This is a genomic window from Xenorhabdus budapestensis (assembly GCF_002632465.1).
Lineage (GTDB): Bacteria > Pseudomonadota > Gammaproteobacteria > Enterobacterales > Enterobacteriaceae > Xenorhabdus > Xenorhabdus budapestensis.
This window is the reverse complement of the sequence record NZ_NIBS01000003.1, coordinates 1-57,671: the sequence shown is the minus strand read 5'-3', so window position 1 is coordinate 57,671 and position 57,671 is coordinate 1. Positions and strand designations below refer to the sequence as shown.

56 protein-coding genes and 5 pseudogenes (1 of these 61 running past the window's edge) are annotated in these 57,671 nt (G+C 42.8%); 21 read left to right on the top strand and 40 right to left on the bottom strand.

From position 1 onward, the window contains the following. From fusA to fkpA, 8 genes are all read right to left on the bottom strand, one after another. Positions 1–1,977, bottom strand: the 5' portion of a protein-coding gene (fusA, locus tag Xbud_RS04595) for an elongation factor G (protein WP_099134962.1). The gene continues 132 nt to the left of window position 1, outside the view; only the first 1,977 of its 2,109 coding nucleotides appear in the window; its start codon is at positions 1,975–1,977; its stop codon lies off the left edge, out of view. Between the two features lie 93 nt (positions 1,978–2,070). Next, positions 2,071–2,541 carry a 30S ribosomal protein S7 gene (gene rpsG / locus Xbud_RS04590; protein WP_038269448.1) on the bottom strand — a complete coding sequence of 157 codons (471 nt, stop codon included), beginning with the start codon at positions 2,539–2,541 and terminating at the stop codon, positions 2,071–2,073. A 98-nt stretch (positions 2,542–2,639) separates the two neighbouring features. Then, positions 2,640–3,014 carry a 30S ribosomal protein S12 gene (gene rpsL, locus Xbud_RS04585; RefSeq protein WP_038269449.1) on the bottom strand — a complete coding sequence of 125 codons (375 nt, stop codon included), beginning with the start codon at positions 3,012–3,014 and terminating at the stop codon, positions 2,640–2,642. Positions 3,015–3,229: 215 nt separating this feature from the next. Beyond that, entirely contained in the window at positions 3,230–3,517 is a 288-nt protein-coding gene (gene tusB / locus Xbud_RS04580; protein ID WP_099134961.1) for a sulfurtransferase complex subunit TusB, read from the bottom strand. 19 nt (positions 3,518–3,536) lie between these two features. Continuing rightward, positions 3,537–3,896, bottom strand: coding sequence for a sulfurtransferase complex subunit TusC (gene tusC, locus Xbud_RS04575; RefSeq protein WP_099134960.1), 360 nt, complete (start codon positions 3,894–3,896; stop codon positions 3,537–3,539). A 31-nt stretch (positions 3,897–3,927) separates the two neighbouring features. Continuing rightward, on the bottom strand, positions 3,928–4,323 hold the full coding sequence (tusD, locus tag Xbud_RS04570) for a sulfurtransferase complex subunit TusD (protein ID WP_099134959.1): 396 nt from the start codon (positions 4,321–4,323) through the stop codon (positions 3,928–3,930). Continuing rightward, a complete protein-coding gene (locus Xbud_RS04565; protein ID WP_099134958.1) occupies positions 4,323–5,060 on the bottom strand; it encodes a helix-turn-helix transcriptional regulator in 738 nt (245 codons plus the stop codon). The genes tusD and Xbud_RS04565 overlap by 1 nt, the downstream gene beginning before the upstream one ends. 370 nt (positions 5,061–5,430) lie before the next feature. Beyond that, positions 5,431–6,195: an FKBP-type peptidyl-prolyl cis-trans isomerase gene (gene fkpA, locus Xbud_RS04560; RefSeq protein ID WP_099134957.1), complete on the bottom strand. Its 765-nt coding sequence runs from the start codon at positions 6,193–6,195 to the stop codon at positions 5,431–5,433. Between the two features lie 318 nt (positions 6,196–6,513). On the opposite strand from fkpA, the gene Xbud_RS04555 reads away from it, so the two are divergent. Further along, complete coding sequence (locus tag Xbud_RS04555) at positions 6,514–6,732, top strand: SlyX family protein (protein WP_099134956.1); 219 nt, start codon at positions 6,514–6,516, stop codon at positions 6,730–6,732. 132 nt (positions 6,733–6,864) lie between these two features. On the opposite strand, the gene slyD is transcribed toward Xbud_RS04555, so the two are convergent. Beyond that, complete coding sequence (gene slyD / locus Xbud_RS04550; protein WP_099134955.1) at positions 6,865–7,398, bottom strand: peptidylprolyl isomerase; 534 nt, start codon at positions 7,396–7,398, stop codon at positions 6,865–6,867. 139 nt (positions 7,399–7,537) lie between these two features. Beyond that, entirely contained in the window at positions 7,538–7,741 is a 204-nt protein-coding gene (locus Xbud_RS04545; RefSeq protein ID WP_099134954.1) for a YheV family putative zinc ribbon protein, read from the bottom strand. A 227-nt stretch (positions 7,742–7,968) separates the two neighbouring features. Here Xbud_RS04545 and Xbud_RS04540 point away from each other — a divergent pair, with 227 nt between their 5' ends. Further along, complete coding sequence (locus Xbud_RS04540) at positions 7,969–9,921, top strand: ABC transporter ATP-binding protein (RefSeq protein WP_099134953.1); 1,953 nt, start codon at positions 7,969–7,971, stop codon at positions 9,919–9,921. Positions 9,922–10,254: 333 nt separating this feature from the next. Here the strand turns inward: Xbud_RS04540 and Xbud_RS04535 are convergent, their stop codons facing one another. Next, a complete protein-coding gene (locus Xbud_RS04535; RefSeq protein ID WP_099134952.1) occupies positions 10,255–11,145 on the bottom strand; it encodes a LysR family transcriptional regulator in 891 nt (296 codons plus the stop codon). Between the two features lie 681 nt (positions 11,146–11,826). On the opposite strand from Xbud_RS04535, the pseudogene Xbud_RS04530 reads away from it, so the two are divergent. Then, positions 11,827–12,456 (top strand): annotated as a pseudogene (locus Xbud_RS04530) (IS1 family transposase); the annotation flags it as partial. Positions 12,457–12,598: 142 nt separating this feature from the next. On the opposite strand, the gene Xbud_RS04525 reads toward Xbud_RS04530, so the two are convergent. After that, on the bottom strand, positions 12,599–14,701 hold the full coding sequence (locus Xbud_RS04525; RefSeq protein ID WP_099134951.1) for an inverse autotransporter beta domain-containing protein: 2,103 nt from the start codon (positions 14,699–14,701) through the stop codon (positions 12,599–12,601). Positions 14,702–15,030: 329 nt separating this feature from the next. On the opposite strand from Xbud_RS04525, the gene murQ reads away from it, so the two are divergent. Then, positions 15,031–15,936 (top strand): N-acetylmuramic acid 6-phosphate etherase, encoded by a 906-nt coding sequence (gene murQ, locus Xbud_RS04520; RefSeq protein WP_211283494.1) that lies wholly within the window; start codon positions 15,031–15,033, stop codon positions 15,934–15,936. A gap of 43 nt (positions 15,937–15,979) precedes the next feature. Next, entirely contained in the window at positions 15,980–17,428 is a 1,449-nt protein-coding gene (gene murP / locus Xbud_RS04515) for a PTS N-acetylmuramic acid transporter subunit IIBC (protein WP_099134949.1), read from the top strand. A gap of 1 nt (position 17,429) precedes the next feature. On the opposite strand, the gene Xbud_RS04510 is transcribed toward murP, so the two are convergent. After that, on the bottom strand, positions 17,430–18,035 hold the full coding sequence (locus tag Xbud_RS04510) for a LysE family translocator (protein WP_099134948.1): 606 nt from the start codon (positions 18,033–18,035) through the stop codon (positions 17,430–17,432). Positions 18,036–18,194: 159 nt separating this feature from the next. Between Xbud_RS04510 and Xbud_RS04505 the strand changes: the two genes are divergently transcribed. From Xbud_RS04505 to crp, 3 genes are all read left to right on the top strand, one after another. Next, entirely contained in the window at positions 18,195–18,413 is a 219-nt protein-coding gene (locus tag Xbud_RS04505; RefSeq protein ID WP_099134947.1) for a YheU family protein, read from the top strand. Positions 18,414–18,531: 118 nt separating this feature from the next. Further along, complete coding sequence (locus Xbud_RS04500; protein ID WP_099134946.1) at positions 18,532–19,401, top strand: phosphoribulokinase; 870 nt, start codon at positions 18,532–18,534, stop codon at positions 19,399–19,401. A 404-nt stretch (positions 19,402–19,805) separates the two neighbouring features. Continuing rightward, positions 19,806–20,438: a cAMP-activated global transcriptional regulator CRP gene (gene crp / locus Xbud_RS04495; RefSeq protein WP_004240730.1), complete on the top strand. Its 633-nt coding sequence runs from the start codon at positions 19,806–19,808 to the stop codon at positions 20,436–20,438. 196 nt (positions 20,439–20,634) lie between these two features. Here crp and Xbud_RS04490 read toward each other — a convergent pair whose 3' ends face one another. Together Xbud_RS04490 and ppiA are read right to left on the bottom strand one after the other, a co-directional pair. Then, entirely contained in the window at positions 20,635–21,210 is a 576-nt protein-coding gene (locus Xbud_RS04490; protein ID WP_099134945.1) for an aminodeoxychorismate synthase component II, read from the bottom strand. Positions 21,211–21,543: 333 nt separating this feature from the next. Next, positions 21,544–22,113 (bottom strand): peptidylprolyl isomerase A, encoded by a 570-nt coding sequence (gene ppiA / locus Xbud_RS04485; RefSeq protein ID WP_099134944.1) that lies wholly within the window; start codon positions 22,111–22,113, stop codon positions 21,544–21,546. Positions 22,114–22,505: 392 nt separating this feature from the next. Here ppiA and yihA point away from each other — a divergent pair, with 392 nt between their 5' ends. Next, on the top strand, positions 22,506–23,129 hold the full coding sequence (gene yihA / locus Xbud_RS04480; protein ID WP_099134943.1) for a ribosome biogenesis GTP-binding protein YihA/YsxC: 624 nt from the start codon (positions 22,506–22,508) through the stop codon (positions 23,127–23,129). Positions 23,130–23,222: 93 nt separating this feature from the next. Here the strand turns inward: yihA and spfP are convergent, their stop codons facing one another. The 4 genes from spfP to Xbud_RS04465 all read right to left on the bottom strand — a co-directional run bounded on the left by spfP (position 23,223) and on the right by Xbud_RS04465 (position 28,383). After that, a complete protein-coding gene (spfP, locus tag Xbud_RS21565) occupies positions 23,223–23,270 on the bottom strand; it encodes a small protein SpfP (RefSeq protein ID WP_438361642.1) in 48 nt (15 codons plus the stop codon). 281 nt (positions 23,271–23,551) lie between these two features. After that, a complete protein-coding gene (polA, locus tag Xbud_RS04475) occupies positions 23,552–26,374 on the bottom strand; it encodes a DNA polymerase I (RefSeq protein WP_099134942.1) in 2,823 nt (940 codons plus the stop codon). Between the two features lie 390 nt (positions 26,375–26,764). Then, on the bottom strand, positions 26,765–27,388 hold the full coding sequence (gene dsbA / locus Xbud_RS04470; protein ID WP_099134941.1) for a thiol:disulfide interchange protein DsbA: 624 nt from the start codon (positions 27,386–27,388) through the stop codon (positions 26,765–26,767). Between the two features lie 17 nt (positions 27,389–27,405). Then, positions 27,406–28,383, bottom strand: coding sequence for a serine/threonine protein kinase (locus Xbud_RS04465; RefSeq protein WP_099134940.1), 978 nt, complete (start codon positions 28,381–28,383; stop codon positions 27,406–27,408). A gap of 248 nt (positions 28,384–28,631) precedes the next feature. Between Xbud_RS04465 and mobA the strand changes: the two genes are divergently transcribed. Continuing rightward, on the top strand, positions 28,632–29,231 hold the full coding sequence (mobA, locus tag Xbud_RS04460; protein ID WP_209028671.1) for a molybdenum cofactor guanylyltransferase MobA: 600 nt from the start codon (positions 28,632–28,634) through the stop codon (positions 29,229–29,231). Further along, on the top strand, positions 29,228–29,746 hold the full coding sequence (gene mobB, locus Xbud_RS04455; protein ID WP_099134938.1) for a molybdopterin-guanine dinucleotide biosynthesis protein MobB: 519 nt from the start codon (positions 29,228–29,230) through the stop codon (positions 29,744–29,746). Before mobA ends, mobB begins: the two co-directional genes overlap by 4 nt. Positions 29,747–30,232: 486 nt before the next feature. On the opposite strand, the gene lsrG is transcribed toward mobB, so the two are convergent. From lsrG to lsrA, 6 genes are all read right to left on the bottom strand, one after another. Beyond that, positions 30,233–30,532 carry a (4S)-4-hydroxy-5-phosphonooxypentane-2,3-dione isomerase gene (gene lsrG / locus Xbud_RS04445; protein WP_099134936.1) on the bottom strand — a complete coding sequence of 100 codons (300 nt, stop codon included), beginning with the start codon at positions 30,530–30,532 and terminating at the stop codon, positions 30,233–30,235. Between the two features lies 1 nt (position 30,533). Further along, complete coding sequence (lsrF, locus tag Xbud_RS04440) at positions 30,534–31,418, bottom strand: 3-hydroxy-5-phosphonooxypentane-2,4-dione thiolase (RefSeq protein ID WP_099134935.1); 885 nt, start codon at positions 31,416–31,418, stop codon at positions 30,534–30,536. 44 nt (positions 31,419–31,462) lie between these two features. Next, positions 31,463–32,545 (bottom strand): autoinducer 2 ABC transporter substrate-binding protein LsrB, encoded by a 1,083-nt coding sequence (lsrB, locus tag Xbud_RS04435; protein ID WP_099134934.1) that lies wholly within the window; start codon positions 32,543–32,545, stop codon positions 31,463–31,465. A gap of 90 nt (positions 32,546–32,635) precedes the next feature. After that, the gene (gene lsrD / locus Xbud_RS04430; protein ID WP_099134933.1) at positions 32,636–33,649 is read right to left on the bottom strand and encodes an autoinducer 2 ABC transporter permease LsrD; all 1,014 of its coding nucleotides are present in this window, start codon (positions 33,647–33,649) and stop codon (positions 32,636–32,638) included. After that, positions 33,649–34,677 carry an autoinducer 2 ABC transporter permease LsrC gene (gene lsrC, locus Xbud_RS04425; RefSeq protein ID WP_422645761.1) on the bottom strand — a complete coding sequence of 343 codons (1,029 nt, stop codon included), beginning with the start codon at positions 34,675–34,677 and terminating at the stop codon, positions 33,649–33,651. Before lsrC ends, lsrD begins: the two co-directional genes overlap by 1 nt. Positions 34,678–34,682: 5 nt before the next feature. Next, positions 34,683–36,272, bottom strand: a complete 1,590-nt coding sequence (gene lsrA / locus Xbud_RS04420) for an autoinducer 2 ABC transporter ATP-binding protein LsrA (RefSeq protein WP_099134931.1) — start codon at positions 36,270–36,272, stop codon at positions 34,683–34,685. A 435-nt stretch (positions 36,273–36,707) separates the two neighbouring features. On the opposite strand from lsrA, the gene lsrR reads away from it, so the two are divergent. The 5 genes from lsrR to Xbud_RS20105 all read left to right on the top strand — a co-directional run bounded on the left by lsrR (position 36,708) and on the right by Xbud_RS20105 (position 40,978). Beyond that, positions 36,708–37,622: a transcriptional regulator LsrR gene (gene lsrR / locus Xbud_RS04415; protein ID WP_244589859.1), complete on the top strand. Its 915-nt coding sequence runs from the start codon at positions 36,708–36,710 to the stop codon at positions 37,620–37,622. A gap of 110 nt (positions 37,623–37,732) precedes the next feature. Further along, on the top strand, positions 37,733–39,325 hold the full coding sequence (gene lsrK / locus Xbud_RS04410) for an autoinducer-2 kinase (protein ID WP_169923024.1): 1,593 nt from the start codon (positions 37,733–37,735) through the stop codon (positions 39,323–39,325). Positions 39,326–39,433: 108 nt separating this feature from the next. Then, positions 39,434–40,444 (top strand): AAA family ATPase, encoded by a 1,011-nt coding sequence (locus tag Xbud_RS04405; RefSeq protein WP_099134928.1) that lies wholly within the window; start codon positions 39,434–39,436, stop codon positions 40,442–40,444. Next, positions 40,441–40,629, top strand: a complete 189-nt coding sequence (locus Xbud_RS20110) for a hypothetical protein (RefSeq protein ID WP_211283491.1) — start codon at positions 40,441–40,443, stop codon at positions 40,627–40,629. Before Xbud_RS04405 ends, Xbud_RS20110 begins: the two co-directional genes overlap by 4 nt. A gap of 7 nt (positions 40,630–40,636) precedes the next feature. After that, positions 40,637–40,978, top strand: a complete 342-nt coding sequence (locus tag Xbud_RS20105; protein ID WP_211283490.1) for a hypothetical protein — start codon at positions 40,637–40,639, stop codon at positions 40,976–40,978. A 230-nt stretch (positions 40,979–41,208) separates the two neighbouring features. Here Xbud_RS20105 and gorA read toward each other — a convergent pair whose 3' ends face one another. Both gorA and Xbud_RS04390 read right to left on the bottom strand, forming a co-directional pair. Further along, positions 41,209–42,561, bottom strand: a complete 1,353-nt coding sequence (gene gorA / locus Xbud_RS04395) for a glutathione-disulfide reductase (protein WP_099134927.1) — start codon at positions 42,559–42,561, stop codon at positions 41,209–41,211. Positions 42,562–42,698: 137 nt separating this feature from the next. Continuing rightward, positions 42,699–43,541: a 23S rRNA (adenine(2030)-N(6))-methyltransferase RlmJ gene (locus tag Xbud_RS04390; protein ID WP_099134926.1), complete on the bottom strand. Its 843-nt coding sequence runs from the start codon at positions 43,539–43,541 to the stop codon at positions 42,699–42,701. A gap of 797 nt (positions 43,542–44,338) precedes the next feature. Between Xbud_RS04390 and Xbud_RS20365 the strand changes: the two genes are divergently transcribed. Further along, on the top strand, positions 44,339–44,770 hold the full coding sequence (locus tag Xbud_RS20365) for an endonuclease/exonuclease/phosphatase family protein (RefSeq protein ID WP_339353670.1): 432 nt from the start codon (positions 44,339–44,341) through the stop codon (positions 44,768–44,770). Between the two features lie 113 nt (positions 44,771–44,883). Here Xbud_RS20365 and Xbud_RS04375 read toward each other — a convergent pair. From Xbud_RS04375 to Xbud_RS04360, 4 genes and pseudogenes are all read right to left on the bottom strand, one after another. Next, positions 44,884–45,419: pseudogene (locus Xbud_RS04375) on the bottom strand (terminase TerL endonuclease subunit); the annotation flags it as partial. After that, positions 45,418–45,804 (bottom strand): annotated as a pseudogene (locus Xbud_RS04370) (phage major capsid protein); the annotation flags it as partial. The pseudogenes Xbud_RS04375 and Xbud_RS04370, both read right to left, overlap by 2 nt. Positions 45,805–45,927: 123 nt before the next feature. After that, a complete protein-coding gene (locus tag Xbud_RS04365; protein ID WP_099134923.1) occupies positions 45,928–46,323 on the bottom strand; it encodes a DUF1240 domain-containing protein in 396 nt (131 codons plus the stop codon). Continuing rightward, positions 46,320–47,240, bottom strand: a complete 921-nt coding sequence (locus Xbud_RS04360) for a hypothetical protein (RefSeq protein WP_099135137.1) — start codon at positions 47,238–47,240, stop codon at positions 46,320–46,322. The genes Xbud_RS04365 and Xbud_RS04360 overlap by 4 nt, the downstream gene beginning before the upstream one ends. 334 nt (positions 47,241–47,574) lie before the next feature. On the opposite strand from Xbud_RS04360, the gene Xbud_RS04355 reads away from it, so the two are divergent. Then, a protein-coding gene (locus Xbud_RS04355) for an IS1 family transposase (RefSeq protein WP_244589851.1) occupies positions 47,575–48,272 on the top strand; the annotation gives its coding sequence in 2 pieces (ribosomal slippage) (positions 47,575–47,824 and positions 47,824–48,272; 699 coding nt in all). A gap of 84 nt (positions 48,273–48,356) precedes the next feature. Here Xbud_RS04355 and Xbud_RS04350 read toward each other — a convergent pair. Beyond that, positions 48,357–48,971 carry an Arm DNA-binding domain-containing protein gene (locus Xbud_RS04350; protein WP_244589850.1) on the bottom strand — a complete coding sequence of 205 codons (615 nt, stop codon included), beginning with the start codon at positions 48,969–48,971 and terminating at the stop codon, positions 48,357–48,359. 404 nt (positions 48,972–49,375) lie between these two features. Here Xbud_RS04350 and Xbud_RS04345 point away from each other — a divergent pair, with 404 nt between their 5' ends. Beyond that, entirely contained in the window at positions 49,376–49,741 is a 366-nt protein-coding gene (locus Xbud_RS04345) for a DUF1090 family protein (protein ID WP_099134922.1), read from the top strand. A 38-nt stretch (positions 49,742–49,779) separates the two neighbouring features. Here Xbud_RS04345 and Xbud_RS04340 read toward each other — a convergent pair whose 3' ends face one another. Continuing rightward, positions 49,780–50,382 (bottom strand): hypothetical protein, encoded by a 603-nt coding sequence (locus Xbud_RS04340; protein ID WP_244589849.1) that lies wholly within the window; start codon positions 50,380–50,382, stop codon positions 49,780–49,782. Between the two features lie 943 nt (positions 50,383–51,325). After that, positions 51,326–51,532, bottom strand: a pseudogene (locus Xbud_RS04335) (recombinase family protein); the annotation flags it as partial. A gap of 485 nt (positions 51,533–52,017) precedes the next feature. On the opposite strand from Xbud_RS04335, the gene Xbud_RS04330 reads away from it, so the two are divergent. Further along, positions 52,018–52,707 (top strand): helix-turn-helix transcriptional regulator, encoded by a 690-nt coding sequence (locus Xbud_RS04330; RefSeq protein WP_099134919.1) that lies wholly within the window; start codon positions 52,018–52,020, stop codon positions 52,705–52,707. On the opposite strand, the gene Xbud_RS04325 is transcribed toward Xbud_RS04330, so the two are convergent. Further along, positions 52,708–53,094, bottom strand: a complete 387-nt coding sequence (locus tag Xbud_RS04325) for a cupin domain-containing protein (protein WP_099134918.1) — start codon at positions 53,092–53,094, stop codon at positions 52,708–52,710. A 246-nt stretch (positions 53,095–53,340) separates the two neighbouring features. On the opposite strand from Xbud_RS04325, the gene Xbud_RS04320 reads away from it, so the two are divergent. Then, positions 53,341–53,616 carry a SymE family type I addiction module toxin gene (locus tag Xbud_RS04320; RefSeq protein ID WP_099134917.1) on the top strand — a complete coding sequence of 92 codons (276 nt, stop codon included), beginning with the start codon at positions 53,341–53,343 and terminating at the stop codon, positions 53,614–53,616. A gap of 58 nt (positions 53,617–53,674) precedes the next feature. Here Xbud_RS04320 and Xbud_RS04315 read toward each other — a convergent pair whose 3' ends face one another. The 5 genes and pseudogenes from Xbud_RS04315 to Xbud_RS04290 form a co-directional block, all read right to left on the bottom strand. After that, on the bottom strand, positions 53,675–54,028 hold the full coding sequence (locus tag Xbud_RS04315; RefSeq protein ID WP_099134916.1) for a hypothetical protein: 354 nt from the start codon (positions 54,026–54,028) through the stop codon (positions 53,675–53,677). A gap of 1 nt (position 54,029) precedes the next feature. Next, the gene (locus tag Xbud_RS04310; RefSeq protein WP_244589848.1) at positions 54,030–54,509 is read right to left on the bottom strand and encodes an RHS repeat-associated core domain-containing protein; all 480 of its coding nucleotides are present in this window, start codon (positions 54,507–54,509) and stop codon (positions 54,030–54,032) included. A gap of 78 nt (positions 54,510–54,587) precedes the next feature. Then, positions 54,588–54,869, bottom strand: a complete 282-nt coding sequence (locus Xbud_RS19515; RefSeq protein ID WP_145956612.1) for a hypothetical protein — start codon at positions 54,867–54,869, stop codon at positions 54,588–54,590. A 599-nt stretch (positions 54,870–55,468) separates the two neighbouring features. Further along, complete coding sequence (xerC, locus tag Xbud_RS04295) at positions 55,469–56,542, bottom strand: site-specific tyrosine recombinase XerC (RefSeq protein ID WP_099134914.1); 1,074 nt, start codon at positions 56,540–56,542, stop codon at positions 55,469–55,471. A gap of 234 nt (positions 56,543–56,776) precedes the next feature. Continuing rightward, positions 56,777–57,671, bottom strand: a pseudogene (locus Xbud_RS04290) (DNA primase); the annotation flags it as partial.

Sequence of the window (57,671 nt, the reverse complement as noted above, 5' to 3'; positions counted from 1 at the left end):
TTCAGACAATGGTACTTGAGCACGAACAATTTTGCCCGTAGCTACATCATCCATACCATCGATCATACCACGGCGACGGTTCAAGTCACCGATGACGTCACCCATATAGTCTTCTGGTGTTTCCACTTCAACTTTCATGATAGGTTCCAGCAGAACTGGTTTCGCTTTCATGAATCCTTCTTTAAATGCCATAGATGCAGCAATTTTAAAGGCGATTTCTGAGGAGTCAACGTCATGGTAAGAACCATCAAACAGGGCAACTTTAACGTCAACTATTGGATAACCAGCCAGAACACCACTCTTCAGCTGTTCCTGAACGCCTTTGTCGACGCCTGGGATGTATTCTTTAGGAACAACACCACCAACGATTTCGTTCGCGAATTCGTAACCAGCTCCACCGGCTTCCAGAGGTTCGATACGCAGCCATACATGACCGTACTGACCACGGCCACCGGACTGTTTAGCGTGTTTACCTTCCTGCTCAACAGAGGCACGGATAGTTTCACGGTAAGCAACCTGAGGTTTACCTACGTTCGCTTCAACGTTGAATTCACGACGCATACGGTCAACCAATACGTCGAGGTGAAGTTCACCCATACCAGCAATGATAGTCTGACCAGACTCTTCATCACTGCTCACGCGGAATGAGGGGTCTTCCTGAGCCAGACGACCTAAAGCGATACCCATTTTTTCTTGGTCAGCTTTAGTTTTTGGCTCGATAGCAACAGAGATAACTGGCTCTGGGAATTCCATGCGCTCCAGAATAATTGGTGCGTTCAGGTCACAGAGAGTATCACCTGTAGTTACATCTTTCAGACCGATAGCAGCTGCGATGTCACCTGCACGGACTTCTTTGATTTCTTCACGTTTGTTAGCATGCATCTGAACGATACGGCCAAAACGTTCTTTCCTATCTTTAACCGGGTTCAGTACGGTGTCACCAGAGTTAACAACACCAGAGTAAACACGGAAGAACGTCAGGTTACCCACGAATGGGTCGGTAGCGATTTTGAACGCCAGTGCTGAGAATGGTTCATCATCGCTGGAATGACGTTCTGCTGGGGTATCTTTACCGTCTGGCAACATACCTTTGATGGATTCAACATCAGTTGGTGCTGGCAGATATTCGACAACTGCATCCAGCATTGCCTGAACACCTTTGTTCTTAAATGCAGAACCACAGGTAACCAGGATAATTTCGTTAGCCAGAACACGTTTACGCAAAGCTGCTTTGATTTCTTCTTCAGTCAGCTCTTCACCGCCCAGATATTTGTCCATCAGTTCTTCTGATGCTTCTGCTGCGGATTCGATCAGGTTCTGATGCCATTCCTGAGCCAGCTCAAGCATGTCAGCTGGGATATCTTCGTATTCGAAGGTAATACCCTGATCTTCGTCGTTCCAGTTGATTGCTTTCATTTTCAACAAATCAACAACACCGGTGAAGGTATCTTCTGCACCGATTGCCAATTGCAGAGGAACAGGGTTAGCAGCCAGACGAGTTTTGATCTGCTCAACAACGCGCAGGAAGTTCGCTCCCATACGGTCCATTTTGTTAACGAACGCGATACGTGGAACGTTATATTTGTTCGCCTGACGCCATACAGTTTCAGACTGTGGCTGAACACCACCAACTGCACAGTAAACCATTACTGCACCGTCAAGAACACGCATAGAACGTTCTACTTCGATAGTGAAGTCAACGTGGCCTGGGGTGTCGATGATGTTGACACGGTGTGGCTCATACTGTTTAGCCATACCAGACCAGAAAGCGGTAGTCGCAGCAGACGTGATGGTAATACCACGTTCTTGCTCCTGTTCCATCCAGTCCATAGTAGCAGCGCCATCATGAACTTCACCGATCTTATGACTGACACCAGTGTAGAACAGAATACGTTCGGTGGTAGTGGTTTTACCCGCGTCAATGTGCGCACTGATACCGATATTACGGTAACGAGTTATAGGGGTTTTACGAGCCATTTTTTCCTCTCTCGTGGGCGTTCAATTTAAAGAACGGGTAGCCAATCAGCTACCCAGAACATATTCACTGCCGATGGTATACCAAAAAATGGATTACCAACGGTAGTGTGCGAACGCCTTGTTAGCTTCTGCCATACGGTGAACGTCTTCACGTTTCTTAACAGCAGCGCCTTTGTTTTCAGCCGCATCAGATAATTCATTCGCCAGGCGCAGAGCCATCGACTTATCACCGCGTTTACGAGCAGCATCAACGATCCAACGCATTGCTAATGCATTACGACGAACCGGACGAACTTCAACTGGAACCTGGTAGGTAGAACCACCTACACGACGGGATTTAACTTCCACAGTCGGGCGCACGTTATCCAGTGCCAGCTCGAATGCTTCCAGATGATCTTTACCAGAACGCTGAGCCAGGGTCTCAAGCGCACCATATACAATTGCTTCTGCGACAGACTTCTTACCGTCTACCATCAGGATATTTACAAATTTTGCCAGCAGTTCAGATCCGAACTTTGGATCTGGCAGAATTTTACGTTGACCAATTACACGACGACGTGGCATGGAAATACTCCGTTTCGAATTTCAGGGTTGTCCAAAACTCTACGAGTTTATTCTGACATTAAAGTAAAAAATGTTTGGCCTTACTTAACGGAGAACCATTAAGCCTTCGGCTTCTTCACACCGTACTTAGAACGACCTTGTTTACGGTCTTTAACACCGGAACAGTCCAGTGCACCGCGAACAGTGTGGTAACGCACACCTGGCAAGTCTTTAACACGACCGCCACGGATCAGGATTACGGAGTGTTCCTGTAGGTTGTGGCCTTCACCACCGATATAGGAAGTCACTTCGAAACCGTTAGTCAAACGAACACGGCATACTTTACGCAGTGCTGAGTTTGGTTTTTTTGGAGTAGTGGTATATACACGAGTACATACACCACGTTTTTGCGGGCAAGCTTCCAGAGCAGGAACGTTGCTTTTCACAACTTTCGAGCTACGAGATTTGCGAACCAGCTGGTTAATAGTTGCCATTATTAAAAAAGCTCCTGGTTTTTTGCTTCGTAAACACGGATTTTACCCTCTGTCAGTCATGATGACAAAACGAGAGGACGCAGAATTTTATTGCTGACTTGACGAGGTGTCAAGAAATATACAGTCTTTCTACGGTGGTCGGCGGCGTCAAAGAGTTAGCAAGTATTGCTGGCTGAATAATACAGGCAGTGTCTGCGGACAAAATACAGAAATATTTACCAACTGAAACTTTGCTGATGTTTCACCGTTAAGCTAACAAAACCGTTGTAATTCACCACCCGTACACGATCTGAAACTTGATTAGCAAGCCCCCGTGCATCCAGATCATCCTGCAAAGCATAGATACCAGCTCCTGTGCGGATCAACTCAGCTAAATAGCGATTACCATTCACACTGAGCAATACTCCATTCTGAATCAGCAGGACATCATCCGCATCAGTGATCAGGCCAAGTATTGCATTGAAGTCATCCTGGTAAGGTGAGCATCTAACAGTATATAACATGTTATCTCTCCAAAATAGATTAAAATTTCAACACAGCATCATAGCCCGCTAACATTTGCCGAATGGCCTCAGTGGAGAGAAACTCGGCCTCCAGAATAAAATCATTTTCTGGGCTAAATCCTCTAACCATTAGATCTTCAAGACAAATATAATACTTATCAATGTCATACAGAGATAAAATCTTAAATGTTGAAATGTAGTCACGTGACAGAATTTTATCCGGTTGCTGGTCGGACAGTAGCTGGAATACTCCATCAGAAATAAAAAATACACCAATCTGCTCCGTCAAAGCTGATGTTGCGAGTAGAGCATCCAGCCCTTCTCTGCCGACAGAAGATCCGTGGGGAGCTTCAGTAAAAACGAAGGCGATTTTTTTCATTATTACCCTCAATACCCTTTTGCCTATGCCCCTAAAACTGTACCACGCGATCACATAACATCATGGCCTCAGCCAGAGAGCCAAGACCGCTGAGCTCAAACCCACTGGCTAGATTCGCAGCATCCAGATTCAGTTCATTTGCTTGTTGTTCATCTACAACACCACGCCGCAACGCTGCCGCAACACAAATGAATAAATTAAACTGGTGCTGAGCAGCCAATGACTGCCAAGCTCTGACGAGATCAAATTCATCATTAGCAGGTGCTACCAGCCGATTGCCATTCTGAACGCCTTCACGATAAAAAAATACGCTATGCAATTTATGGCCAGAAGCAATAAGTGCCTGAGCAAATTGATAGGCACTACTGGCTTGCTGAGTCCCATATGCTGGCCCGGTCACCAGAAGACAATAAGATAGTGACGACATTACTTCTCCGGACTTGTACATTCACCACTTTTAAACTGGCGAATATAAAGGTATACCGTATGTTTAGAGATATTCAGGCGATCAGCGACCTGATTAATAGCATCTTTGATATCAAAAATACCTTTCTCATAAAGATTCAGGACAACCTGTCTGTTTTTCGCATTGTTGGAAACATTGCGATCAGCATTTACCTCTTCAATAGTATATTCCAGAGTCTGTGCAACCAGATCGTCCACAGAAGAAGCAAAATTGACGTTTGAAGAAACTTCGTGAGTTTTTTCCGGAATAAAGGTCTGAATAATTTCTGAGAAAGGAACATCCAGATTCATATTAATACACAAAAGCCCGATAACTCTGCGCTGGCGATTACGAATCGCAATCGTAACCGATTTCATCAATGCTCCACTTTTCGCCCGTGTGAAATAGGCTCTGGAAACACTGGCGTCTTCATCCGTAATATCGTGCAACATCCGTAATGCCAGATCAGTGATGGGAGAGCCAATCTTACGGCCCGTATGTTCGCCATTAGCTATTCTGACAGCTGAACATTTAAGGTCTTCCAGTGAATGAAGAACAATTTCACAATACCCACCAATCAGCATAGCTAGGCCATCAACAGCCGCTTCATAAGATTTTAAAATTTCATGATCCGTTTCACTGAACGGTTGGTTTTCCAGTAAATCAATATCGCTGTTATCACCAGATATTTGATCTCCGGACAATAGTGGGGTAGACATGTAATACACCATCCTTCAAGCTTAGACTTCACCTCACCAAAAGCATCAGAGTGAGATTTATTATAACTGCAACTTAACAGAAAACATTTCAAAAACGCTGTATTCTATCCAGAATAATGACGTTAAAACTACATTAAATTGTCGTCAAGGCCTTACTGAATAGACTGCCAAGAGTTATCACAGTGTTTATGTTCAAATATACCTGATATATGAGAAAATTATTCCATTTAATGCTGTGTAAAATAATAACTGGTAAAATTCATTCTCTATATTTACGTTTATTACTTACTAAATCGAAGTAAATATTGGTATAACAAAACAGGGGCCTGGTAGCCCCTGTTATAAGATCATGTATTAATTACGATGAAAATTATTTTGCTTTCGCGTTAGGTTTAATATCCAACAATTCAATTTCAAAGACTAAGGTTGAGTTAGCCGGGATTTCTTGCACTCCATTTTTGCCATAAGCTAACTCAGGTAGGATGACCAATTTCATTTTTCCACCTTTTTTCAGGTGCTGAAGACCTTCTTTCCAGCCCGGGATCACTTTATCCAGAGGAATCGACAGAGGCTCTTTGCGTTCATAGGAATTATCAAACACTTTCCCGTCGATCAAACTTCCTTTGTAATTCACAACTACGGTATCACTTGCTACAGGAGTTTTACCACTTCCTTCCCGCTCAATTTTGTACAGAAGACCGGATTTCGTTTTTACAACTCCCGCTTCCTTAGCAAACTGCTCCCGGAATTTATCTCCTTTCTCACTATTTTCACTGGCCTCTTTCTCCAGCTTAGCCTGTAAAGAAGCTCGGATTTTTGCATCAAACTCACTGAGAACTTGCTGAATTTCTGTGTCATTCAGTTTACTTCTATTATTGACTGCATCTCCAAACCCAGCCAAAAGCTGAGATTTATCAATATCAATACCCAGCGCTTTTTGTTCGTCCAAAGATTTTTCCATATAACGACCTATGGAAGCTCCCAACGCATAAGAATCCTGCTGTACTACCGTTTTAAAAGCTTTATTCAGTTTCACTTCATCGTTGGTTTTTGTTTCAGCAGCCATTGTATACGGTGCACTGAATGCCATTACCAGTGTAGTTGCCAGCAAGGTTGTTTTTAACAATGATTTCATCTTATTCTCCAATAAATTTGACTGAGTTTGCCGTCAGCAAAAATCATGCAACCACATGTACTATAACTGCCTACGAAAACCAATAACAATATTTGCTATACGCCGCCCTGAAAAATACTGAAACAACCTTGAAGTAACTCATTGAGTGAAAAGCTTTCCTGCTCTCCAATTTCTCTCCACTCTGCTTTCAACCTTCACCAAAAAATTTAGACATTAAGGTTTGGCTATTAGGCCTTGTGCTTCAAGTATTATAGTATCGGTTTGGTTACAATAATCATTCCGTCGCGTAATTACATGATCAAAGACAGGGGAAAAGTAATGGTATTATCCAGCATTGAGCAGAGATTTGAGCAACTGGAAACTAAACTGGCCTATCAGGAAGTTACCATTGAAGCGTTGAATCAAGAAGTCAGAAAACAGCAGGTAGAAATAGATAAGCTAAAAGAACATCTAAAATTAATGGCCGAACGGCTTAAAGCTCATCAGTCATCAATTATTGCACCACTTTCAGAAGAAACGCCTCCACCCCATTACTGAAAAACAGATCCACTGAGGCCGCTTCTGGCTATCCAATTGGGGAAACGTTGGCCGGGGAAGGCAAAGAAACCGACAAAAAGACGACAAAAAGAGAAGCCAACCAGCTTCCCTTTTTTCAGCTAACCAGCTAATTTAGTGGCAACCACCGCCACAACAGCTATGACCTTCATGATCATGATGATCGTGATCACCGCAACCACCCTGACCATGTACGTGCCCATGAGCCAGTTCTTCTTCTGTCGCCTCACGAACCGCTACAATTTCAACATTGAATTTCAAGTTCTGACCAGCCAGCATATGATTACCATCAACAACAACTTCATCACCTTCTAAAGCGGTGATTTCAACAGGTACAGGCCCCATATCAGTATCCGCCAAGAAACGCATACCAACCTGTAACTCTTCTACTCCAACAAAAACATCTTTTGGTACGCGCTGAACTAAGTTCTCATCATATTGACCATACGCATCATTTGCTTCAACGCTAACATCAAAACGTTCACCAGCCTCACGGCCCTCCAGCGCTTTTTCCAAACCGCTAATCAGGGAACCGCGGCCATGCAGATAGTCTAACGGTGCGCTCACCGGAGACTCATCAACTAAAACACCATCTTCTGCTCTTACTTGATAAGCCAAGCTGACCACCAAATCTTTTACTACTTTCATGACATCTCCTACGATACCCAGGAAAAAACGTGGGGAAAATTGTTACGACTAAAAAAATGCCGCTGATTGTACCGGAATTCTACTTCACTGTACCCAGAGATGGAAAAATTTATCCGTTACCCATTGTAATTACATTGAGTTACTGAGGTGTAAAAATGCCGATAACTTGTTCCTGCTCTCTGATATGAGATGTTACAGCCTCATCAGTTTGTCGCTGGAGATGTCCACAGTGAACACACTCGACAATATCAACTTTGTTTTCCTGCCACATTGCCAAAGTATCCTGTGACTGACACTTCGGGCACACAGCACCTGCTATAAAACGTTTACGACTCACTGACATACTTACCCCCATTGCTGTTCATGCTTGATGCAGATGCCCCCCCTAACCTGATTAATGTTTTACGCAGTAGTTCCACTTCGCTCACATCACCATGTTAGAGACAATAACATCAGTCCCCTTTCAGGACGTGTCAGGCCACCTATTTTCCGTTACCATGCATGCCAAGCTATCAAAACGAATACATATAATTTCATTATTAACTTAACATATCCCATACAGACAACATCATGATTGTTTTTTCTTCTCTGCAAATCCGTCGAGGTATTCGCGTCCTACTGGACAATGCCTGCGCAACCATCAATCCCGGACAAAAAGTGGGATTAGTTGGTAAAAATGGTTGTGGTAAATCAACCCTACTCTCATTACTGAAAGGTGAACTACAAGCTGAAAGTGGCTTAGCGACATTTCCCAACAATTGGGCTTTAGCATGGGTGAATCAGGAAACACCAGCTCTGGAGATTTCGGCTCTGGAACATGTGATCGATGGTGATCGTGAATTCCGCCAATTAGAGCAGAAACTGAAAATTGCCAACGAACAGAATGATGGGCATGCCATTGCACACCTTCACGGCTTGCTCGACACCATTCAGGCATGGACAATTCGTGCTCGTGCATCCAGTTTACTGCATGGTCTGGGATTCTCTCAGGCTCAACTGGAACAACCTGTCCGTTCATTTTCCGGTGGCTGGCGTATGCGACTTAATCTGGCTCAGGCACTGATTTGTCGTTCTGAGCTATTGTTGCTTGATGAACCCACCAACCACCTTGATCTGGATGCTGTAATCTGGCTCGAAAAATGGCTGAAAAACTATACAGGTACTTTAATCCTGATATCGCACGACAGAGATTTCCTCGATCCAATCATTGATAAAGTCCTGCACATCGAACAGCAGAACTTATTTGAATACACAGGCAATTACTCTTCCTTTGAACGGCAACGGACAGCCAAACTTGCCCAGCAACAAGCCTTATACCAAAGCCAGCAAGAGAAAGTAGCGCATTTGCAAAGCTACATTGATCGTTTTCGTGCTAAAGCTTCTAAGGCAAAACAAGCCCAAAGCCGAATCAAAATGTTGGAACGAATGGAGCTGATTACACCTGCTCATGTTGATAACCCATTTCGTTTCAGTTTCCGCCAGCCAGACAGCCTGCCAAATCCACTATTAATTATGGAAAAAGTCAGTGCCGGATACGGAGATAAAATGGTACTGAACTCAATCAAATTAAATCTGGTTCCGGGTTCACGAATTGGCTTGTTGGGTCGTAACGGTGCAGGTAAATCAACCCTGATAAAATTACTGGCAGGGGAACTCGCCCCACAACGAGGAGAGATTTCCTTAGCTAAAGGCATCAAGCTAGGATATTTTGCACAACATCAGTTGGAATACCTTCGTGCAGATGAATCTCCTTTACAACATTTAGCCAGACTTGCTCCTCAGGAAACAGAACAACAGTTAAGAGATTATCTTGGTGGTTTTGGTTTCAAAGGTGACCAAGTGACCGATCCAACTGTCCGTTTCTCCGGAGGAGAAAAAGCCCGATTGGTGCTGGCGCTGATTGTCTGGCAACGCCCGAATCTTCTGTTGTTGGATGAACCGACCAACCACCTCGATCTCGATATGAGACAAGCATTGACTGAAGCCTTGATCGATTTCGATGGCGCTCTTGTTGTGGTATCGCACGACAGACACTTATTGCGTTCCACGACAGATGAACTTTATCTGGTACATGATGGCAAAGTAGAGCCTTTCAAAGGTGATTTGGAAGACTACCAGCAATGGCTAACAGAGTTACAACGTCAACAGTTGCGTGAAAGTCAGGAAAAAGAAAAAACAGCTCCCGGTACAGATGATTCTGTAAGTAACGTTCAGAATTACAGTGCACAAGAACGCAAAGATCAAAAACGGCGTGAAGCAGAATTCCGTAGCCAGACGCAACCATTGCGTAAGCAACTCACAGTTCTCGAAAAAGAGATAGAAAATTTAGGTACGAAACTGGCAAGTTTGGAAGAAAAACTTTCAGATAACACAATATATGAAAGTGAACGTAAAACTGAATTAACGGAATGCCTGCATCAACAAATAAAAACCAAGTCCAGACTGGAAGATATCGAAATGGAATGGCTGGATATTCAAGAGCAACTTGAAAAAATGACAGAAACATTTAACGCCAATCAGTAAGTTTATTACCATTCAATTATTGTTAAGCAATGATTATCGGGTATTGTAATTCAATACCCGATAATCATGCTTTATATGGCAAGGCGCCTAAACGTATTATGTGCACAGATAAGAATAGGAATTCATCTAAAACTAACTATCTTACTGACCGTAAAAATGATAAGTCATTTAATTAAAAGGTGTTTCTATAAATATAAAACATCAGTAATTCTAATAAACATTCTATGCTCCTTAACGAAAACTGCCTTATCATTTATAATTTAAATCTGATTTCAGAATCTGAGTACATTAAGAATAACAAAAAATAATTCACTGATTACTTATCAAATTATTTTACAAATTCGCCACCAATGCAGAAAAACTTTCGGCATCGTCAACCAAATCATCATCTATTGACTTACCCCATACTACACCTAAATCTATTTTCTTATCTGTTTCAATAATTTCTAACAAATTCATATAATAATCAGGAATTGCAGCAATCATTCGTTTAGGTACACATGCATAAGTACCGTTCTTTGTAATCATCTCCATAATTAACATAATATCATTTGTTTTTAATAACAAATTCATATTATCACCAGTATAAACAGGAAAAACATTCAGACAATCATTCAGGTCAATCACCTCTTTTTTTCCCGATGAATTGATCAGAAAATTCTTATGTTCAGATTTACTGTTTTCCGCTCTAAATTTAGATACCAATTGACTCCTTTTTCTAAAGATATAAACCAATTTTTCAGTAAAAGTTTTTTTCGGCTCTAACTGTGTCACAGCCACCAACGGCACTACGGCTACATGGAGCATTCCCACATTTAACAAACTAATCTGCTGTTCAACTGACAATCCTGTCATCAAAGCCAGAACAATATTCCCTTTCTTCCCTGCAAGCTGCCTTTCTATTTGCAAATAGTTATGAGTGGGAAAACAGGAGCCGATATATAGATGCCTGACAATTTCCTTTTTTGAATCAGACTGTACCTGACTTTTAAACTGCTCATAATGCGTTAAAAACTTCCTGGCATTTTCCAACGTCTTCTGCCCAAAATCTGTTAATCTTGTTCCACTTGGCCCCCTTCTGAATAATGAAGCACCCAGAATACCTTCCAGACCATGTATTTTTTTCGTCAAGGCAGGCTGAGAAAGGTAAAGTTTCTCTGAAGCCTTATGATAATTAAGAGTCTCAGCCAAAACGATGAAAGCTTCAAGATTGCGTATATCCATGTTCTTTCGCCCAATGGTTGTGAATAACGACAAAACATTACAGATTCATGGTGATAGCATTTTAACTTCGTGTTTCGCCAAAGGTCTTATCGGGACTACTGGTCAAAATGTTAACTAGTGAAATGTTAGTTAATAAGGATACAATCAGCAAAAGATTTACTATTGTGTTTTAATCACATAAATTAATAATTACATTTGTGATAAAGATGAAATATGATCTACCAGTACAGAAAAAGATAATAAATCCAACATCAAATAACTTCCGAACATTAAAATTAAGTTTAATAAAAACAAAATACCACACTATTAAACCACATGTGAATAGATTAATAATAAAAACCAAGAAAAGCATATCAAACTAGTTTACTCGTATAATGACATACCCCATAGTTTATTCATGTGTTCTTATAATAAAATCTATCCATATCTTTATCACCAATTCATAATTAACACATATCACGTGTTAATTTTAAAACACATCCATCTCCATAATACAATTTGGAACCTATTGAAGAAAATAAATAACAAAGTATTTATTAATCAGAATCTGAGTAAAATACAACATTTATGACAACTTATTTTATAGAGTGATATTACCTATATAATATACCTATCCTTATTCCAAGTTTTTAACTTCTTAGATATAGGAACATTCTGTATTTATATATTATTGCATAAGTAAGGCATGGCGGCCATCCCCGTTATTGCTGTTATGCCTGCTGTAAGGTCTTTCAGTTGGAATACACCTATCAAGCCTGCACAGCCCGGTGTTAAAGAGCAGGTTATCGATATGGCAATGAATAACAGAGGGATCCGCGACACCGCCCGTGTCCTGAAAGTGGCCACAAGCACCGTCATGACAACGCTAAAAATTTACACCCCCGAAACGTGACGACGCGTCCTCTTGACGGGGATAACATTCAGCTTATCTGTGAAATGGATGAGCAAGGGTCGTTTGTGGGGAACAAGAAAAATCAACGCTGGCTCTGGTATGCCTGGGAACCTAGTCTGAAACGAATAGTAGCGCCTATTTTTGGGGATCGCAGCCGGAAAACATTAGACAAACTGCTTGCCCTTTTATCGCCCTTTAATATTCGGTTTTATTGTACGGATAATTATGCTGTATATGACAGCCTCCCAGAGGAAGAACACCTGACTGGGAAGACATTCACCCAATGTTTAGAAAGAAACAATTTAACGCATCGAACCCGGATAAAAAGACTGAATCGAAAAACGATAGAATATTCTAAATCTAAGGAAATGCACGATAAAGTGATTGGCACTTTCATTGAGCGTGAGAACTATTTTTAATAAGATATTCTAACTGTTTAATACACAATTGGTTCTTATAGGTTGGCCTGATACCATATTAATCAATGAATTAAATATTTAAGAAAATAAAAAACACAGGCTAAAAAAACCAAACCTGTGTTTCTGTCATCAATATTTATTTTTAACCCGCTAATTTACACAACAATCTGCCAAAATGATTAGGATTGGTGTCTGTTTTGTCTTTACCTTTTTCACTGTCTTTATCGTAATAATATAAGATGAATTCTGACGATTTTTCATCAACAGCCACTTTTATCTTTTCATCATCAGGTAAAACGCCGAAGCCTGGGAACCCCAGATATTCATTTTTCAATGAAGAACTATCTGTAGATGTCGATCCCACAACATCCTTTTCAGTTACTGATATAGCTTTACGTGACCATGAATAGCCAGATTCAAGAGTTTCACATTTACCGTTTCCAAAGTTGTTTCTTAATTCTACATAGCCAACTTCGGGGCTAAAAATATATCTCTGTGGATTAAATGTGTATTCATACGTATATTTAGCCCCTGTATCGGAATCAGTCACTGTCGCAATAACGGTTGCTTTTTTAGAAGCATTAAAATGTTCAGCAGGGAAAGTTATATTCCCTACATGATCTATTTTTACAAGGTTGGTCGAAGATTCATAAGTGACACGCTCTTTTTCTCCAGCAATATGTTCAGGGAGATCTTCTGGTTCAGATGCTTCTTTTGTTAACTTAATAATTAAATTATTAAAAACATTGTAAGGCTTTTTCCGCCCCTTTTCATCAGTAGTCTCATTTGTATAAATATAGATGGCATGACTATCAGGGGAAATTAACTTTAGCCCCGCAGCTTGTGAAACAGCTTTAAAACTCACTGGTGTTCTCGCAACTATAGAATATGATTTATTAGCATCAATAGTAACGTTCACTTTGGCTATGATGTCATCCACTCCCACATTACTCACCAATGAAGCAATTAAATATCCCTCATTATCTGTAGTCGTCCGAATATCTTGAAAATGTAAGTCTTTTCTCGGCAACCTATCATTTTCAAAGCCCCATATTACTTGCTTTAAGCGATGGTTAAGCAGTGGCTTCCCACTGTCCGGATCGATAATTAAAATCCTATAGGTATACATATCCTTCCCATTCCCGTAGAGAGCCTCTTTTGGGAAGACGTCCATATCAGGCAATCGAACCCTGTGATCCAGCACGATGTTATTATTTCTTTCCACCAAATCATAACGGCTGCCCGCCAGTGTACGCATTGATGCAACGTTATCTGGTGATAATTGAATGCTAAGCGGCACACCGAATCTATAGTTTAAATTGGCCTGAAACCGGGCTTCACTGTGCCCGCCACTACTATGTCTGTAATCCACACCCATCGTTATCAATGGAATTGGTGTGTAACTCAGGCCCACTTTGGCAAGAGCGGGATTTTTCTGTTTAGTGTCACGATTAAACAAGGTAACGTTATCACCAAAGTACTGTTCATAACTCAGCTTACCTCCGAGATTCGGATATGCTGGCAAGAAGAATTCACTATTGAGATCAAAACCATTGGCAGGACGCTCTTCCCAGTTTTCCTCTTTCAGTGACTTTCGCCATTTGCTCAGACGCAGGTAAGCATTGGCTGAGAATTTTAGGTAATCAGTCCACGCTTCCCCACCCAACCCCAAACGTTTATTGCGTCCTGTGACGTCATGGTCGAAGAAGGTATTGAAACCATACATCCAGTCAGATGTGAAATAACGCCCACCGAGCCCCAAATTAACGGTATGGCGGCTATCTTTATTGCGATAACCCAGCTGGGAGAAAAACAACCAGTCCGCTTTATTATCGTAGAGAGGCAATAACAGATCTAATGAGCTGTTATCCAGCTTGCCTTTTCTGTCGAGGGATAAATTCACTTTAGCTGTCCCAAATTGAGACAGCCATTTTTGTACTTCACTATTTATTGTTCCATTTAATCTACCTAAAGCGTAGGATGTGGCTTGTTCAGTCAGTTGGGCTGAAGAGGATGACAATAAACCACCTATCATATGAATATTTTGAATAATAATACTTGATTTATCTTTTTCTGTTTCGTCAAATTTATTTTCATTATTTATATCCTGTAAAAATGTTTTTACGTTTTTATCTTCATGATTACTTTCACTCACTGAAAATGTATTCATGGAGATAAACAGCAAGCAAAAAGAACATATTAATATTAAAAACCGTATGAATTCATTAATAAAAACAAGCTTCATAGATCAGTTCCTCAATAAAATACAGGGAGTTACCAGAGACTGGCATCAGATATTCAACACTTTTTTCACAACCAACATAAATTAGAAAATTCTTTTATTGCTACGTAATAAAAGGTCTTCATCAAGCAATAGATAAAAGGAATCAATTTTATTTATCAGGTGAGTAATTAATTCTATATTTATGAATATGGTGTTTACGATTACTCTGAATGAACAAAAAAAATAAAAAAACAGTCTGAAATATGAAAGCTATATTATGTGATCAGTGCGATAATTCAGTATTTATGAATTACCTAAAATCATTCCATCACATGCAGCAGGAAAAAATGATGAAAATCAATCTGAATAATCTGGTGACTGAAAGCCGTAACCCCGCCAGTGCTCATATTGATGAGTTATCAACACTCGATATGCTCAGCGTTATCAATGATGAAGACAAAAAAGTCGCCGTTGCGGTTGAGCAAACACTACCTCAGGTTGCTCTCGTAGTTGATAAAGTTGCAGAAGCTTTCCGTCAGGGGGGACGCTTAATCTATAGCGGAGCAGGAACATCAGGGCGATTAGGGATTTTGGATGCCAGCGAATGTCCACCAACCTACGGCACCAAACCGGAACAAGTGGTCGGTTTAATTGCTGGCGGGCATCAGGCAATTTTGAAAGCAGTCGAAAATGCGGAAGATAATCGGCAACTAGGCGCAGATGATCTTAGGGAGCTACACTTTAATGAAAGAGATGTGCTGGTTGGAATTGCCGCCAGTGGCCGGACACCCTACGTGTTAGGAGCGATGGAGTATGCCAAATCAGTGGGAGCAACTGTCGCTTGTATCAGTTGCAACCCTGACAGCCCGATGACCAAGCTGGCTGATATCACTATCACCCCCATTGTAGGGTCGGAAGTTGTAACAGGTTCCTCCCGTATGAAAGCCGGTACAGCGCAAAAACTGGTGCTGAATATGATCACGACAGGAGCCATGATCCGTACTGGTAAGGTATATGGCAATTTGATGGTGGATGTGGAAGCCACTAATGCTAAGTTAGTTGAACGACAAAAAAATATTGTCATGGCTGCTACTGAGTGCAGCAGGGAAACGGCAGAGCAAGCCCTGAACGCCTGTAACGGTCACTGCAAAACTGCAATTGTGATGATTCTATCGGGGATCAGTGCCGAAAAAGCCAGAATGTTATTAACAGAACATCAAGGGTTCATCCGGCCAGCGATTTCAACCGCTCGATAATCATTACCTTTTCTTTGTAGAAGTTAAATCGCAGGGGTGGTACGTGGCTAAGATTAATTCAGATATGTTGGTTGAAATTCTTCACGCCATTGGTGGAACAAGTAATGTCATACATAGTGGCAACTGTATGACCCGTCTGAGATTGACGTTACGTGATGATTCTCTGGTCGATAAGGCTAAACTGAAGCTAATGCCCGGCGTTCTGAGTGTAATTGAAAGTAATGAACAACTCCAGATTGTCCTTGGCCCCGGTAAGGCCCAAGCAGCGGCGGATATGATGAATGAACTATTAAGTTCTGCTGATCTTCCCGCCTCTGAACATCACTCGGCAAATTTGAAAGAAATTGCCTCTTCCAATAAAAAACACCTCAAAGAGAAACAAACCAGTTCAATCCATAAATTCCTTACCAAATTTGCCACCATTTTTACTCCCCTGATCCCCGGTTTTATCGCTGTTGGTCTACTACTGGGCCTTGCAACTCTGCTGGAGCAAATTTTCATTCAGGGTGCTGCACAATCCAACGCGGTATTGGTTGAAATGATCGGCTATATGAAGATTTTCAGTAAAGGAATGTTCACTTTTTTCAGTATTTTGATTGGTTACAATGCGCAGAAAGCTTTTGGCGGTTCAGGCGTTAATGGTGCCATCATCGCTTCCCTGTTTATTTTGGGTTATAACCCTGACGCCACCAGCGGCTTTTATTCTGGTATCAGCAACTTCTTTGGCTTTGCTATCGACCCACGGGGAAATATTATCGGGGTATTAATTGCCTGTATCCTGGGAGCCTGGATTGAGAAGCAGATCCGTAAGATCATGCCCGCTGATCTGGACATGATCCTGACCTCTGCTATCACGCTGCTTATCATGGGCGCAGTTACTTTTATTGTAATTATGCCGATAGGAAGTTATCTGTTTACAGCAATGTCATGGCTTTTCACCAATCTGAATGGTAATCCATTCGGTACAGCCATTTTGGCAGGGCTGTTCCTGATCGCTGTGATGTTCGGTGTGCATCAGGGTTTTGTGCCAGTCTATTTTGCTCTGGTAGAAACGCAAGGGTTTAATTCCCTGTTTCCGATTCTGGCAATGGCAGGAGCAGGGCAAGTGGGTTCTGCGCTGGCGCTATATGTGAGAGCCAAAAAAGATTCGTTGCTACGCACTCAAATCAAAGGAGCTATTATTCCGGGCTTTTTAGGGATCGGTGAGCCCTTAATTTATGGGGTGACATTGCCTCGCATCAAACCTTTTGTTACCGCCTGTTTTGGTGGCGCAGTTGGTGGCTTTTTTGTCGGCCTGATTGCCTGGTTTGGATTACCTGTCGGCCTGAATACGGTTTTCGGCCCCTCCGGTGTAGTTGCTCTGCCCTTAATGACATCCCAAACAGGCATTTTCATGGGCATGGCGGTATACGGTGCGGGGCTGATTGTTTCGTATATCAGCGGCTTTGTGCTGACGTTTTTCTTTGGCAGCAAGAATATTGATTTGAGCTGATTCAGCTAATCCAGATTAATGGTACACAAGCCGCTGTCAAAAGCCCCATCACGATATTGAAAGTAAACCATGCCGTGCGGCTTTTTAACAGACGGCCAATCATAGCCCCCAAAATAAGCCATATCATCCCGGTGACTGTATTACACAATAACATCACCACGCTGATGACCAGAATGGAATGGATATATAAATCCCCTGCTAAACTGTAGCTACTGATAGCCCCTAACCCCATCATCCATGCTTTCGGGTTCAAAAACTGCAATAACCAGCCTTGATGACCTTTAATGGGTATCCCAAGGGATTGTGTAGCCTCCAGCCGTTTGTATTGTGCAGTCACCGTCTTCCAGGCCAACCACAGTAAATACAGGCTACCGAGCACTTTCAGGCCTGTGTGTATGGCCGGATATACCAGCAGTAACGCAGCAATACCAAAAGCAGACAACAACAGGACAGTTTGCATCCCAAGAACAATTCCCAACAACAGTATCAATGAGCGGCAGAGCCCAAAGTTAGCACCAGATGATGTCAGTAACATATTATTCGGGCCAGGCGTAATCGCGGAGATAAACATAAATGTACTCAGTGAGAATATCAGGCTGGCGGTCATGACGTGCTTTATCCCTCAATTATTGACATTTCCTTTCTAAGAAAATAGCAGTATGTTATTCAGCACACAAGGCCAGTTAACAATGAAAGTTAAACTCAAAAACATCCCCAAAACTAAGCAATACCAGCAGCTAATATAATGTGATATGGAGCGACCACAATGATTATCCCGTGGCAACAAGTAGAACCCGATACTCTACTTAACTTGATCGAGAATTTTGTCTTACGGGAAGGCACCGACTACGGTGAACTTGAAAAAACACTGGAACAAAAAGTACAGGATGTAAAACGCCAGCTTGAGCGAGGTGAAGCCCTGCTGGTTTGGTCTGAATTGCATGAGACTGTCAATATCATACCTAAGGAGATGTTTCGTTCATAGTTTCATATCATTTCCGGTTCAATAACATTTCATTCAACATCTGTTTGTTTTATTGGCCTAATACTGCTGATTACGAGAAAGATCATCCCAACTTTTTAATGATAAGGAGTCTGTTCTTATGTCTTCCAAACACCCTGTCATCGCCATAACCGGCTCTAGCGGAGCCGGAACAACCACCACCAGTGTGGCATTTCGCAAGATTTTCCAACAACTCGGCATCACTGCCGCACTTATTGAAGGGGATAGTTTCCACCGTTATACCCGCCCTGAAATGGACGCAGAAATACGTAAAGCGAAAGAACAAGGCAGGCACATCAGTTATTTCGGGCCAGAAGCCAATGACTTCCATATGCTGGAGAAGACATTCTTTGAATATGGGGAAACAGGTACTGGCCGCTGGCGGAAATATCTGCATACTTATGATGAAGCGGTTCCCTATAACCAAGTACCGGGGACATTCACACCCTGGGAATCGCTGCCATCAAACACCGATATGCTGTTTTATGAAGGGTTACATGGTGGTGTTGTTACTCCGCAATACAATGTCGCCGAATTAGTTGATCTACTGATTGGTGTTGTTCCCATCGTCAACCTTGAATGGATACAAAAGCTCATTCGCGATACCAGTGAACGCGGGCATTCAAGGGAAGCGGTTATGGATTCCATGGTTCGTTCAATGGATGATTATATTCGCTATATTACGCCACAGTTTTCCCGCACTCACATCAACTTTCAACGCGTTCCTACTGTTGATACTTCCAACCCCTTCTCTGCCAAAGCCATTCCTTCTTTAGACGAAAGTTTTATCGTCATCCGCTTCCGTGGTCTGAGCCAAATCGATTTCCCGTATTTACTGGCCATGCTTCAGGGTTCGTTTATCTCCAGCATAAATACTATCGTCGTTCCGGGTGGAAAAATGGGACTGGCAATGGAGTTAATTATGGCTCCGTTAGTTCAACAATTATTGGAAGGCAAAAAAATTTCCTGAATTAAGCACAAGTTAATTATCAATAACACAGGTAACAAAAAATAATGTTACCTGTGACAAAACACCAACTATTCACCCATTTATAAATAAAAATGTAGTAAATGAGGTTCTGCAAACAGTTTTCTGGTAATTTGTTAACTGGTTTTATATGCTGAAGCGATACAGGAGAAGACAGAAACGCTTTCCTGTGTTACAAACAGAGTTACAAGCGAAACTGGCAGGTTTTATGGATCTGGCTGACTACACCGATATGTTAGCCTCCTTATAAGCCTATATAAAATTCTTACTTGTCAGTTTTTCAGCAAGTTAATATGTTAATCTATTGACTTTATAAAGCCAGCCTGATGAGAAACTGTCAGTTTCTCAGAACATAAAGGCAGAAATAACAACAGAGGATAAAGCGAATGGTTCTCGGCAAGCCACAAACAGACCCTACTCTTGAATGGTTTTTGTCACACTGCCATATTCACAAATATCCATCCAAGAGCACGCTTATTCATCAAGGCGAGAAAGCAGAAACGCTTTACTACATTGTTAAAGGTTCAGTTGCTGTTCTAATAAAAGATGAAGAAGGTAAAGAAATGATCCTTTCTTATTTAAATCAGGGGGATTTTATTGGTGAGCTTGGATTGTTTGAAGAAGGGCAAGAGCGTACTGCATGGGTGCGAGCTAAGAGCGCCTGTGAAGTAGCTGAAATTTCCTATAAGAAATTTCGCCAGTTAATTCAGGTTAATCCCGATATTCTGATGCGTTTATCCGCTCAAATGGCAAGCCGCTTACAAACAACATCGGAAAAAGTTGGAAACCTGGCATTCCTGGATGTGACAGGTCGCATTGCACAGACATTGCTCAATCTTGCCAAACAGCCTGATGCAATGACCCATCCTGATGGTATGCAAATCAAAATTACACGTCAGGAAATTGGGCAGATTGTCGGATGTTCCCGTGAAACAGTCGGCCGCATTCTGAAAATGCTGGAAGATCAAAACCTGATCTCTGCGCACGGCAAAACGATTGTCGTTTATGGAACCCGCTAGTTCCTGAAATTGCGCTTGAATTAGGCCAGTGCAGCCCATAGAGCACTGGCTTTTTGCTTTCCATCCTTCAGCTTTTCTCATCCCTTAAAAAAATGAAACCCGCTGGCGCATAAATTAGTGATATAAACTGCTCACAGCTGCTTCGTAAAAAATGGCCGTAAACAACCGCCAAAAAGAGGGATTAAATCGTTCTTCGTTAATACTTAAGAAAATTATTCAGCAGTTCATGCCCTTGTTCACTCAGGATGCTTTCCGGATGGAACTGCACGCCTTCCAAGGGGAGGGTTCGGTGGCGTATTCCCATTATCTCATCCACATTACCATCATGCTGGCTCCATGCCGTAACTTCAAAGGATGCAGGTAACGTTTCTGCGGCGATGACCAAAGAGTGGTAACGGGTAACAGTCAGCGGACGATTCAATCCCCTAAATACACCTTGTTGGTTATGGTGAATTAAACAGGTTTTTCCGTGCATTACCTCACGGGCTTTAACAACACTCGCGCCAAAAGCCTGACCAATCGCCTGATGTCCGAGACACACCCCCAGAATTGGCAATTTCCCGGCAAAGTGTGAAATGGCTTCCAGAGAGATCCCTGATTCATCTGGTGTACAAGGTCCCGGAGAGATCACTAAATGAGTCGGTGCCAATTTCTCGATATCTTCAAGCTGTAATTCATCATTACGCTTAACTAAAACATTCGTCCCCAACTCACAAAAATATTGATATAAATTGAATGTAAAAGAGTCGTAGTTATCTATTATTAATAACATAGGAGTTCATCCTACTGATTTTTATAGTTTTATATATTGCGTTGTCCTATTGGACATTATGCGTTCTGTATCACGGTAAAATTAGGTAAAGCAGCACCAACGGTAGCGGGACACTCATCATACCACATAGGCATTTTTAAAATAGGGGCAGGAGTTACCGCCAGATAGCGGCATATATTCATAGTGCGGTTTTTTTCGTGCGAAAACGATAGAGGAATGAGAGAGGGAGACGGCACTTTAAAAACTCTGAAACTTCAAAAAAGGTGTAATAATAGGCAAATACCGTCTCATTCTCTATCTTTCAGGCCAAAAAACGTGGTTTTCTCATCAAGGTTATTGGGAAACAACCTTTGCAGAAAGGATCACAATCGGTTTCACAGGAACATTTTGGTAAGGCCCAACATTTTCTGTTTTGACCTGAGAAATTTTGTCAACCACATCCATCCCTTTCACTACCTTACCAAAGACGGCATAGCCAAAATCACGCTGACCGTGGTCAAGAAAAGCATTATCAGTCACATTAATGAAAAACTGACTGGTTGCACTATCCTTATCTGCGGTGCGCGCCATCGCAATTGTTCCACGCAAGTTACGTAATCCATTATCGGCTTCATTTTTGATTGGAGCTTTGGTTACTTTCTGTTTCATATCTTTTGTAAAGCCCCCTCCCTGAATCATGAAACCGGGAATGACGCGATGGAAAATCGTATTGTTATAAAAACCCTCACTCACATACTCAACGAAATTCTTTGTGGTAATCGGTGCCTTATTGCTATCCAGTTCAAGCTCTATTTCACCTGCTGATGTCACCAGCTTCACGTGAGTTTCGGCAGCCAATGCTGGAGCAGACATTACACTGATAGCACATGCCGTCATAAGCGACACAAAAATATGTTTAAACATTGATGGTTCCTTTATTCTTGAGGTCAATAACAAAACCCATAAAACTCATTAAGTGTAATTCCCTATAGCGCTAAGTTGCAAAGATTTACCAACTTTTACGAGTAATTATGAGTTTTGCTGAAGAATATCTATCTAAGTAAATATTATATTCTCATATTCTGGGCAGAGTTTATTTTTGGAATAGCGTCTATCTTGGTATGCTTTCGTACATATTTAGGCAGGAAAAAATTGCAGAATATTCTTTGTCACGTTAGGCAAAAATAATTTCAATCAAAAAACCAAAATATGTCGAAATAGAAACACCACAATAAAGTTACACCTGTCCACAAGCCGTTGCTCTCGGTATAATCACTGCGCTGTTTTTTCGTATATTCCGCAGGGAGATAACCATTTTGACCATCAAAAGCTACAACTATCATACGACCCACTTTGTCACGAGTGCACCTGACATTCGCCACCTGCCTCAAGATGTAGGCATTGAGGTCGCGTTTGCCGGTCGGTCAAATGCCGGTAAATCCAGTGCGCTGAATGCACTGACCCAGCAAAAGAGCCTTGCCCGTACCAGTAAAACTCCCGGACGAACTCAGTTGATTAACTTGTTCGAGGTGGAAGAAGGCATACGCCTCGTTGACTTGCCGGGTTATGGCTATGCGCAAGTACCGGAAGAAATGAAACTCAAGTGGCAGAGAGCATTGGGCGAATATCTCCAGAAACGTGAATGCTTACAGGGGCTGGTGGTATTGATGGATATCCGTCATCCACTAAAAGATCTGGATATGCAGATGATCGAATGGGCGGTCGTGATGCAGGTGCCAGTCATGATACTACTGACCAAAGCCGATAAACTGGCATCAGGGGCACGCAAAAACCAATTAAACAAAGTACGTCAGGAATTGGCGGGTCTGGAAGGTGATATTCAGATCGAGAATTTCTCTGTTCTGAAAAAAATCGGCATAGACAAACTTGAACAGAAACTTAATAACTGGTTCAGCCAGCCCACTATTGAGGTGGAGTAATTTCCACCTTTTCCCCTCTCATCTTCTGCAACAATCGTAAATCGCGCATAAAAAAACGCCCCAGTCAAAAGGGATGACTGGGGCAGCTAATATTCAGCTAAATCCGATTACGTGAAGTAAAAGGTCTGAAAGATAGAACATCTTACCTCTGTACCCTACGCCGACAACTCTACCCTATTTTTTTTATCAACAAAAGATTTTTTTGTAATTAATTTTCACGTAATGCCTCGATTCAGCCGCAATTATGTGATCAATATCCGTCATTACACCATTTTTATTGTAGTTTAATTACATATTTGTGGGATCTGGATCTAATCTAAAATCTAACCGAAATTCTTGTTTCACGCCCATCCACGGCATAATAAAGATAGCCACAGCGCATTTAATGAGCTGTGGATTTCATAAAAATTATTCAATAAAGATTAGTGAGCCTGATCCCAATTTTCTCCTACCCCCACATCAACTTTCAGAGGGACACCAAGCTGCATACTTTTCTCCATCAACTCCCTGATTTTCTGTTCCGCGATAGCCAGCTCTGATTCATGTACTTCAAACACCAATTCATCATGAACCTGCATAATCATACGCACATTCGGTTGTGCAGTGACGATCCAATCATCCACCGCTATCATAGCCAATTTAATAATATCTGCCGCTGTTCCCTGCATCGGGGCATTAATGGCCTCACGCTCAGAAGCCTTACGACGTATGGCATTACGCGATTTAATATCTGGCAGATACAGACGACGACCTTCCAGCGTCTCAACAAATCCGTGTTCAGCAGCCTGTTGACGAGTGCGCTCCATATATTCCAGTACACCCGGATAACGCTCAAAATAGAGATCCATATAGCGCTGGGCTTCCCCACGCGGAATACCCAATTGGCGGGACAAACCAAACGAACTCATGCCATAAATCAGACCAAAGTTAATCGCTTTCGCGCTGCGGCGCTGTTCGCTGGTAACTTGATCCAGTGGCACACCAAAGACTTCCGCGGCCGTAGCACGGTGAATGTCTTTGCCTTGTGCGAAAGCATCCAATAATCCTTTATCCTGAGATAAATGCGCCATAATACGCAACTCAATCTGCGAATAGTCCGCAGCCATGATGCGATAGCCCTCTGGTGCAATAAATGCCTGGCGAATACGTCGCCCTTCTTCATTACGAACAGGAATATTTTGCAGGTTAGGATCACGGGAAGAGAGACGTCCGGTTGCGGTCACCGCCTGATGATAAGAAGTGTGAACACGCTGAGTCAGCGGGCTGACCATCAGCGGCAATTTATCGGTATAAGTGGATTTCAGTTTTGCCAGGCCACGGTGTTCCAAAATAATTCTCGGTAACTCGTGATCTTCCGCCAGCTCTTCCAACACTTCTTCATTCGTGGATGGTGCACCATTCGGCGTTTTTTTCAAAACAGGCAGATTCATCTTTTCAAACAAGATGACCTGCAATTGTTTAGGTGAAGCAAGATTGAACTCTTCTCCAGCCAACTCATAAGCGGCTTTTTCCAGTTCGAGCAAACGAGCCGTAATCTCCTTCGAATGTTCTGCCAACGTGTTAGCATCGATCAAAACACCTGTCCGTTCCATGCGAGAAAGTACAGGAACCAACGGCATTTCGATGTCCTGAAAAACTTTTTTCAATGTCGGCACATTCTCTATCTGTGGATACATAGCCTGATGCAACCGCAGAGTGATATCTGCATCTTCCGCAGCATATTTTGCCGCTTCTTCCAATGGGATCTGGTTGAAAGTAAGCTGTTTTTTACCTTTGCCCGCAATTTCTTCAAAAGTCGTGGTTTTATATCCCAAATGACGCTCGGCAAGACTGTCCATATCATGCCGCCCTGCAACACTGTTCAGGACATACGATTCCAGCATCGTATCAAAAACGATACCATTCAATGCCACACCGTGGCGTTCCAGTACACCGCGATCAAATTTTAGGTTCTGACCAACCTTAGGCAGGTTGGCATCTTCCAACAGCGGTTTCAGTGCTGTAAGCACTTCGTGCAGATCCAACTGTTGTGGCGCGTCCAGGTAATCGTGTCCCAACGGCAGATAAGCGGCTTCAACATTAGGTTCACCCTCTGAAGATTTGATCACTGCAACAGCAAAAGACATTCCAATCAGATTGGCAGTTAAAGTATCAAGCCCATCTGTTTCAGTATCGAACGAAAATGCTGGTGCCTGCTTTAGTTTCCCAATCCATTCATCAAGAGACTTCTGATCAAGGATAGTCTGGTAGCTTTCGGGAGAAATATTAGCTACGGCAGGTGTGCTGGCTGCTGTGGATTTATTCGTCGTGCTGCTCGTTGGCTTTTGCCCGCTTTTCTCCGACGGACGGCTTTCTAACCAACTGCCATTTTGTACATCGCTCAACCAGCGTTTAAATTCATAGTGACCGAACAGCGCCAATAATTCATCGTTATCAGGTGCGGAAACCGTAAGATCCAGACAGGTTTTATCCAGCTCAACATCGGTTTTAATGGTCGCCAACTGATGAGAAAGGTAAGCAACCTCTTTATGCTGCTCCATTTTTCCACCCAGCGTTTTTGCACCACGGAAACTGAGTGTCACAATCTCATCAAGTCTGGCGTAGATCTCATTCAACCCACCAATGCCCTGTAATAGTCCTAGCGCCGTTTTCTCGCCAACTCCCGGCACACCAGGAATGTTATCGGAAGAATCCCCCATCAATGCAAGAAAATCGATAATTAATTCCGGAGGAATACCATATTTTTCAATGACTTCATCCGGCCCCAAAATGGTGTTAGTCATGGTGTTGATCAGCGTGATATTAGGTGTCACCAACTGAGCCATGTCTTTATCGCCTGTGCTAATCAGAACTGAACGTCCCTCTTTTTCTGCCTGCAACGCCAAAGTACCAATGACGTCATCTGCTTCAACCCCCGGCACAACCAAAATTGGCAGTCCCATTGCCTTGACCATCTTATGCAGCGGCTCAATCTGCTCACGTAAATCATCCGGCATCGGTGGACGATGAGATTTATATTCAGCAAATAATTCATCACGGAACGTCTTGCCTTTAGCGTCAAATACAACCGCCACATGGCTGGGTTTATATTGCAGGATTAAACTGCGCAGCATATTCAGCACACCATACATGGCGCCTGTCGGTTCGCCTGTGCTGTTTGTCAGAGGAGGGAAAGCATGGTATGCACGATAAAGGTATGAAGAACCATCAACCAAAATCAGGGGATTGTCTGCTATCTGTACCATAAAATTGTCTTCGTCGTTCTGTATATGAATAAAGAATAGAATGCCATACTGTACTGTCATAGACGAATTTTGCGATAATTTTCTCGTTCTGTTACCAATGTCCTCTATATGTCCTGACAAATATTCTGATAAATAAACTGTGGATAACTTTGTGCACAAAAAATTGGCACATAAAACAGATTTATGTTTATCCATGTTAAAAAGGAATAACTGAGAGTAAAAATCAATGAATTACGTCAAATATTATGAAAGTATTGCAACTACTTACAAATCACTGACTTGTGGATATAACCGGAGTTTATGTTATGAAAGGCTGTTTCAAGCAAGTATTGTGCCAATCTTATAGTAACAGGCACAATACTTGTATCATTTTATATTAATAGTGACTGATTATTTTTTTGTTACCAAATAATTCACAACATCAGAATATTTTTTGGCATAATCTTGAGCAGATTTAACATCTATTCCGCCATTATTAATCATATATTTTCCATTAACAAAAGTTGCCGGAACACCTTGCAGTTGTAAGGCTTGAGCCGCCTGACGTTCTTTAGCTGCCACAGATTTCACAATGAAACTATTTAATGCTGCATCATATTCTTCACCAGGAACGCCCGCTTTGATAAAAGCGTTACGGATATCAGCCTTAGTGCTGATAGTCTGAGTTTTCTGGATACCATCAAATAGAATCGGCGTTACTTTATCCTGTACTTTCATAACGATAGCAACAGCCCAAGCATCTGTCAGATCTTTACCCAAAGGCCCCAGAAAATCGACATGGTAACGTTCATGGGTAACACTAGCAGGCAGGTTTTTCTGAATCGTACCAGGCACATGATAAATATTTTCAAACTGATAACAGTGTGGACAATAAAAAGAGAAAAACTCTAAAACCTGTGGTTGATCTGCAACAGGATCTTTTAATGCAACATATTGCTTGCCTTCAGAGAAGCCAGAAGCGCTGGCATTAAATGCCATAAACACTCCCACCAATGCGAGCCAAAATTTTTTCATAGTGTTCTCCAGAAAAATTAATACATCGGGGTTAACTGTAAGGGTGGTTCCTGTAACAACTGGATTTGTTCAGAAAAAAGATTTATCTGCTTATGCCAGAAGTCACCATCAGCCATCCACGGAAATGCTTTTGGAAAAGCCGGATCTTGCCAGCGACGAGCAACCCACGCCAGATAATAGACCATCCGCATTGCACGCAGTGGCTCTATCAGCGCCAGTGTTTTCAGGTCAAACTCTGCAAATTGACCATATGACTCAAGCAGGATATCCAACTGGATCAATCTTTCCTGCCGTGAACCATTAAGTAACATCCATAAGTCCTGAATAGCCGGGCCATTGCGGGCATCATCAAGATCGACAAACCATGCCTCATCACGCCACAGGATATTACCAGCATGACAATCGCCATGCAGCCGCAATACCTGCCAATCAACATTCCATTGTGCTTCCACAGCTTTGTTCAGTTCATCCAGTGAAGTAAGGAAAGCGGCTCTGCGTCTGTCGGGGATGAGCTCGCACTCTGCCAAATATTGATATGGCTGGTATAAATATTCATTGAGATTGATAGTTGGACGGGCAGAAAATGTTTTCTGGCAACCGACTTGATGTATTTTACCCAACAATCGCCCTACATCTTCCAACTGATCAAAGTTATCAGCTTCATACTGCCGTCCGCCTACGCTGGGAAAAATAGCAAAAAAGAACCCACCATGCTCCAATACCGTCTGCCCATCAATAACCATCGGCGCAGCAACCGATAAATCTGCTTGCTGCAATGCCAGTGCAAACTCATGTTCTTCCCGAATTTGCTGCTGGCTCCAACGTTGAGGACGATAAAATTTCACGACATAACGTTTACGGTTTTCATCCATAAACTGATAAACCCGGTTCTCATAGCTATTCAATTCAGTCAAGCCAGAATCAACATACAAACCAGACTGCACCAAAGCATCCATTATTAAGTCCGGCGTAATATTTTGGAAATTAAAAGCCATTGTTTCCGTCACAACTCAGTTCTCTCTTTCATCAATCTTTAATAATCATACCCTGTGTGTACAGTCCTCAGCCAGCTTCTATAACCGTTCTTACAACAAGCATAATGATTGAAAGAAAAAATTGGTCTGTCAACAAGAGTAAGAGTTATACTCTCTTATTCCTGTAATATATTGTTACGTATTGATTTACAAGGGTTATATAACCAAATATAAAATATTTCATGACCAAGTATCAGGTGATTTCAATGATGTATCCAAAAATCAGTGGTGCAATTCTGGCTGGAGGGCTATCCACCCGCATGGGAGGAAATGATAAAGGACTATTACAATTTGGTGGCACACCATTATACCAACACATAGCAACAAAATTGCAGCCACAAGTTCATGAACTGTTGATTAATGCCAACCGTAATCAGTCGGTTTACCAGCAGAGTGGTTACCCGATTATACCGGACATTATCACTGATTTTTCTGGGCCACTGGCAGGAATGCTGGCGGTATTGAAGAAAGCTATTAATGAATGGGTTATGTTTGTCCCTTGTGATGTGCCGGATTTCCCTGATGACGTAGTGGAAAAACTTTGGCGCTATAAACAACATTCATGGGCGGCTTATGTACATGATTGCGAACGTGCACATCCGGCATTGGCTTTGATGCACCGTAGCCTGATACCCAGATTAGAAAGCTATCTTGCGTTGGGAGACAGAAAGCTGATGTTCTTTATGCAGATGATTAAAGCAAAAGCGGTCTATCTCCCTAATCCCACAGCCTTCACCAATTTGAACACACCAGAAGAGTGCCAAAACTGGCAATGCCAGCATTGGGAATGTCTTCGGGAGTCAGCATGAATCAAAGTACCTTCCCACCTAACCTGCCATTACTGGGAATTACCGCCTACAGTGGAACCGGTAAAACAACCCTGCTTAAACAGGTCATTCCTCTGTTATGTCAGCAACAAATACGTGTGGGATTGATCAAACACACTCACCATAATATGGATATCGATAAACCGGGTAAGGATAGTTATGAACTGCGTAAGGCTGGTGCAGCACAGACATTAGTTGCCAGCCAGCAGCGCTGGGCGTTGATGACAGAAACGCCTGAATTACCTGCATTGGATCTGTACTATCTTGCCAGCCGATTTAATGCAGATTCACTAGATTTAATTCTGGTTGAAGGTTTCAAGAGCGAAGCCATTCCCAAAATTGCGCTGTATCGGCATGGATTGAATCACTCCTTTGAGGAACTGCTTGATCCCCATGTGGTTGCCATTGCCAGCGATATCCCGCTGGCTACCTCACTGCCACAATTTGATATTAATCGACCAGAGCAAGTGGCAGAGTTTATTGCGCAGTGGCTTTGATTAACCCCGTCAACAGAAACAGAGTTATAAAATCATCAGTAGTAGCAAATGATGCCGGTGTTAAGGTTATTCTTTTGAAAGATATCCCAAAAACCTTCTGGCTGGGATTCAATTTCACTCTCCAGGAGGTTTGCTTTTTTCCACTCGAATTTACTGAATCCGGCTTTCTCAATAGCCTGTTCATAATTTTCACGATTCCATTGATACGTCGGGAACGAATTTGCCCAGCCAAAGGCTGGCCTCCGGTGAGAGGCAGCAGCCTCTCATTAATCCCCAGGAGCATAGATAACTATGTGACTGGAGTGAGCGAGTGAAGCCAACAAAGATGCAACTTGAAAGACGACGGGTATAACTGGGAAATATTATGAAGAACTTTAACATAGAAATTAGGTGGTAAATATTTCGGTTTAGTTATCGATAGCGCAACGCCCCGGCAACTAGTCCTAGTCCAAGGGCGTTATTCCTGCCTGATAATTTATCTTTTCCTTACGTCCCTTCCGGCATCAAACCAATAAATTTGATCTTTTTCCGTGACTCACTCATCAGTACTTCCAGTTTTTCAACACAGCGCAGGTAATGCGGAGTTTTCTTATGCGCTGCGACTGCGGCTTCATCGGTATAAGCTTCGTAGATATAAAAACGGGTCGGGATTTTTTCATCCTGTAATACATCAAACCGCAGATTACCCGGCTCTTTAACAGAACCAAGATGATTATCGCGAAATACTTCGATAAATTCGTCGATCTTGTCAGCTTTGACATTAATCTCCACTAATGTGACATGCATATTATTCTCTCTTCGCTTTTTCACTCAGGAACAATTCATAAGCCTGAGCAGGCTTCTCATTGTGATGTACAACCGCCTGAACGGCTTTCAACATCGCTACCGGCGCTTCTGACTGAAAGATATTACGACCCATATCAACACCTGATGCGCCTTGATCAATCGCCTGATAGCACATCATTAACGCATCCATTTCAGGTAGTTTTTTGCCTCCCGCAATAACAATCGGTACGGGACAACCCGCTGCAATCCGCTCAAAACCGGCATCGACATAATAGGTTTTGATGATATTCGCACCCATCTCCGCCGCAATACGAGTTGCCAGAGAGAAGTAACGTTGGTCACGAACCATATCTTTGCCAACACCTGTCACCGCCATTGTTGGCATCCCATAGCGCGTTCCCTGATCCACCAGCTTGATAATGTTTTTGATAGACTGGTGCTCATATTCTGAACCGATATAGACCTGCGCTGCTACTGCACAGACATTCAGCCGCAGCGCATCTTCCATCGCTACCGCAACAGCTTCATTAGAAAGTTCAGTCAAAATGGAATTCGCACCAGATGCGCGCAGTACTACAGGTTTATTTGTCGCTGGCGGAACCTGACTACGCAAAATACCGCGTGTACACATCAGCACATCGGTGTATTCAAACAGTGGAGCGATATTAATGTCGATACGTTCCAGCCCTGTCGTCGGCCCTTGAAAATAACCGTGGTCAAATGCCAACATCACCGTTTTATTGGTAGCAGGATTGAAAATCCGCGATAAACGGGATTGCATTCCCCAATCCAACGCACCACAGCCTTTCAGTTCAAACAATGTGTTCTTTTGCGGTGTATCAATGCCAAAATCTTTACCATCTTTGATATCATCTAAGTCTGCCATTTCTCCCTCCGGAAGGTTACAACGCGAAATCTATCGGATATGAATCAGAAATCGTATTGGTTAATGTTTTCTTTGGTAAAAATCACACGCTCCGGCATGACAACAATGCCATTGCCTTTCGCTTCATAGCTGTATCCCTGAACGCTGTTCGGTGAAACCTCAAGTGTACCGATATCAGGAATAACCAATTTATCCCCCACATTCAAATTGCCTTTTTTCAACATTTCATTGGCAACATGAATCGCTATCTTGCCCTGTTTCACCACATCCCACAGGGCGAACTGTTTGACTGTGCCGTTTTCTACGTAAGGACGCATCACATTCGGCGTACTGAATCCGACAATCGCCACATCCTTAAGTTTCAGGTTTTCCGCCGCTTGTGCCGCCGCAGGCAACGCATTGGCATCAGGAGCAATAATCACATCCAAATCTCCCCATGCTTTCAGAATGCCTTCCGCAGTCTGTAAAGACTTGGCGGCATCGTTATAACCAAATTGGGTAGTCACAACTTCCCAATCAGGATATTCCGCCGCAATCTTGGCTTTCGCTTCCTTTACCCATTGGTTTTGATCTGTCACAGTGGGGCTGGAGTAGAAAAATGCTACTTTTGTTTTATCCTTTTTCACTGCATGATCTTTTTTCACTTGATTAGCAGCCATTTCCACCAATATCCCACCCAGTTGTTTTGGCGTTCCCTGATCGATATAGATGGAGCGGCACTCCGGCACAGTGTCTGAATCCCAGGTCAACACTTTCACACCACGCTGCATGGCACGTTTCAGAGCCGGACACAAACCATCCGGTGATACTGCCGACACCACAATCGCGTTGTAACCCTGATTAACAAAGTTATTGATGAGCTGTACCTGCCCTGCCACACTTGGCTCAGTCGGGCCATCGTAAGTAACATCAATCCCCAAGTCTTTACCCGCAGCCTGTGCTCCTTGTCCACCACTGGTAAAGAACCCGACACCAACCAGTTTCGGAATAAATGCAATCTTGTCAGCAGCTTGTGCCCAGGAAGCACATGCCAGACTTAACGCACTTGCCAAAACCAGTTTTTTCACTATTAGTGTTTTACCTATTGATGTTTTAACTATTGGTATTTTAACTATTGGTGCTTTCATGCCTGTCTCCGCTCTTTTCTATTTCAGGAATAATTTTCTGTCTCAGGAATTTCTATCTCAGGAATAGTTCAGGAATCATTCAAGAATAGCTCATTGAAAAACCATAGCCCGCCAACGTTGCCACCAATCACGAATTTGATGGCGATGCAGTGAGACAGAGCGCCCGACCACAGCCATAATCAGCAAAGCACCAGATAATGCGCTGGATATCTGGTTTGGGATCCCCATCATCTGTAGCCCCTGCTGCAAATAGCCCACCAGCAGGACAGCCAATGCCGTGCCAATGATAGAGCCGGAGCCGCCGTAAATATTAGCTCCCCCCAACACCGCCGCAGTGATAGCTGGCATCAGGAACGAGCTGCCCAAATCAGAGCGAGCTGAACCGAAATAAGACACCAAAATAATCGCAGCCAGCGCAGAAGCTAAACCCGTAAAGACATACAACAGGCACAGTGTTTTATTGACAGGAATTGCAGCATAACGGGCAACACGGCTATTTTGCCCAATCAGAAAGACATTGCGTCCACGGTGAGTACGGTGCATAAACAGCCAGAACCCGATGACACAAACAATAAAGATAACTAACGGTACAGGCAGTTCCAGCAATGTCAGGTTAGCGAAATCAGTAAATGCAGCCGGAAAACCGCCAATGCCTTCATAACCTGTCGCACCCGATAACCCCGACAGTAATAATGCGCTACCACCAAACAGGTACATTGTCCCAAGGGTAATAACCAGAGGATTAACGCCAGTGTAGAAAATCAGCCCTGCATTAATCAAACCACAGAGCACGCCTGCAATCAGCGTCAAAGGGAGAGCAGCAACCATCGGTATCCCGGCCTGGTTCATAATCCCTAATGCAATGGCACATAAGCCGATAATCGCCCCAAACGAGATATCAATCCCACCACTGACAATTACCATCGTTAACGGCAAGGCGACAATACCAATACAGATAAAATCGCTGGTGCTAAACAGCAATACATTAATATCCAGCATCCGTGGATTTGCCATGCCAAACAACAGAATTTCCAGAACCAACAGAACAGCAAGAGCAGCTTCCCATCCATGACGTTGCCGACCATGGTTTTTAATCGCATTCATTATGACCGCCTCCTGTTTTCTTCTGCTGAATCTTTGACAGAATCATTGTCTGGCTTGAGGAAACGGGCATAACGTTGCTGACGTAAGTTCTTTGCAACGGCACTACGCAATCTGCCATCAAATACCAACACTGCCAGCAGAACCAGACCAGCAATAAAATCGTTCCACCATGCCGGCAGTCTGAGTAATACCAGCACACTATCTATCTGCGTCAGAAAATAAGCACCGAAAATAGCTCCTGTTACCGTTCCCATGCCACCGAGCAAACTAATTCCCCCCAAAACACAGGCGGCTATCGCTTTCATTTCCAGCCCGCTCCCGGTCTGATTCGGGATAAAACCAATCTGGGCGACAAATACAATGCCCGCCAACGCCGCCATTACGCCGTTCACGGCAAAGGCTGTAATACGAATACGACTAATAGGCACACCAAGCTGACGAGCACCTTGCAGATTGTCGCCCGTGGCATAGAATCCGCGACCAAAATTAATCATCCTCAACATCCACGTTATTACCAGAACCAGCAATATCAACAACCATCCAATGGGAGAAATCCCGAATAAGATTGGGTTAGCGAGCGCTTTCACATCCGCAGGTAATCCCTCAATCCATTTACCGCCTGTCAGCAACAACATCAAACCACGATACAAACCCAGCGTACCTAACGTCGCGACAATGGCCGGAATTTTCAGCCATACTACCAGCACGCCATTTACCAAACCTGCCGTCACACCGGTCAATAGTGTTATCAGGCAAGCTACCGGCAATGGAAAATCCGCATTGAGTGACATTCCCAATACGACAGCACACAACCCCATTGTTGAACCAACAGAGACATCAATATTGCGGGTGAGCATCACCAGCGTTGCCCCCATTGCCAATAACATCAGGATTTGCGCATTAGAGAAAATCATCGTGATGGTCTGGAAATTGAAAGTATGGTGTTCCAGGCTTCTTAACAGAAGAAACAAACCTAAAATGGCAGTCAGCGCGGTGACTTCACGATTGTTCTGGATAAAGTTTTGGATAAACTTCAGCATGATGCCCTCTCGCCATTTTCCTGTTCACCAAAAGAAAGATGCATAATCGCATCCACACTCATGCTGGATTTATCAAGGTGACCACAAATTTCGCCGTGGTGCATAACCAATACCCTATCCGCCAACTGTACGACCTCATCAAGATCAGACGAAATAAGCAAAACTGCCACTTGCTGGCTGGCAATGTTACGGATCAGTTGATAAATTTCATGGCGTGCGCCGACATCAACACCACGTGTCGGCTCATCAATAATCAAAACGGCTGGCTTTGCTTCCAAGCATTTGGCAATCAAAATCTTTTGCTGATTCCCGCCGGACAGGGTACGCGCAGGTTGGTTGGCATGACTGTAACGAATATTGAGCGCCCGGCGATAACGCTCAAGCACTGCGGCATCATAAGCAGGACGAGCCCAAAACGTGCTTTGGTTGTGGATCAGTGAACAAACATTCCAACTCAAGGGAGCATCGAGGAACAATCCCGATGCCTGTCGATCTTCCGGCAGATAAATCAGGCCACATCGCAATCGTGCTGCTGTATCCAGTGGGTTGAGTACCTGTTGGTGCAAACGGATCTCGCCACTCACAATAGGCCGCAATCCGTATAGCGTTTCCGCCAGTTCTGTACGCCCTGCTCCAACAACTCCTGCCAAACCAACAATTTCTCCCGCCTTCAAGGTCAGACTGATATTACGAAAACCTTCACCACACAGAGAAACCACTTCGAGCACCGGAGCCTGAAGATTGCTATCGGATAAATGATTATCGGCGTCCAACCATAGTTTCTGCGTTTCTGTTAATGCAGATAATGCAGAAGCTTTTGCCTCCGGCGTAATTGCCCGAATGATTGTTTCAGTCGAAAAATCCACAGTCGGCCCACTGAGTGCAATCCCTCCATCCCGCATAACACTGACACAGTCAGCAAACTGGCGAATTTCAGGTAATTTGTGGGAAATAAAAATGATCCCCACTTGTTGCTGTTGCAACTCCCGTACCCGTTCAAACAATCGCTCTGTTTCCGCAGGAGTCAGAGAAGCTGTCGGTTCATCAAGGATCAAAATACGGGAATTGCGCATCAGACCACGCATGATTTCCACCATCTGTTGATCTGCTACATCCAGACTTCCGGCTGACGCATTCAGATCCAACCGACAATTCAGTTGCACCAACAATTGTTGCATACGGCTTTTACTGGCTTGATGCTTAGGCAGATAGAACAGAATGTTTTCCTGAACAGAAAGATTGGGAAATAACAAAGGTTCCTGCGGTACTAGATAAATACCTAACTGATGGGCTTTGGCTGGTGTCAGATGGTTAATGGTATTTCCTTCCAACATCAGTGTTCCGGCATCCGGCTGTTCAAGACCCGCAATGATTTTCACCAGCGTCGATTTACCAGCCCCATTTCCTCCTAACAAAGCATGAACCTGTCCTGACATCAGAGTAAAATCAACCTGTTTCAACACCACCAAACCGGAAAACTGTTTACCGATCCCCCGGACAACCAGAAGCGGTGGTGTATTGGCAGCATGTTTTTGCGATGAATGTATTTGCAATGAATCATTGGCGGAATTGCTTTGTGACATCATGCTACCTCAGGGGGTTTATGATTTTCGCGGCTGTACCTTATTGCTGTTTTCCATTTCTAATCCCGGATACTTAACCCCAATATCAATGTGAACATTTATCTTTTAAAATAACTTTTGTTCAAGACTCTAATCCATAATCTGAGTTTTTTGCAATATTTCGATCACATTTTGTGAAAAAGTTAGATCTTCATTAAAATATGTTCAATTTTTTGCGGCATACCTCTGGTACATCAGAGGCTTTCATGCTTAATTCTTTTCCAGGGGATTAAAGAAGTTGTTATGACGATCAAATCAAACAAGAAAAAATCAGTATCAGAGAAAGACGTGTCATCCGGTGAGTTTTATTATCCGGGTCATAGTTCGGGTAATACCTATATAGGTAATAACTATATAGGTAATAGCTATACTGAAAACAGCTATCCAGGAAACAGCATGAGTGAAGAAGAACTACTGGCACGAGTTGCCTGGTTTTACTATCACGATGGTCTGACACAAGGGGACATCGGTGAACTGCTTGGCCTGAGCCGCCTTAAGGTTTCCCGTTTACTGGAGAAAGGGCGGAAATCCGGTGTGATCCATGTTCAGATCAACTCACGCTATGAAGGGTGTCTGGAGCTGGAAGATACCCTTAAAAAACGCTTTAACCTCAATAAAGTGCGCGTTATACCAGACCTTGAAGGGATTAATCTGAATACCCGGTTGGGTACCGGAGCAGCTCATCTGTTGATGTCACTGATTGAACCTCGCCAACTTTTGTCCATTGGTTTTGGTGAAGCCCCTATGTGTACTTTGCAACATCTGAGCGGCTTTATTTCTTCCCAACAGATCCGGCTGGTGACGCTATCGGGTGGCGTTGGCCCTTATATGACAGGTATTGGTCAGCTCGATGCAGATTGCCCTGTCAGTATCATTCCTGCTCCACTGAGGGCATCAACCCAACAAGTCGCCACAACATTCCGCGAAGAACGCAGCGTGCGGGATGTGATACTTACCGCCTGTGCCGCCGATATCGCAGTCGTGGGCATTGGGGCAATCAACCAGAGACAACAGGCGACTATTATGCGTTCCGGTTATATCAGTGATGGTGAACAACTGATGTTTGGGCGCAAAGGGGCTGTGGGAGATATTCTCGGTCACTTTTTCAATACCGAAGGGGAACTGGTCGGTGATATCGACATTCATCAGGAACTGATTGGCCTTACCTTGTCAGAGCTGAAAACCATTCCGAACGTGATTGGTGTCGCTGGTGGTATTGAAAAAGCCGAAGCTATTGTTGCCGCACTGAAAGGGGGCTATATCAGTTCGCTGGTCACGGAAGAAAAAACCGCAAGGGCTATGCTGATGTGATCGTCTAATCATTTATCCCCAACAGGATAGGGGATATCCCCTGTGCCACATCGTAGTCAGTAATCAACAACCGGTAAGCTAATAAGATAACGACAAACGAGGATAGCATCATGAACCAACGCACTCATGCTCACCCATCAGGGAAGTATCTGATGGCGCTTGATGCAGGAACAGGCAGTATCCGTGCAGTAATATTTGATCTGGAAGGAAATCAAATCTCTGTTGGACAAGCGGAATGGGTTCACCAACCAGTACCGAATGTCGCAGGCTCAATGGAATTTGACCTGAAAAACAACTGGCGACTAGCCTGCCAATGTATCCGGCAGGCACTGCAAAAAGCGGAACTACCCGCCAGTGCGATTCAGAGTGTTGCAGCCTGTTCAATGCGGGAAGGTATCGTCCTTTACAACCGCAACGGTGATCCCATCTGGGCATGTGCCAACGTAGATGCCCGTTCCAGCCATGAAGTCAGTGAACTGAAAGAGTTATACAACAATACGTTTGAATATGATGTTTATCGTTATTCCGGCCAGACCTTAGCATTGGGCGCAATGCCTCGTCTGTTGTGGCTTGCCCATCACCGCTCCGATATCTATCGGCAGGCCAGTACCCTGACAATGATCAGCGATTGGCTGGCTTATATGTTGAGTGGCGAACTGGCAGTTGATCCTTCCAACGCAGGTACAACAGGCATGCTGGATTTGGTAAGCCGCGACTGGCGTCCAAGCTTGCTAGAAATGGCGGGATTGCGTTCCGATATCCTCTCCCCAGTTAAAGAAACCGGTACTTTACTTGGATACGTAACAAACAAAGCGGCAACCGAGTGCGGTTTGAATAGCGGTACACCGATTATTATGGGCGGCGGTGATGTCCAGCTCGGTTGCCTCGGTATTGGTGTCGTCAGACCTGCTCAAACTGCGGTACTTGGCGGCACATTCTGGCAGCAGGTAGTTAACCTGCCAGAGCCGATGACTGATCCCAACATGAACATCCGTATCAATCCCCACGTGATCCCCGGTATGGCGCAGGCAGAATCCATCAGCTTCTTCACTGGCCTCACCATGCGCTGGTTCCGTGATGCTTTCTGCGCGGAAGAAAAACTAATGGCGGAACGTCTGGGTGTTGATGCCTACAACCTGCTGGAAGAAATGGCAGCGCGAGTTCCTGTCGGTGCATATGGTGTGATGCCCATTTTCTCCGATGTCATGCGCTTTAAATCGTGGTATCACGCCGCCCCTTCCTTCCTCAATCTGTCGATTGATCCGGAAAAATGCAACAAGGCAACACTATTCAGGGCATTAGAGGAAAACGCAGCTATCGTTTCAGCCTGTAACCTCGATATGGTTGCAGCATTCTCAGGCGTACAACCAGATTCGCTGGTCTTCGCCGGCGGTGGTTCAAAAGGAAAACTCTGGAGCCAGATTCTCTCCAACGTAACCGGATTACCCGTGCGGGTTCCGGTAGTTAAGGAAGCGACAGCATTGGGCTGTGCGATAGCAGCCGGCGTCGGAGTTTCGCTGTATAATTCCATGCCAGAAACAGGGGAAAGATTAGTGCGTTGGGAACGGGAATATCAACCAAACTTAAGCCACCGAGAGGTTTACCAAAAAGCGAAGAAAGACTGGCAGACAGTATATGCGGATCAACTGCATTTGGTGGATGATGGTTTGACAACTTCGTTGTGGAAGGCGCCAGGGTTGTGATTTCCAGTTGTAAATGAAATTTGTAAGCGAAAATTGAGCAAGTGTAGCGGCTTGCTCAGTCATACTAAAGCCATTACTCTTACAAAAACAGCCAGATAGGAGTGCGCCATGTTTACCACTTTAGAATTAACAAATTTTAGTGCCTTTAAGCAGACTAAATTTGAATTTGTTTCTGGAATAAACGTTTTTATCGGTGAAAACGGAACCGGTAAAACCCATTTAATGAAACTGTTATATTGTGTGCAGCAAAAAGCGCACAATGCCGATGAGTTAAAACAGAAACTCGCAAATGTCTTTCGTCCAAGTGGCGGTAACGTTTCCAGACTAGTGGCACACAAAAAAGGGTTAACCAGCGCATTGGTCAATATCACTTCACGTCGTGGTCTGTCTGAAAAAACGTTTACCCTTAAGTTCGACAATACACGTCATCATCTCTTCGAAGTAGAAGGTCAACTTAATTTATCTAAAGAACCTGTTTTTATTCCCGTAAAAGAAGTATTGTCCTTCGCTCCTGGATTTATTTCGTTATACGACAAATATGAACTGGCATTTGAAGAAATCTATTACGACATCGTAAAACAGGCTTACCTACCTGCTCGCAAAGGAATGCCACTTAAAGATGAGCAACCCTTGCTGGAACTAATTCGTAAAACAATCGGAGGCCGTGTCAGTCTTCATGGAGAAGAATTCCAGTTAACTTCAGGGAATTCTAAATTAGAAATTTCCTTGATCGCTGAAGGTCATCGCAAATTAGCGCTAATTTGGCAACTCATTCATAATGGCTCTCTATTCAGAGACAACACCCTGTTTTGGGATGAACCAGAAGCTAACCTTAATCCTTCTTTAATGCTGAATGTCGCGAAAATACTCGTAATGCTCGCCGAACGTGGTGTACAAATCTTCGTTGCAACACATAACTATGCTTTTTTGAAAGAACTGGAATTTGCTAAGCAGCAAAACAGCCCTATACGTTATTTTGCGCTAGAAAGAACCAAACAAGATGGTGTAATAAAGCATATGTTTGAACAATATAAAGATGTGACACCCAACAAGATTGCCGATGAATATTTACGTCTGTATGACCTTGAAATTCAACATTCATTAGGGAATGCAAGATGACAACACAAATGCATCCTGAGTGGATTGAAGGTGATCTATATTTCGATTTTTCTAAAGCGCAATCAGTAAGAAAATTAGATAAAGAAGGTCCTGAGGGACATGGTCTCAGTTACTTACTGAAATCCGTCGATTTTGTAGTCGAATGGTCAAACCAACTTTGGTTAATTAGAAATCAAGGATCCTGAAAATGGAATGATCCCTAATCATCTTAAAGAAAGAGAACAAACAAAGTGCCGACGCAAGCTGCAAAGCGACAACTTTGTTAATAAAGAGTTATTTCCTAAGCTATGCGATAGTTTGCTCTATCTCAGCTTAGAACAAGGCATAGTAGACAAGCCCATGCAATATATCATTCTCATTGGCCTATCATCATTACAACCTGCCGAACTTGCTGGTTTACAACACAAACTTTGGCATACAGGTTGGATAAGAGGTCCGAAAAGAGGATGGAAAAAACCTTTTGAAATACATTGTATGACTGTACAACAATGGAACCGAGTATTAACTCAATGCCTAGTAATAAGAAAGAGCTAACTATCTGCCCCCCCAATAATAAAAGCCAGAATTGTTCTGATCTTTATTCGAAATAAAAGCAAAAATCCGCCTTCATAGGAAGGTGGCATTAATTTTGCCCTAAACACAAGCTTCTGCCATCTCTGTCACCTTCAAACTCAAAAAAGCCAAAACCTGTTACGAACCACGTCCACAAAACGTGGTTTTCAATTAATCATAAAAATAAGAAGTGCTTTCCCTGCATCATCTTCCTATCTCATAGTAACAAACTCTTCTGCCGCCGTTGGATGGATTGCAACCGTATTATCAAAATCCTTTTTCGTTGCCCCCATTTTCAGCGCAACTGCGAAGCCTTGCAGGATTTCATCCATACCGAAACCAATACCGTGGATACCTACAATTTTCTCATCTTTACCCACACAAACCAGTTTCATACGACATGGCTGACGATGCCTTGTCACAGCGGTATACATTGCGGTAAATGATGATGTGTAAACTTTCACCTGATCATCGCCATATTGCTCCCTTGCCTGTGGTTCTGTTAAACCTACAGTACCAATTGGGGGATGGCTGAATACGACTGTTGGAATATTGGCATAATCCAGATGTTCTTCCGGTTTGTTGTTAAACAAACGTTCCGATAAACGACGACCTGCCGCAACCGCAACCGGCGTCAGCTCTACCGCTCCCGTGTTATCGCCCACGGCATAAATACCTTTCACATTTGTATTCTGGTATTTATCGACCTGAATGTATCCTTGCTCATTCAGCTCAACACCTGCTGCCACCAGATTCAGATTATCTGTCACTGGCTCACGTCCAATCGCCCATATCAATGTATCAACCGTCTGTTCCCGGCCATCCTGCAATTGCAGCGTCAAACTGCCATCAGCATTTTTAATCACCGCTTTCGGTATCGCTTTCGTATGCAATGTCGGTCCTTCATTTTTGATAACTTCCAACAACGTATCGACAATCAACGGATCGAAAGAACGTAATGGTGCATGTTTACGAACAAAAAGATGAGTTTCACTTCCCAACGCGTTCAAAACACCCGCAATTTCCACAGCAATATAGCCTGCACCTACGACTGCAACACGTTTTGGCATCTCATCCAGTTCAAAGAAACCATTTGAATCAATACCATACTCCGCACCGGGAATAGCAGGGAACATTGGACGACCACCCGTCGCAATCAAGATATGGTCAGCCGTAATTTTTTCGCCATTTACTTCAATTGTCTTTGCATCAACAAAACGCGCGAATCCCTGAATAACATCCACTTTATTGTTACCCAACACACGTTCATACGACATATGAATACGGTCAATGTAGGAGGAACGGCTGGCAATCAATTTCTTCCAGTCAAAATGATTTACTGTTGTATCAAAACCGTAATCAGAGCCATATTGATGAATAGATTCCGCAATCTGTGCGGCGTGCCACATCACTTTCTTCGGTACACACCCCACATTAACACATGTTCCACCCAATGCTTTTGCTTCAATCAAGGCGCATTTCTGCCCATACATGGCTGCACGGTTAACGGAGGCAATACCACCACTGCCACCACCAATTGCAATATAATCGTAATGTTCACTCATCTTAGGCACTTCCGTCTAATCAATTAACTTACTGACTACAATTTAAGCGTAAATCATATTATTATAAAAAGTTATCACTGTGCATGAAGATTCTGGCTCTCATTATCATAGGCCAGGGCTATCAAACCAATGACGCCTTATTCCGGCACAATCCACTCTACTAAAGTATGTCCCGTCCCTTCAGGAACCAGTATCTGATGCAGCCATGGCAGCACAGACCGCATCTGCTGTTCTAACTTCCACGGTGGGTTAATAACAATCATGCCAGATGCTGTCATACCACGCTGATCACTGTCTGGGCGCACACCGAATTCAATCTGCAAGATTTTGCGGATCCCCGTCGCCTCTAGTTCTTTAACCAGACGCTTAATCTGCTGACGAAGCACAACCGGATACCACAACGCATAAGTTCCCGTCGCAAAGCGTTTGTATCCTTCTAAAATACCTTTAACGACACTCTGATAATCTGATTTCAATTCATAAGATGGATCGATCAGCACCAATCCACGACGAGTTTTAGGCGGTAATTTTGATTTTAGCTGCTGATAACCATCTTCACGCAGAACACGAGCACGCCTGTCACGGGAAAACTCACTGCGTAATAAAGGAAAATCGCTTGAATGCAGTTCACTCAGATTTAGCTCATCGTTTTCCCGTAATAAATGACGGGCAATCAACGGAGAGCCCGGGTAGTAACGCAAAACACCATTCTGATTCAGCGCCCTAACAACCCCCATATAAGCGCTTAACTCTTCAGGAATATCATCACGTTGCCAAATACGAGCAATACCTTCCAGATACTCACCCGTACGCTCGGCATGCTCTCCGCTCAATTGATAACGACCCGCGCCTGAATGGGTATCCAAATAAAGAAAAGGCTTCTCTTTTGTCTTAAGTGATTCAATGATCAGGCTTTGTACAGTGTGTTTAAGCACATCAGCGTGATTGCCCGCATGGAAACTGTGACGATAACTTAGCATTAATTTATTTCCTATTGATTTTTAATAAGTTTTAGTTCTACACAAGGTGAAAAAGTCATTTAATTACCCCACGCGTTACCCCACAATTCATTGCACGAGCACTAAAACACAACAAAGCATAGTAACAAAGTAACTACCGTCATCGCATCTTAAAAAGAGTAAATGGAGGCTAAAGGGACGTGAAGTGTGGGGAAACTAATTACCCCACAGGGGGAAAATCAGATTAGTTCGCTAGCTACTCCAACTTTGTTGAGAGGTTGTGCTGTATTTCATCGAGAGCTACTGAAATGACAGTGACGGGAATGTTCTTGCCAGTGAGAAGATACCCAGTTACGGCTATCTTCTCGGTGATCCCCAAATGGAAATTGGCTATTTTATAATTTATATCCTAAATAGCTTTCCAAAAGGAAAGGACGCAGCTTCCATTATTAATCTATTAGTAGGTTAGGTTTGTATTTATGCAGCTTTAAACCGAATAAAAAATAACATATCGTTAATATTTCTTTTGCCATTAATTAAAACGCAACAATATAATTTACTTAAAAATATAAATTATATACTATTAGAAAATAACCTAAATTTTGATTCATATTATAACTATGACAATAAATAATAATGAAGTTAACTTAAATAAAACTGAGATCTCTTTTGTCTGGTGGAACACAAGTCTTTCTCCTACTAAGAAAAAAAACAGGGCGACCGATGAAGAGACAGATCTTGCATTAACTATGATTAATATTTTTATAACAGAATTTAATGCTGATTGTATTTGTTTGGCATAAGTTTCACCAGAAGATATAGAAAAATTAAAAGTATCAATTGCACCTAAAGGTTACGATATCCTTTCAGGAGTAAGCTCTACTGAGAAAGCAAAATTTGACACCTGCATAATCTATAATACATTAAAATTTTCCACATCTGATCCAGAAAATATCATTACTAAAAGAGGAAAACGCACGTTAAAAGTAGCTCAAAAAATAGAACTTTTATGCAAAATTGATGAGACTATTTTTAATCTTTTTATTAGCCACTGGCCTAGTAGAATGTGGTGTAAAGAAAACAGCGCAGATAGGCATCTTCTTGGTTCTAGGCTCAGAGATGCTATAGATGAGACAAAAAACAAAAATTCGATTGGTAACGTTATTATTGCTGGTGATTTCAATGATGAACCTTTCGATGAATCCATCTCAAACCAACTTATGGCTACAAGAGATCTGAGATTAGCTTAAAATAGCAATGACTTACTTTATAATCCATTTTGGCGTCATATGAGCAATCATAGTTTTTACACCCAAAATATATCTTGCCATATGCTAAATGGAACTTATTATTGGAAAAGTGATAGTATAGTTTGCGGAAACGGTTCAACATCCAGCCCCGCACCCTGTAGCTGGGTTCTTAAGTGGGTAGCATTCCATGTCTCGAAGCCCACCAGCTTGATATCAAAGTGCTGGCTGTCTTTGAGAATGTCATCACGGATACGTCATAATCAATGCAATCGCCCTGTGTGGTACGTATCCAGCCTATTTGTGCCCATTGACGATACACCGCCCGATTCTTATTGGCAGGATTTTGTAACTGGGCTTCGGGCAAGTAATGGCGGGTCAGTAATAACAGTTTGTTTTTGTTATCCACGGGGAAAGTGTAACAGATACTGGTGATATCGCCTGTTAAGGATAAATCCAGTCCAGCGTAACACTCCAGCCCTTTCAGGTCGTTTTCGTCATAGTCGAGTTGGCAGGATTTCCATGTCCCTTCACCCATCCACGGTATTTCACCCTGACACCAGATATTAAAGCGTTTGGTTAACATTTCCGTCCATTGTGACGGAATACCCCGCGCTTTCTGGATGGTGTCATGCAAAGCAGCACTGTCCAGTACAAATTCGGCGCATGACAGATTCATCAGTTAATTGCTGCATGATCTGTTTGTTGAGTTCAGGGATAACGGTATACCCGCCGTCTGCTGGAACGCTGGTAGATAGGGAGCGGGCTTCGCCAGTCAGAATATAGTGGCGCAGTTCGTCATTGCTGAATTTTTTACTGGTCGGCTGGGTCTTTGCCTGATTGCGTTCTTCGTCAGACAGTGCCTCATAACGGGCAATTTCCGTATTCAAGGTATCCGACTGGCTGCGCAATTCATCAAACTGTTTGGCTTCATTCTCTGTTAGAGAACACTTTTCATCTTCGGCTTTGGTAAGCAGAGAACGCATTTGATAGGTTAAATCGGATTTTTGTTGGCGTAATTCGAGAAGTTTTTTCATGATATTTTTCGGAGTAGTTATCTTCTTTAAAACACTATTTAACACCGTGAAAAATAATTAAAAAGCCTCTGGAATTTAGAGGCTAAAAAAGATAAAACACGAAAAAAATATTTACAAAAAAATTCATTTACACAGTGACAAATTTTTCACATAGGTTGTTGGGGACATCCACGATATTTTATCACATGTCAGATAACCATCATTTTTTAACTTATAGCCAACATAAAAAGATATAGGAAAACTAACTACAAATGATGTAATCATAAGTACACTCAAGTACTTAATGATTAATTTATTATATTTTGGTGTTCTATTAAATAGAACAAAAAAAATAGATCCTGATAAAGAGTAAAATATTATAGGGAAAGACATAATACTTATAATAACTGCACCAGAGAATGTTATCTCATCTTTCATTAACACCAATGAAACAGCACATTCAACAATGAAGCACATCATAAATGTAAGAAATAATAACAATATTACTCCAGATAATGCTTTTAAGTATTTACTATTCACCTAATTCTTCCCATCGTATTAAAAAAATATTGTAAGTCTACTTCCGGTGTTCTTGGCTTTCTTTCCATTGCTTCTTTTAAGAGTGCTATTAATTTTTCGCTTATTCCATATTGCTTATCAACAAGATCTAAACCGATAGCCACTATAATTCCAACAGCTAAAACTATTCCCGCAACAGCAATAATACTTCCACCTAAAAAAGCAGTGGCAGTTAAAAGTGACCCCGCAATCCATGAGGATGCAGCAATAATAGCGGTTTTAGCCATATCCATTGTTATGTTGCCGATAAAATCAGCTAAAGTATATTCATCCTTAAAAATACTTTCTATCAATCTATAGCCAATCGAAAAGACAATACAGAATCTAACACCTTTGATAATACTAGCATTAAGACCCTGCTGTCCTATCCCCATGGCTAACATTTGAGGGTGGCTAGCGCCGTATCGGGTTCCTCTGACAAGACGCCTAAGACCCGCATGACCTGACAGGTGAATATATTTTTTCCCATTTTCTCCCACATAGGTTTTTGCAGTAATATTTAACCTCTTAAATTCCCGGCAAACATCAGAGAATCCATGTGAATCATAGATATTTCCAGCATAGGTAGAAATAGGGTCTGTGACAGAAAACACTGCTGCTATAAGATTTTTCTTCTTATATTTTACCTCGCTACCTCTTGCAAACTCTTCGCCATAACTTGGCTTTTGTGGAGGGCTAGGATTAATATCTTCAATAATACTTTGAGCCTGAGCCAATGTAAGCATATAGTGATACTGGGTATTATCACTTAATACCTTTTCTAACCCTATAGAATCAAAAAACTCATGCTGAGGGGTTAACTGGTTAATTCCCACTTTTCCATTTAAGTAATCCCCCAAATAACCATCCCATGTGGGATTATAACTTTTACGCCTTATCATTTAAGCTCTCCATATTATTGCATATCTAATAATTACAAATATCATCATAATACTAATAAAAAATAACTGTCTTATATCCCCTGACTCCCCTAAAAATCTTTTTGAAGCCATCCACTGTACACATTATGCATAATTTTTAAGAGGCCTGTCATATCTGGGTTTGTGACCATTAATATGGTATTCATTAACTATTAACCTGTTAACTCAAACTTTTTCAGATTATGTATAGGATGCATGCTTAGTGTACAGAAGAAGAATAACTATACATCCTATTTTTATATTTAAAATCGGTCATGACATCAATTTATTGAATCGTGTATAGAACATTCAGATGGCAAAGATTGATGTGACCTGCCCCTCTTGTCATGCCGTTAAAGGGATCCACCGTAATGGGCGTTCGCGTTCTGGTCATCAACGTTATCTTTGCCAATCCTGCCGTCACTCTTGGCAATTGGAATTCACTTATACCGCTTGTCGTCCCGGTACACATAAGCAAATTGTCGATATGACCATGAATGGAAGGGGATGTCGTGCGACAGCGCGTGTCATGGGAATGGGTCTGAATACGGTTCTCCGCCACTTAAAAAACTCAGACCTCAATCGGTAACAGAAGCCATTGTCCCCGGCACCGAAGTCATTGTCTGCGGTGAAATGGATGAACAATGGTCATATGTGAAGTCAAAGAAGCAGCCCCGTTGGCTCTTTTATGCTTACGACAAACTCAGACGAAAAGTGATCGCTCACGTTTTCGGCCCAAGAACAAAAAAGACCTTGATGCGTTTGATGGCGTTACTGGCTCCTTTCAACATAGTGGTCTGTATGACCGATGGCTGGAAAAGCGATGAAAAAACACTGATGGGGAAATTGCATGTGGCCAGCAAGCGTTATACACAACACATAGAGAGACATAACCTGAATCTTCGTCAGCATTTGGCAAGACTGACTCGCAAAACCTTATCTTTTTTAAAATCCGTGGAAATGCATGACAGAGTCATGGGGGATTATTTAAATATTCATCACTATCAATAAATTGGAATCATGACCAGAAATCAGAATGTATAGATTTAAGCACATCAGATAATTCATTTTCTGTTAATATTCTCTTTCGCTTATTTAACCGATATCCTGCTTTGTAATCCCTTCCAAAACATGAGAAACAGCAAATCGTCTGATTCGACAAAATTTAAGCGCCTGCTGTGACATTTGCAAAAGCATTCCTGCCATACTGGGAGCGACCTTTTTCACTTGGTCAAAACGCCTAAGCCAATAAGGGGTATCACAATCAGAAAGAGCCATATCGCTAATATAAGGGAACAGGTGTTTATTAAAACGTTCTCTGTATCTATTGGCATTCACTAAATTATTATCAACATATACAGTTAACCAATATTCTATAGCATCCTGAACAATGACTGGTTTTAATGTTTCTTCCCTATCCAGCTTTATCATTCGTTGGGGATCTTTGCCATCGGCTAACCATGTTCGGCATTGAGTGCGCATCTCTCTGGCTTTGGCTAAAGACAGATCAGGGTATCGCCCAAGTGTCAGTAACTTTGCTTCGGTTTCCCTTCCACCCAATCGATATTTATAAACCCAGCTTATGGAACCCGCCTTTGTGACACGAATCATCAACCCAGCCCCATCAGATATTTTTCTCACTTTGTCAGAGTGAGTTCCCAGTAACGCTTTGAGCTTTTTATCTGATAAGCGATTTATTCCAGCAGTCATTTGGATCTCTATCCCAAGATATTTGTTACCCCACCGATTACCCCACAGTATGTTGCAAAAGCGGAAAAACGACAATAAACACTGGAACAATATACAGCATCAAAATTAACCTAATTGATTGATATATATTGAAATTAAGTACAAATACGGTAACACCCGAACACTAAAACTCATTGGTGACGATAACTTAGCATTCGATTTTCAAACCCCGGGAGAGAAATATTGGTAAATTGCCTAATGCCAATCAGGCAACAAAAAAGCATTATTCCTCATTCTCACAAAAAAAGATAAAAGCCTCCATTCTCCCCCCTGTCAGTTGTAACTATGGTCGAATTTTCAGGATCAAATCCAGATCAGCATATAAAATTTTGGATAAAAACTTAAAACCATATTAGGAATAATTCATGAAGTCGAAAACTATGATCTTATCTGTACTGATCGTTTTCAGTATGAGTATTGCCTATGCAAACCCCAGTAAAGCTGGATGTGAGGAGAAAAAGAAAACATTAGAAAAACAACTTAAGTATGCAAAAAATGATAAGAATAAAAGATTGATTGCCGATTTAACCCGAACGCTGGAAAGCCTCAATGCAACTTGTGAATGGGAAAGACATTTAAAAAACTCGCAAGAACAACCTCCAGCACATCAAAATAATTCAGCTTCTGATACTCCCTCAAATAAAGCTAGCTCCTCAAAAAGTTCACGTTCCCGCTTTGAATACAAAACAAAGAATAAAACTAAAAAAGTACAGGCCAAAAAGAAACAATAGACCTGCACTGAAGTACCAACCAATATAATTGTATATATTTACAAGTTTTTTTCCTTAATCTGCTGTGGATTGGAAGGAGATAACTTGTAATAAACTTTATCGCTTGCAGGAGGCCTCTTTTCAATTTTCATTGAAAGAATCGCGTTTTCCTTAGAGATAACGTAATAATTCAAATAATTTCCTTTCCCATCATAAGGATACTGAAAATCCGGTTTCAGAAATTTTTTCTCATAAGATTTTACATAGGGATCATACTCATCTTCATAAACCACTCGCTGATTTCTGACAAAGATAATCTTATAAAAAAGGCTGGCCTTTCCTGTAAATGCAGCCCCGATGATACTCTCAATATCTTTATGATCCATTCCCTTATCCAGGACATACATTTTATCCCAGTCAAAGGATGCGATTTTATTCATATCAATCAGACAAGCAGTATTTTTTTGACAATGTTTATCTGCATAATCGATAATACTCAACTTACTGTTATTAACAGATAAAAAGAAAATAACAATGCCCAATATTAATGCAAGTGCGACAATGTTATTTTTGTTGACAGCATGGAAAAACATCATTCCTCCTTCATAATCAAACTTGATATGAGAACACGGTTTTGGAATTTTACCCTTGTTAATCAACACATCACTAAAAACCTTGCTATATCCGTTTTATTACAACGTCGTAATCTCATACTCCATATTGAATATCAATAAAAATCAGTACGAAAAATCCCCTCAACTGCTTTCAATCAGCAGCTTTGCCATTACAAATTTACAAAATGTTACGAGAATATCACTTCACTTATGGAGATAGCTCCACATCACTCGCAATAAGTGACTGCGCTACACTGCTACTTCATGTCTTAACTGAGGATATATAAGGTAACGAATCAACCTCTATTTTTATTATTTTCAGCATAAAAAGCACTATGCAGGGGGGATTTATGCAAAGAAAAAGTATATTAAGTTTACTAACAATTTTTTCTGTTTCAAATAGAAAAATATGGTAAACAAATAATAAATGAGACGAATTGTTGCTAATGTAGTTTAGTAATGATCTTTAGCTAATTAAGCACATTAAATTTTCTATAAAAAATAGATTTGAGCAGATAAGCTGAAAGGAAAACACTGTCTATTCATACAGAATAGTGTTTTTTCATGGTGAATTTTATTTCTTTCTCATCTCTGAATAAATTATATTATCATAATTGACATCCCTTTCAGGACAAAGATAATTAATATCTATGTGATGGATTTTTTCATATTTTATCGTATAGCTGAAGTTACAGAAATAAAAAATAACATCCATATAATCTTTAATTATACACATATATCTGACAAAAATAGCTTTAAGCATTTCAACCCAAGTATAAAGATTATCAATAACATATTCATTAGGATTTTTATCCTTTAATATTATAATCCCATCAACAATATCTCTTTTATCAATCTTTTTATGGACACTAATCTAATATTACTTTAGTCACAGAAATTTCATATCTGTCAAATAATTCCGCTGCCTTATTAGTATAAAGAGCAAGTTAATTACCTCCAGATTTCGGTTTAGCTCCTCTGTAATAATTCTTTTTTCAACGATAACGACTTCACCGGGCTGAAAGTCTGCGATCATCGTGAGTAGTTCAGGTCTGTCAGCCCTAGCTCCGGATGCTTTTTCCCAATAAATACCAGCAAAGTAGAATCTATTAGCGGTCACCATTTTTTCAATGGCCGCTTGGCGAGATAAATCCTGTTCAGAGGAACTTATTCGTTCATAAATTCGGGCAATTTTCATGGATCAATGGTCAAAATGAATATAGATAATTTTGACGCAAAACCAATGAGCACGCAGTAGTGTGCATAGTTATGCACGCGCTTAAAATCGCGTTATATGAGACTGTTATGTTAAATGCGGATGGTTACTTATTACAAAGCGAAGTGTTGCTTTATATGTAAACATTAGCCCATCGTCCATGTAGCACCGCCACATGCGGACGACTTTACAAAACGTTGGGTCAGAGCGATGTCCCTACATTAAAGTTTATACCCAATTCAGGTAAAAAAATCCTCACAATTAGCTAGTCGCATCTATTTGATTATACTATTGAATTTTTTCACTTAAACAGTTAATCTGACAACGCTAAACCATGAAAGCTATAGTAATATCATTCATATTTAAAATTACATACTCTATGGATTTCAAAATACAACTTGAAAGACAACGGGTATAAATATGAGAAAGAATAATAATTAATCAGGATGATTTTCAGAAGGTAGCATATGAATTGTTCAGTAGAAAAGTTGATTAATCCGCTAATAAAATTTTGGGAAATTAGTAATGAGCCATGGGGTGCGAAAGATCATACCTCAAAATTTATATATGCTAATAAAAAATATCATGAATTACTTTCCCTTCCTAAAGGGTATGATGTAGGGGGCCATTTTGATGGTGAACTTCCGGCATCTACTGCAAATTTTCAGGATGAATTTCAGAAACACGACAGAAAAGTTGAAACTTTATTAGATCGGGTCACCTCTATTGAAATTCATCCTTTTCAAAATCTCCCCTACCTTCAACCATGGTATTTCGATAAATATCCATTAATTGATGAAAATGGGACATGCAGAGGAACTATTTTCCATGGAAGGCCGGTAGATACTATAACACTAGAAAAGCTAAGCAAAATAAATATGCAAACATCATTAGTTTTTACCCCCCCATCAGCGTTTTTTAGCAAAAGAGAATGGGAAATAGTGTTTTATATTCTGCAAGGTTTCTCCACTAAAGATATCGCTGAAAGACTATTTCTGTCCCACAGAACAATCGCCAATCACATCCAAAATGTTTATCAAAAAACAGGGGTAAAATGTAAGAAAGATTTAGTTGGATATTGTTATGAACATAACATAGCTAACTATATCCCTGAAAGCTTTTTCAGGGAATCACAGTCTATCACTTTTGCAAAATAATTATTCACATATATCTGCAAAACATACCCTATCATGGGATAAATGGGACTCTGGGCATAAAAATATTAATTTTACATTTTCATAAGCGACAAGTTGATGTGCTGTATTTGGATAAATACAAAAAATACACCCCTGGGAAAATCGCTTTTTTTGGACATCATGAACCTCATTATCTACTACTTCACCTGTCCATATTTCTCCTTCACCAGAAAGTATTATATACCATTCATCTCCACTACTATGATTGTGGCACCCAACTCTCTTTCCTGCATTGATAAACGTAGCATAAGCGTTTAGCCCTTCTTTTTTTATAATCTGCCTGACAGAAATACCAACAGCATCATCTTTGATAGCATCTTCTGTAGAAAAACTAGCAAACTCTATCACAATTACATCCTTATATTTCGAATGAGTATTTTTTACTCTTTATTAAGCTAAGCGTTCAAATTTAACATCTATCCATATGTAAAAAAACAAATTCTTACAATTATAATAACGATATCTCATTAATTTTAAAATATTACCATTTTTACCTACACCAGGGAAAACGTGTTCATTTAAAATTAAAATCCTAGAGATGATCCACGATACTCAACGTTCTCTGTCCGCTCCGATACCGGGAATAGTCAGCAGATGGTCATAACCGGTTTGCTGATGGGAAAGTGCCACAATTTCGTTACCCATTTTAAAGGACAGTGGCTTAAAGAAGTCGGATTTGATATGGGCTGTACACTCACCGTTAAAATCATGGATGGCTGTCTGGTGCTCATTACTGACAGTGACGACACCCGCAACATCCGGCAACAGTACCAACGCCAGCAAGACCAGCTCAGTGAAATTAAGCTGCGAATGCGCGAACTGATTGGTGATTACAAAAGCCGCGAAGGGCAGAGAATGAGCCGCTCTTAAAAAAAGAAGAAAGCCGGAAGATCACGGGGATCTTTCCGGCTTTGTTTGATGTTAATTTTTATTCATCGTATTCGATAGTTGCTTCTACGGCTGCTCTAATCCAGTCCCAAAATGAGTCAAATTTACCGACATATTCATAACCTTCACTTGCAAAATCATGGATAATAATAACTTCATGTGGGTTATTTTTATCCCAACACATGATGTCATCATTATCTTCCCGACGAGCAAATGGAACGATATCCCTATATGGGTATCTTTTTTTTAATCCAGTATAGTGATCTCGTAATCTCTCACCTTCCAAAATTATCCAAGGATCAAAATTAAGCAAATTTTGCTCAACTATCCTAAGAAACTTACGAGGATAAGAAAACCATTCTGGAAGTTCTGTTTTGGTTAGTAATTGTTCCATATTAATCTAGCGACCCTATTACATTTGAACCATCAGGATATCTCTTTCTATATCCTGCATTTTGTTTTCCTATACGGAGATTAATAGCTTCTTCCCATGTTGATGGGATGCTTTTATAGGTTGTAAAGCGCTTAATGAATTCTTGTGGTAAAGGCGTTGAGCCGTCATGTACTCTGGCTTTTACATTAACATTGGCTCTCGATGCGGCTAAAACCCTAGTGTTATCTATTGTTGTCAGTCCGCCATCTTTCATTCTAACTACATCAATTGGATCTCCAGCCCAACCTTTAGCTTTCATGCTTTGAGTTATTTCAGCAGCACCATTAACTGAGTTTTGGCTAAATCTGATGGTTCTGGGATCTAACTCAACAACCTCAGGCGCTTTAAGTTTTACAGGCTCCCCTTTATTTCCAACCCCGCCTGCTAGCCCAAGTGGATCGGTCCAATTCGCAGGGTTATGTACGTAAGAGTAAGGATTCACCCCGCCCAGCAGCCCGATCGGGTCATAGGGTGGGTTCGGATGCGGTCATACTGTTTAAAACGATTTTCTCTTTGATTATCAGCTTGTTAAAGAACCGTTTTTACCCGTTCCGCCCATCCCCGCTAACTTAAAACGCCGATAGGCACTTTTGCGATTTTTTGGCCGATGCGCTTTGATGCACCTGCGATGCAGTATAGCGGCCATTTTCTGCCGTGATCCGCCGAACAGACTGGGGTTGTGATCTGTTTCACTTTCGGCAACGGGCGAACGTCGCCCAACTTGCTTGGGCGGCGGGCGCACGTTCTGCGGGTGCGGGCGGCACAGAGCCTGCCAGCGGCGCCCTGCGACGCTCTCAGGCACCGAGGCTTAAGATTATTATTGCTTTGGTGGTTGCACTGACCATCAGGGAAGCCTCCTGCGGGGGCTGCACGGGGCGGCGATGGCGAGCACGGCAACGAGCGAGGAGTGCAGCGACTGCGAGCCGGGCGCAGCCAGTGCAGCAGGGTCGGGGTGGGGGAGGTAAATTAGCGGAGGCCGCAGGCCGACCTGCCTACTGCGTTGTTGGCCTGAGCCAGGTCAGGCAGCTAAAGAAGAAGTGATTTTGCCGGAACGTGTCACGGTGCTCAGGATTGGCGCGGTGTTTGCCAAGCTGGTGCTCAGACGCTGACAGCAGAAGGCGCAGCCTTGTGCGTCACACCCGGCGATGCCGACCAGCGGGGGCGCAGACATAATGTAAATTATACGCTGCGAACCGCTCTCTGAGGCTGCTGGCTGGCTGTGGGGCTGCCCGGTGAGTGGCGTATAATTCCCCCACATTATGTTGAGTGGGCTTTGGGCGGCCTGCACATTCTTAACGGGGACACCGTGGCTCAGGCCGCCCATTGCCCACGTACCCCCGCGAGCACCGAGGCTGACGGGCAGTCCGGCCACGGTCTGCCCCCGCACCGCTCCCAGCGAACTCAACGGGGACGATCGGGCTGTCCGGTGCGCGGTAGTGTCGGTTCGGTGTCCGGCTCTCCGCTGGCACGGCCTGAACGGCTCTTCGGTGCTTCGGTATGATTATCTGCTTCTGAGAATGCCGGATGCTCACGCTCGGCCGGATGGGTCTGGCTGTGCACCTGCTTGAGCTGTTTGATAGCGACTCGCGTATACACTTGGGTGGTATTGAGTTTTTCGTGTCCCAGCATCGCCTGGATATGGCGGATATCGGCCCCGTTGTCCAGCATCTGGGTCGCCATTGAATGCCGGAACAGGTGACAAGCGCCCGGCTTGTCAAGCTGGGCCTGCTGCCGGATGGCTTTCGCGGCGATATGCGTCAGGTGCCCCGGGCTGAGCGGGCTGCCCTTTTGCGAGATAAACAGATAACCGCTGTCATGACTTTCTGCCAACTGTGGCCGGATCTGTATCAGATAGCGTGTCAGCCAGCCCAGCGCCCGCTCACCGATGGGGACAACCCGGTCTTTATGGCCTTTGCCCTGATTAATCACCATCGCTCCGCGTTCGAAGTCGATATCCCCCCGCCGAAGCTGACGCAGCTCCATGCGCCGGATGCCGCTGCTCCAGAGGATTTCCAGCATCACCCGGTTGCGAAGCCCCAAGATACTCTGGTCGTCAAGGCTGTCCAGCACCTGCGCGGTTTCTTGTTCACTCAGGATCTGGGCGGGCAACCGCTTCTCTTCTTTCGGTAACACTAACTGCTCAGCCGGGTTGTAGAGAATGTGGTGGCGTTGCAGCAAGTAGCGGAACCATAACCGCAGTGTGCCCAGACGTTCACGCTGGCCGTTATTGCTGTAAGGCTGGCCATCGGCCTTACGGTAGGCACGCAGATAACGCTGCCAGCTTTCCAGCAACCCCAGCGTGACCTGTGCCGGATACTGCACGGTGCGCTGTTCGCACCAGTCCACGAAGGGCAGCAGCCGTTCCCGGTAGCTTTCTCGTGTGCGCGGGCTTTTTCCCTGTGCGGCTTGCGTATCAAGGTACGCTTCCAGTTGCTGGCGTAAGGTGGCGAGCAGGGGATTATGTGGGCTTGTCATCGGATTCTCCTTCTTTTTTGTTGTGTGAGTAGCAGAGGGGGCTGTACGGCCGGATGGGATTGATTGAGGTGGCCGGAACAGTGTTTTTTGGCGGATGCCGACCACTTTGATGGGAAGCCTTGCCGTCTCTGCCTTTACCGGGATTGAGCTATCCCGACTGTCTGCCGACAACAGGCCGACTGACAGGCGACCGATTGAGTTTTAACCCCGACCGGATAACGTCATACTGCCCATTCAGGGAACAATAAGGCCGCTCAGGTGCACGGCCTCGCTGTCTGCCCCGTCGAACAGCAGTTCATAGACGAACGTCAGGCCGCGACGGTGCAGCAGCAGGTATTCCATTTCGACCAGTCGTGAGAGATGCACCTTGAGCTGGGTATCACCCCACTGCACTGCATCCCGTAACTGCTTGCGGGTAAACAACATTTCATGGCGGAGCTGGCCGCTGTTTCTGACCCACGCCTGTATCAGCAGCAACAACCTGCGGGTCTGCGGCGGCATTTCGTCCAGCGTCCGGCCTAAGATCTCGTGCGCAAGCTGGTTGGCGAGCCGGATATCGTCTTGGGTCACTTCGATATATTCCAGTGTTTTGCCGCGATGCTCCGCCGTTTTGATTTCCCGCTGGTACTGGTGCAGCAACGCGATGCTCTGGATTAACGTCAGGTATTTCATATGGTCACGGCGGGTACGGGTCTTATCGCTCATGAACGTTAACTGGCTGGCATAGGGGTTCACCACATTCAGCGGGCGCAACAACCGCTGGGCGTTCTGGTGAAGCTGGGTCAGATAGTCCCGCTCGTTCTCAGCCAACAGGCCTTCGAGGGTTTGCTTCTGGCGCTGCACCGCATGGATAGCTTCGGTCTGTTCGCGGGATTCGTTGACCGTCAGCACCAGACAACGGTTCAGTAATTCTTCATCCACATCAATGGCGGTCGTGGTGAGCATCAGCATCACCGGGCCTTTCACGGTATAGCTTTTGGTGACGAGGTTGCCGGTTGCCTCATCCTTGCCCGTGCTCGCCATCGTCAGTTCGCCATCACTTTGCAACAGCTTCAGCGCATAGGCGGCCTGCCGTACCCCTTCTTCTTCGGCGATAGCTAATATCTTGTGCTGGAGATTAGTTTCACCG

What these genes read in the sequence shown, in the direction of transcription:
- rpsG (WP_038269448.1), bottom strand. Translation starts at nt 2,541, where the DNA reads ATGCCACGTCGTCGTGTAATTGGTCAACGTAAAATTCTGCCAGATCCA.
- rpsL (WP_038269449.1), bottom strand. Translation starts at nt 3,014, where the DNA reads ATGGCAACTATTAACCAGCTGGTTCGCAAATCTCGTAGCTCGAAAGTT.
- tusB (WP_099134961.1), bottom strand. Translation starts at nt 3,517, where the DNA reads ATGTTATATACTGTTAGATGCTCACCTTACCAGGATGACTTCAATGCA.
- tusC (WP_099134960.1), bottom strand. Translation starts at nt 3,896, where the DNA reads ATGAAAAAAATCGCCTTCGTTTTTACTGAAGCTCCCCACGGATCTTCT.
- tusD (WP_099134959.1), bottom strand. Translation starts at nt 4,323, where the DNA reads ATGTCGTCACTATCTTATTGTCTTCTGGTGACCGGGCCAGCATATGGG.
- Xbud_RS04565 (WP_099134958.1), bottom strand. Translation starts at nt 5,060, where the DNA reads ATGTCTACCCCACTATTGTCCGGAGATCAAATATCTGGTGATAACAGC.
- fkpA (WP_099134957.1), bottom strand. Translation starts at nt 6,195, where the DNA reads ATGAAATCATTGTTAAAAACAACCTTGCTGGCAACTACACTGGTAATG.
- Xbud_RS04555 (WP_099134956.1), top strand. Translation starts at nt 6,514, where the DNA reads ATGGTATTATCCAGCATTGAGCAGAGATTTGAGCAACTGGAAACTAAA.
- slyD (WP_099134955.1), bottom strand. Translation starts at nt 7,398, where the DNA reads ATGAAAGTAGTAAAAGATTTGGTGGTCAGCTTGGCTTATCAAGTAAGA.
- Xbud_RS04545 (WP_099134954.1), bottom strand. Translation starts at nt 7,741, where the DNA reads ATGTCAGTGAGTCGTAAACGTTTTATAGCAGGTGCTGTGTGCCCGAAG.
- Xbud_RS04540 (WP_099134953.1), top strand. Translation starts at nt 7,969, where the DNA reads ATGATTGTTTTTTCTTCTCTGCAAATCCGTCGAGGTATTCGCGTCCTA.
- Xbud_RS04535 (WP_099134952.1), bottom strand. Translation starts at nt 11,145, where the DNA reads ATGGATATACGCAATCTTGAAGCTTTCATCGTTTTGGCTGAGACTCTT.
- Xbud_RS04525 (WP_099134951.1), bottom strand. Translation starts at nt 14,701, where the DNA reads ATGAAGCTTGTTTTTATTAATGAATTCATACGGTTTTTAATATTAATA.
- murQ (WP_211283494.1), top strand. Translation starts at nt 15,031, where the DNA reads ATGAAAATCAATCTGAATAATCTGGTGACTGAAAGCCGTAACCCCGCC.
- Xbud_RS04510 (WP_099134948.1), bottom strand. Translation starts at nt 18,035, where the DNA reads ATGACCGCCAGCCTGATATTCTCACTGAGTACATTTATGTTTATCTCC.
- Xbud_RS04505 (WP_099134947.1), top strand. Translation starts at nt 18,195, where the DNA reads ATGATTATCCCGTGGCAACAAGTAGAACCCGATACTCTACTTAACTTG.
- Xbud_RS04500 (WP_099134946.1), top strand. Translation starts at nt 18,532, where the DNA reads ATGTCTTCCAAACACCCTGTCATCGCCATAACCGGCTCTAGCGGAGCC.
- crp (WP_004240730.1), top strand. Translation starts at nt 19,806, where the DNA reads ATGGTTCTCGGCAAGCCACAAACAGACCCTACTCTTGAATGGTTTTTG.
- Xbud_RS04490 (WP_099134945.1), bottom strand. Translation starts at nt 21,210, where the DNA reads ATGTTATTAATAATAGATAACTACGACTCTTTTACATTCAATTTATAT.
- ppiA (WP_099134944.1), bottom strand. Translation starts at nt 22,113, where the DNA reads ATGTTTAAACATATTTTTGTGTCGCTTATGACGGCATGTGCTATCAGT.
- polA (WP_099134942.1), bottom strand. Translation starts at nt 26,374, where the DNA reads ATGGTACAGATAGCAGACAATCCCCTGATTTTGGTTGATGGTTCTTCA.
- dsbA (WP_099134941.1), bottom strand. Translation starts at nt 27,388, where the DNA reads ATGAAAAAATTTTGGCTCGCATTGGTGGGAGTGTTTATGGCATTTAAT.
- Xbud_RS04465 (WP_099134940.1), bottom strand. Translation starts at nt 28,383, where the DNA reads ATGGCTTTTAATTTCCAAAATATTACGCCGGACTTAATAATGGATGCT.
- mobA (WP_209028671.1), top strand. Translation starts at nt 28,632, where the DNA reads ATGTATCCAAAAATCAGTGGTGCAATTCTGGCTGGAGGGCTATCCACC.
- mobB (WP_099134938.1), top strand. Translation starts at nt 29,228, where the DNA reads ATGAATCAAAGTACCTTCCCACCTAACCTGCCATTACTGGGAATTACC.
- lsrG (WP_099134936.1), bottom strand. Translation starts at nt 30,532, where the DNA reads ATGCATGTCACATTAGTGGAGATTAATGTCAAAGCTGACAAGATCGAC.
- lsrF (WP_099134935.1), bottom strand. Translation starts at nt 31,418, where the DNA reads ATGGCAGACTTAGATGATATCAAAGATGGTAAAGATTTTGGCATTGAT.
- lsrB (WP_099134934.1), bottom strand. Translation starts at nt 32,545, where the DNA reads ATGAAAGCACCAATAGTTAAAATACCAATAGTTAAAACATCAATAGGT.
- lsrD (WP_099134933.1), bottom strand. Translation starts at nt 33,649, where the DNA reads ATGAATGCGATTAAAAACCATGGTCGGCAACGTCATGGATGGGAAGCT.
- lsrA (WP_099134931.1), bottom strand. Translation starts at nt 36,272, where the DNA reads ATGTCACAAAGCAATTCCGCCAATGATTCATTGCAAATACATTCATCG.
- lsrR (WP_244589859.1), top strand. Translation starts at nt 36,708, where the DNA reads ATGAGTGAAGAAGAACTACTGGCACGAGTTGCCTGGTTTTACTATCAC.
- lsrK (WP_169923024.1), top strand. Translation starts at nt 37,733, where the DNA reads ATGAACCAACGCACTCATGCTCACCCATCAGGGAAGTATCTGATGGCG.
- Xbud_RS04405 (WP_099134928.1), top strand. Translation starts at nt 39,434, where the DNA reads ATGTTTACCACTTTAGAATTAACAAATTTTAGTGCCTTTAAGCAGACT.
- Xbud_RS20110 (WP_211283491.1), top strand. Translation starts at nt 40,441, where the DNA reads ATGACAACACAAATGCATCCTGAGTGGATTGAAGGTGATCTATATTTC.
- Xbud_RS20105 (WP_211283490.1), top strand. Translation starts at nt 40,637, where the DNA reads ATGATCCCTAATCATCTTAAAGAAAGAGAACAAACAAAGTGCCGACGC.
- gorA (WP_099134927.1), bottom strand. Translation starts at nt 42,561, where the DNA reads ATGAGTGAACATTACGATTATATTGCAATTGGTGGTGGCAGTGGTGGT.
- Xbud_RS04390 (WP_099134926.1), bottom strand. Translation starts at nt 43,541, where the DNA reads ATGCTAAGTTATCGTCACAGTTTCCATGCGGGCAATCACGCTGATGTG.
- Xbud_RS04350 (WP_244589850.1), bottom strand. Translation starts at nt 48,971, where the DNA reads ATGACTGCTGGAATAAATCGCTTATCAGATAAAAAGCTCAAAGCGTTA.
- Xbud_RS04345 (WP_099134922.1), top strand. Translation starts at nt 49,376, where the DNA reads ATGAAGTCGAAAACTATGATCTTATCTGTACTGATCGTTTTCAGTATG.
- Xbud_RS04330 (WP_099134919.1), top strand. Translation starts at nt 52,018, where the DNA reads ATGAATTGTTCAGTAGAAAAGTTGATTAATCCGCTAATAAAATTTTGG.
- Xbud_RS04320 (WP_099134917.1), top strand. Translation starts at nt 53,341, where the DNA reads ATGGTCATAACCGGTTTGCTGATGGGAAAGTGCCACAATTTCGTTACC.
- Xbud_RS04315 (WP_099134916.1), bottom strand. Translation starts at nt 54,028, where the DNA reads ATGGAACAATTACTAACCAAAACAGAACTTCCAGAATGGTTTTCTTAT.
- xerC (WP_099134914.1), bottom strand. Translation starts at nt 56,542, where the DNA reads ATGACAAGCCCACATAATCCCCTGCTCGCCACCTTACGCCAGCAACTG.